The 55,285-nt window shown below is 59.9% G+C and carries 64 protein-coding genes and 1 pseudogene; 36 read left to right on the plus strand and 29 right to left on the minus strand.

Annotation, left to right across the window (positions count from 1 at the left end):
* Positions 1-244 precede the first annotated feature (244 nt).
* The 8 genes from BM075_RS21775 to BM075_RS21810 all read right to left on the minus strand — a co-directional run bounded on the left by BM075_RS21775 (position 245) and on the right by BM075_RS21810 (position 5,550).
* Positions 245-1,002 (minus strand): IS5 family transposase gene (locus BM075_RS21775; RefSeq protein ID WP_093362818.1). Its coding sequence is split into 2 segments (ribosomal slippage): positions 245-666 and positions 666-1,002, totalling 759 coding nucleotides; the frame shifts between segments, so codons are not numbered across the junction.
* Between the two features lie 28 nt (positions 1,003-1,030).
* Positions 1,031-1,372, minus strand: coding sequence for a DUF411 domain-containing protein (locus tag BM075_RS21780; RefSeq protein ID WP_342741267.1), 342 nt, complete (start codon positions 1,370-1,372; stop codon positions 1,031-1,033).
* Positions 1,287-2,279 (minus strand): sterol desaturase family protein, encoded by a 993-nt coding sequence (locus BM075_RS21785; protein WP_093362819.1) that lies wholly within the window; start codon positions 2,277-2,279, stop codon positions 1,287-1,289. Before BM075_RS21785 ends, BM075_RS21780 begins: the two co-directional genes overlap by 86 nt.
* Before the next feature lie 6 nt (positions 2,280-2,285).
* Positions 2,286-3,272 carry a cation diffusion facilitator family transporter gene (locus tag BM075_RS21790; protein WP_054540583.1) on the minus strand — a complete coding sequence of 329 codons (987 nt, stop codon included), beginning with the start codon at positions 3,270-3,272 and terminating at the stop codon, positions 2,286-2,288.
* 1 nt (position 3,273) lies between these two features.
* Complete coding sequence (locus BM075_RS21795) at positions 3,274-3,936, minus strand: TVP38/TMEM64 family protein (protein WP_093362820.1); 663 nt, start codon at positions 3,934-3,936, stop codon at positions 3,274-3,276.
* Positions 3,937-3,939: 3 nt separating this feature from the next.
* Positions 3,940-4,389, minus strand: coding sequence for a DUF6010 family protein (locus tag BM075_RS21800; protein ID WP_054540584.1), 450 nt, complete (start codon positions 4,387-4,389; stop codon positions 3,940-3,942).
* Between the two features lie 161 nt (positions 4,390-4,550).
* Entirely contained in the window at positions 4,551-4,988 is a 438-nt protein-coding gene (locus BM075_RS21805) for an ion channel (RefSeq protein ID WP_040104431.1), read from the minus strand.
* 88 nt (positions 4,989-5,076) lie between these two features.
* Complete coding sequence (locus tag BM075_RS21810; protein ID WP_054540586.1) at positions 5,077-5,550, minus strand: rhodanese-like domain-containing protein; 474 nt, start codon at positions 5,548-5,550, stop codon at positions 5,077-5,079.
* 188 nt (positions 5,551-5,738) lie between these two features.
* On the opposite strand from BM075_RS21810, the gene BM075_RS21815 reads away from it, so the two are divergent.
* From BM075_RS21815 to ccmI, 7 genes are all read left to right on the plus strand, one after another.
* Positions 5,739-6,461, plus strand: a complete 723-nt coding sequence (locus BM075_RS21815) for a response regulator (protein WP_054540587.1) — start codon at positions 5,739-5,741, stop codon at positions 6,459-6,461.
* On the plus strand, positions 6,461-7,927 hold the full coding sequence (locus tag BM075_RS21820) for an ATP-binding protein (RefSeq protein ID WP_054540588.1): 1,467 nt from the start codon (positions 6,461-6,463) through the stop codon (positions 7,925-7,927). The genes BM075_RS21815 and BM075_RS21820 overlap by 1 nt, the downstream gene beginning before the upstream one ends.
* Positions 7,863-8,168, plus strand: coding sequence for an SHOCT domain-containing protein (locus tag BM075_RS24910; RefSeq protein WP_235974530.1), 306 nt, complete (start codon positions 7,863-7,865; stop codon positions 8,166-8,168). Before BM075_RS21820 ends, BM075_RS24910 begins: the two co-directional genes overlap by 65 nt.
* 64 nt (positions 8,169-8,232) lie before the next feature.
* A complete protein-coding gene (locus BM075_RS21830) occupies positions 8,233-10,233 on the plus strand; it encodes a heme lyase CcmF/NrfE family subunit (protein WP_054540589.1) in 2,001 nt (666 codons plus the stop codon).
* Between the two features lie 8 nt (positions 10,234-10,241).
* Positions 10,242-10,808 carry a DsbE family thiol:disulfide interchange protein gene (locus BM075_RS21835; protein ID WP_054540590.1) on the plus strand — a complete coding sequence of 189 codons (567 nt, stop codon included), beginning with the start codon at positions 10,242-10,244 and terminating at the stop codon, positions 10,806-10,808.
* Positions 10,805-11,278 (plus strand): cytochrome c-type biogenesis protein, encoded by a 474-nt coding sequence (locus tag BM075_RS21840; protein ID WP_054540591.1) that lies wholly within the window; start codon positions 10,805-10,807, stop codon positions 11,276-11,278. Before BM075_RS21835 ends, BM075_RS21840 begins: the two co-directional genes overlap by 4 nt.
* Positions 11,275-12,426 (plus strand): c-type cytochrome biogenesis protein CcmI, encoded by a 1,152-nt coding sequence (ccmI, locus tag BM075_RS21845; protein ID WP_054540592.1) that lies wholly within the window; start codon positions 11,275-11,277, stop codon positions 12,424-12,426. Before BM075_RS21840 ends, ccmI begins: the two co-directional genes overlap by 4 nt.
* 28 nt (positions 12,427-12,454) lie before the next feature.
* Here ccmI and BM075_RS21850 read toward each other — a convergent pair whose 3' ends face one another.
* A complete protein-coding gene (locus BM075_RS21850; RefSeq protein WP_054540593.1) occupies positions 12,455-14,584 on the minus strand; it encodes a protein-disulfide reductase DsbD family protein in 2,130 nt (709 codons plus the stop codon).
* 283 nt (positions 14,585-14,867) lie between these two features.
* The gene (locus BM075_RS21855; protein ID WP_239521101.1) at positions 14,868-15,125 is read right to left on the minus strand and encodes a DUF2933 domain-containing protein; all 258 of its coding nucleotides are present in this window, start codon (positions 15,123-15,125) and stop codon (positions 14,868-14,870) included.
* Between the two features lie 201 nt (positions 15,126-15,326).
* Between BM075_RS21855 and BM075_RS21860 the strand changes: the two genes are divergently transcribed.
* The 7 genes from BM075_RS21860 to BM075_RS21890 all read left to right on the plus strand — a co-directional run bounded on the left by BM075_RS21860 (position 15,327) and on the right by BM075_RS21890 (position 20,889).
* The gene (locus BM075_RS21860; RefSeq protein WP_054540595.1) at positions 15,327-15,887 is read left to right on the plus strand and encodes a L,D-transpeptidase; all 561 of its coding nucleotides are present in this window, start codon (positions 15,327-15,329) and stop codon (positions 15,885-15,887) included.
* A gap of 28 nt (positions 15,888-15,915) precedes the next feature.
* Positions 15,916-16,374 carry a c-type cytochrome gene (locus BM075_RS21865; protein ID WP_054540596.1) on the plus strand — a complete coding sequence of 153 codons (459 nt, stop codon included), beginning with the start codon at positions 15,916-15,918 and terminating at the stop codon, positions 16,372-16,374.
* Between the two features lie 372 nt (positions 16,375-16,746).
* Positions 16,747-17,319, plus strand: a complete 573-nt coding sequence (locus BM075_RS21870) for a c-type cytochrome (RefSeq protein WP_054540597.1) — start codon at positions 16,747-16,749, stop codon at positions 17,317-17,319.
* Positions 17,320-17,321: 2 nt separating this feature from the next.
* Positions 17,322-18,239: a c-type cytochrome gene (locus BM075_RS21875; RefSeq protein ID WP_054540598.1), complete on the plus strand. Its 918-nt coding sequence runs from the start codon at positions 17,322-17,324 to the stop codon at positions 18,237-18,239.
* Between the two features lie 43 nt (positions 18,240-18,282).
* Positions 18,283-19,677, plus strand: coding sequence for a multicopper oxidase family protein (locus BM075_RS21880; RefSeq protein WP_038008397.1), 1,395 nt, complete (start codon positions 18,283-18,285; stop codon positions 19,675-19,677).
* Positions 19,674-20,156, plus strand: coding sequence for a c-type cytochrome (locus tag BM075_RS21885; protein WP_007803408.1), 483 nt, complete (start codon positions 19,674-19,676; stop codon positions 20,154-20,156). The genes BM075_RS21880 and BM075_RS21885 overlap by 4 nt, the downstream gene beginning before the upstream one ends.
* A 1-nt stretch (position 20,157) precedes the next feature.
* Complete coding sequence (locus tag BM075_RS21890; protein WP_009807488.1) at positions 20,158-20,889, plus strand: DsbA family protein; 732 nt, start codon at positions 20,158-20,160, stop codon at positions 20,887-20,889.
* 42 nt (positions 20,890-20,931) lie between these two features.
* On the opposite strand, the gene BM075_RS21895 is transcribed toward BM075_RS21890, so the two are convergent.
* Positions 20,932-21,132: a heavy-metal-associated domain-containing protein gene (locus BM075_RS21895; RefSeq protein ID WP_007803412.1), complete on the minus strand. Its 201-nt coding sequence runs from the start codon at positions 21,130-21,132 to the stop codon at positions 20,932-20,934.
* Between the two features lie 152 nt (positions 21,133-21,284).
* On the opposite strand from BM075_RS21895, the gene BM075_RS21900 reads away from it, so the two are divergent.
* On the plus strand, positions 21,285-23,795 hold the full coding sequence (locus BM075_RS21900) for a heavy metal translocating P-type ATPase (RefSeq protein WP_054540621.1): 2,511 nt from the start codon (positions 21,285-21,287) through the stop codon (positions 23,793-23,795).
* A gap of 12 nt (positions 23,796-23,807) precedes the next feature.
* Entirely contained in the window at positions 23,808-24,206 is a 399-nt protein-coding gene (cueR, locus tag BM075_RS21905) for a Cu(I)-responsive transcriptional regulator (RefSeq protein WP_038008399.1), read from the plus strand.
* 21 nt (positions 24,207-24,227) lie between these two features.
* Here cueR and BM075_RS21910 read toward each other — a convergent pair whose 3' ends face one another.
* Both BM075_RS21910 and BM075_RS21915 read right to left on the minus strand, forming a co-directional pair.
* Positions 24,228-24,992: a MauE/DoxX family redox-associated membrane protein gene (locus BM075_RS21910; RefSeq protein ID WP_177208449.1), complete on the minus strand. Its 765-nt coding sequence runs from the start codon at positions 24,990-24,992 to the stop codon at positions 24,228-24,230.
* 12 nt (positions 24,993-25,004) lie between these two features.
* On the minus strand, positions 25,005-25,724 hold the full coding sequence (locus BM075_RS21915) for a DUF305 domain-containing protein (protein WP_338142629.1): 720 nt from the start codon (positions 25,722-25,724) through the stop codon (positions 25,005-25,007).
* Positions 25,725-26,020: 296 nt separating this feature from the next.
* Between BM075_RS21915 and BM075_RS21920 the strand changes: the two genes are divergently transcribed.
* The 4 genes from BM075_RS21920 (at position 26,021) to BM075_RS21935 (ending at position 29,324) form a co-directional block, all read left to right on the plus strand.
* Positions 26,021-26,602, plus strand: a complete 582-nt coding sequence (locus BM075_RS21920; RefSeq protein ID WP_082386781.1) for a L,D-transpeptidase — start codon at positions 26,021-26,023, stop codon at positions 26,600-26,602.
* A gap of 125 nt (positions 26,603-26,727) precedes the next feature.
* The gene (locus tag BM075_RS21925) at positions 26,728-27,990 is read left to right on the plus strand and encodes a multicopper oxidase family protein (RefSeq protein ID WP_054540599.1); all 1,263 of its coding nucleotides are present in this window, start codon (positions 26,728-26,730) and stop codon (positions 27,988-27,990) included.
* A 113-nt stretch (positions 27,991-28,103) separates the two neighbouring features.
* Positions 28,104-28,616 (plus strand): disulfide bond formation protein B, encoded by a 513-nt coding sequence (locus tag BM075_RS21930; protein WP_425445208.1) that lies wholly within the window; start codon positions 28,104-28,106, stop codon positions 28,614-28,616.
* 42 nt (positions 28,617-28,658) lie between these two features.
* Positions 28,659-29,324 carry a L,D-transpeptidase gene (locus BM075_RS21935; RefSeq protein WP_054540601.1) on the plus strand — a complete coding sequence of 222 codons (666 nt, stop codon included), beginning with the start codon at positions 28,659-28,661 and terminating at the stop codon, positions 29,322-29,324.
* Between the two features lie 76 nt (positions 29,325-29,400).
* Here BM075_RS21935 and BM075_RS21940 read toward each other — a convergent pair whose 3' ends face one another.
* Positions 29,401-30,012 carry a hypothetical protein gene (locus BM075_RS21940; protein WP_054540624.1) on the minus strand — a complete coding sequence of 204 codons (612 nt, stop codon included), beginning with the start codon at positions 30,010-30,012 and terminating at the stop codon, positions 29,401-29,403.
* Positions 30,013-30,355: 343 nt separating this feature from the next.
* Between BM075_RS21940 and BM075_RS21945 the strand changes: the two genes are divergently transcribed.
* The 5 genes from BM075_RS21945 (at position 30,356) to BM075_RS21965 (ending at position 36,321) form a co-directional block, all read left to right on the plus strand.
* A complete protein-coding gene (locus tag BM075_RS21945; protein ID WP_235974531.1) occupies positions 30,356-30,964 on the plus strand; it encodes an EF-hand domain-containing protein in 609 nt (202 codons plus the stop codon).
* A gap of 140 nt (positions 30,965-31,104) precedes the next feature.
* Positions 31,105-31,491: a DUF302 domain-containing protein gene (locus BM075_RS21950; RefSeq protein WP_007803435.1), complete on the plus strand. Its 387-nt coding sequence runs from the start codon at positions 31,105-31,107 to the stop codon at positions 31,489-31,491.
* A 105-nt stretch (positions 31,492-31,596) separates the two neighbouring features.
* Positions 31,597-32,517 carry a prolipoprotein diacylglyceryl transferase gene (lgt, locus tag BM075_RS21955; protein WP_007803438.1) on the plus strand — a complete coding sequence of 307 codons (921 nt, stop codon included), beginning with the start codon at positions 31,597-31,599 and terminating at the stop codon, positions 32,515-32,517.
* A gap of 135 nt (positions 32,518-32,652) precedes the next feature.
* A complete protein-coding gene (locus BM075_RS21960) occupies positions 32,653-34,941 on the plus strand; it encodes a copper-transporting P-type ATPase (RefSeq protein ID WP_222864283.1) in 2,289 nt (762 codons plus the stop codon).
* 48 nt (positions 34,942-34,989) lie between these two features.
* On the plus strand, positions 34,990-36,321 hold the full coding sequence (locus tag BM075_RS21965) for an APC family permease (RefSeq protein WP_046212134.1): 1,332 nt from the start codon (positions 34,990-34,992) through the stop codon (positions 36,319-36,321).
* Between the two features lie 7 nt (positions 36,322-36,328).
* Here the strand turns inward: BM075_RS21965 and BM075_RS21970 are convergent, their stop codons facing one another.
* On the minus strand, positions 36,329-36,973 hold the full coding sequence (locus BM075_RS21970) for a hypothetical protein (RefSeq protein ID WP_054540602.1): 645 nt from the start codon (positions 36,971-36,973) through the stop codon (positions 36,329-36,331).
* 109 nt (positions 36,974-37,082) lie between these two features.
* On the opposite strand from BM075_RS21970, the pseudogene BM075_RS24250 reads away from it, so the two are divergent.
* The 3 genes and pseudogenes from BM075_RS24250 to BM075_RS21980 all read left to right on the plus strand — a co-directional run.
* A pseudogene (locus tag BM075_RS24250) lies at positions 37,083-37,202 on the plus strand (IS5/IS1182 family transposase); the annotation flags it as partial.
* Positions 37,190-37,912 (plus strand): cytochrome c biogenesis CcdA family protein, encoded by a 723-nt coding sequence (locus BM075_RS21975; RefSeq protein ID WP_007803446.1) that lies wholly within the window; start codon positions 37,190-37,192, stop codon positions 37,910-37,912. The pseudogene BM075_RS24250 and the gene BM075_RS21975, both read left to right, overlap by 13 nt.
* Positions 37,913-38,105: 193 nt before the next feature.
* The gene (locus tag BM075_RS21980; RefSeq protein WP_007803448.1) at positions 38,106-38,771 is read left to right on the plus strand and encodes a L,D-transpeptidase; all 666 of its coding nucleotides are present in this window, start codon (positions 38,106-38,108) and stop codon (positions 38,769-38,771) included.
* A gap of 47 nt (positions 38,772-38,818) precedes the next feature.
* On the opposite strand, the gene BM075_RS21985 is transcribed toward BM075_RS21980, so the two are convergent.
* Entirely contained in the window at positions 38,819-39,106 is a 288-nt protein-coding gene (locus BM075_RS21985) for a hypothetical protein (RefSeq protein ID WP_369817429.1), read from the minus strand.
* A gap of 177 nt (positions 39,107-39,283) precedes the next feature.
* Here BM075_RS21985 and BM075_RS21990 point away from each other — a divergent pair, with 177 nt between their 5' ends.
* Positions 39,284-41,638, plus strand: coding sequence for a heavy metal translocating P-type ATPase (locus BM075_RS21990; protein WP_207287124.1), 2,355 nt, complete (start codon positions 39,284-39,286; stop codon positions 41,636-41,638).
* Here BM075_RS21990 and BM075_RS21995 read toward each other — a convergent pair.
* Positions 41,632-41,907: a hypothetical protein gene (locus BM075_RS21995; RefSeq protein ID WP_012187175.1), complete on the minus strand. Its 276-nt coding sequence runs from the start codon at positions 41,905-41,907 to the stop codon at positions 41,632-41,634. The two genes, BM075_RS21990 and BM075_RS21995, sit on opposite strands and share 7 nt — an antisense overlap.
* Positions 41,908-42,004: 97 nt before the next feature.
* Here BM075_RS21995 and mntR point away from each other — a divergent pair, with 97 nt between their 5' ends.
* Positions 42,005-42,463 (plus strand): manganese-binding transcriptional regulator MntR, encoded by a 459-nt coding sequence (gene mntR, locus BM075_RS22000; protein ID WP_008327326.1) that lies wholly within the window; start codon positions 42,005-42,007, stop codon positions 42,461-42,463.
* A 261-nt stretch (positions 42,464-42,724) separates the two neighbouring features.
* Here the strand turns inward: mntR and lnt are convergent, their stop codons facing one another.
* Genes lnt through BM075_RS22055 form a run of 10 tightly spaced genes read right to left on the minus strand, consistent with a single transcriptional unit; the run spans position 42,725 to position 50,177 of the window.
* Entirely contained in the window at positions 42,725-44,296 is a 1,572-nt protein-coding gene (gene lnt, locus BM075_RS22010; protein WP_009807490.1) for an apolipoprotein N-acyltransferase, read from the minus strand.
* On the minus strand, positions 44,293-44,766 hold the full coding sequence (lspA, locus tag BM075_RS22015; protein ID WP_007803461.1) for a signal peptidase II: 474 nt from the start codon (positions 44,764-44,766) through the stop codon (positions 44,293-44,295). Before lspA ends, lnt begins: the two co-directional genes overlap by 4 nt.
* A 4-nt stretch (positions 44,767-44,770) precedes the next feature.
* Positions 44,771-45,553, minus strand: a complete 783-nt coding sequence (locus BM075_RS22020; protein WP_054540603.1) for a ZIP family metal transporter — start codon at positions 45,551-45,553, stop codon at positions 44,771-44,773.
* Positions 45,554-45,575: 22 nt separating this feature from the next.
* On the minus strand, positions 45,576-46,034 hold the full coding sequence (locus BM075_RS22025) for a DUF411 domain-containing protein (protein WP_007803465.1): 459 nt from the start codon (positions 46,032-46,034) through the stop codon (positions 45,576-45,578).
* Positions 46,035-46,037: 3 nt separating this feature from the next.
* On the minus strand, positions 46,038-47,411 hold the full coding sequence (locus tag BM075_RS22030; RefSeq protein ID WP_007803467.1) for a M23 family metallopeptidase: 1,374 nt from the start codon (positions 47,409-47,411) through the stop codon (positions 46,038-46,040).
* Positions 47,408-48,034, minus strand: a complete 627-nt coding sequence (locus BM075_RS22035) for an SCO family protein (RefSeq protein WP_007803468.1) — start codon at positions 48,032-48,034, stop codon at positions 47,408-47,410. The genes BM075_RS22030 and BM075_RS22035 overlap by 4 nt, the downstream gene beginning before the upstream one ends.
* Positions 48,034-48,504, minus strand: coding sequence for a copper chaperone PCu(A)C (locus tag BM075_RS22040; RefSeq protein ID WP_008327335.1), 471 nt, complete (start codon positions 48,502-48,504; stop codon positions 48,034-48,036). The genes BM075_RS22035 and BM075_RS22040 overlap by 1 nt, the downstream gene beginning before the upstream one ends.
* Before the next feature lie 22 nt (positions 48,505-48,526).
* Entirely contained in the window at positions 48,527-49,186 is a 660-nt protein-coding gene (locus BM075_RS22045; RefSeq protein ID WP_054540605.1) for a DsbA family protein, read from the minus strand.
* Positions 49,183-49,605: a disulfide bond formation protein B gene (locus BM075_RS22050; RefSeq protein WP_007803474.1), complete on the minus strand. Its 423-nt coding sequence runs from the start codon at positions 49,603-49,605 to the stop codon at positions 49,183-49,185. Before BM075_RS22050 ends, BM075_RS22045 begins: the two co-directional genes overlap by 4 nt.
* A 5-nt stretch (positions 49,606-49,610) precedes the next feature.
* Positions 49,611-50,177 (minus strand): SCO family protein, encoded by a 567-nt coding sequence (locus BM075_RS22055; protein WP_007803475.1) that lies wholly within the window; start codon positions 50,175-50,177, stop codon positions 49,611-49,613.
* Between the two features lie 213 nt (positions 50,178-50,390).
* Between BM075_RS22055 and BM075_RS22060 the strand changes: the two genes are divergently transcribed.
* The 6 genes from BM075_RS22060 (at position 50,391) to BM075_RS22085 (ending at position 54,442) form a co-directional block, all read left to right on the plus strand.
* The gene (locus BM075_RS22060; protein ID WP_007803476.1) at positions 50,391-50,819 is read left to right on the plus strand and encodes a MerR family transcriptional regulator; all 429 of its coding nucleotides are present in this window, start codon (positions 50,391-50,393) and stop codon (positions 50,817-50,819) included.
* Positions 50,820-50,901: 82 nt separating this feature from the next.
* The gene (locus BM075_RS22065) at positions 50,902-51,522 is read left to right on the plus strand and encodes a cation efflux transmembrane domain-containing protein (protein ID WP_008327361.1); all 621 of its coding nucleotides are present in this window, start codon (positions 50,902-50,904) and stop codon (positions 51,520-51,522) included.
* A gap of 69 nt (positions 51,523-51,591) precedes the next feature.
* Positions 51,592-52,155, plus strand: coding sequence for a transglutaminase-like domain-containing protein (locus BM075_RS22070; RefSeq protein ID WP_007803479.1), 564 nt, complete (start codon positions 51,592-51,594; stop codon positions 52,153-52,155).
* Positions 52,145-53,110 (plus strand): cation diffusion facilitator family transporter, encoded by a 966-nt coding sequence (locus BM075_RS22075; RefSeq protein WP_007803480.1) that lies wholly within the window; start codon positions 52,145-52,147, stop codon positions 53,108-53,110. The genes BM075_RS22070 and BM075_RS22075 overlap by 11 nt, the downstream gene beginning before the upstream one ends.
* A complete protein-coding gene (locus BM075_RS22080; protein WP_007803481.1) occupies positions 53,082-53,393 on the plus strand; it encodes a SpoIIAA family protein in 312 nt (103 codons plus the stop codon). Before BM075_RS22075 ends, BM075_RS22080 begins: the two co-directional genes overlap by 29 nt.
* A 353-nt stretch (positions 53,394-53,746) precedes the next feature.
* A complete protein-coding gene (locus BM075_RS22085) occupies positions 53,747-54,442 on the plus strand; it encodes a hypothetical protein (RefSeq protein ID WP_245758949.1) in 696 nt (231 codons plus the stop codon).
* A 103-nt stretch (positions 54,443-54,545) separates the two neighbouring features.
* Here the strand turns inward: BM075_RS22085 and BM075_RS22090 are convergent, their stop codons facing one another.
* Together BM075_RS22090 and BM075_RS22095 are read right to left on the minus strand one after the other, a co-directional pair.
* Positions 54,546-54,770: a hypothetical protein gene (locus BM075_RS22090; RefSeq protein WP_054540607.1), complete on the minus strand. Its 225-nt coding sequence runs from the start codon at positions 54,768-54,770 to the stop codon at positions 54,546-54,548.
* Positions 54,771-54,936: 166 nt separating this feature from the next.
* A complete protein-coding gene (locus BM075_RS22095; protein WP_054540608.1) occupies positions 54,937-55,194 on the minus strand; it encodes a helix-turn-helix domain-containing protein in 258 nt (85 codons plus the stop codon).
* Between the last annotated feature and the right edge of the window lie 91 nt (positions 55,195-55,285).

A 55,285-nucleotide genomic window follows, 5' to 3' on the forward strand; every position in this document is an offset into this window, starting at 1 on the left:
GCTCTGGATATCCTGGATGTAATTTTCGAAATCGCTGCGGATGATAGCCGCATAGTCCCGCGCGGCCTGCGAATCACTTGGCAGGAAGGGACGGGCCGGGGCGAAGCAGGATTCCGCCAAAACCGGCCCAGGAACGCAGATCAGAAGGGCCATAGCTTGCAATGGGAGCAGGCATGTCAACCTTGGGTTTCTCAAACCTGTTATCTCCTTGATCGCGGACACTGGCCGTGACTAGGGTCAGGACTCATAGCCAGTAAATGACGAGAGCGGCCAGGGCGATGGCTGACAGGAAGACCTTCGGGCATCTGTCGTATCGGGTTGCCACCCGCCGCCAGTCTTTCAACCTCCCAAACATGATCTCGATCCGGTTGCGACGTTTGTAGCGGCGCTTGTCGTACTTGACGGTTTTCTTGCGCTGCTTTCGGCCGGGAATGCATGCGCGTATCCCTTTGTCTTTCAACGCTTCTCTGAACCAATCGGCGTCATATCCACGGTCACCGAGCAGCCAATCTACCTTTGGCAGGCTGCTGACAAGCGCCCGTGCACCGATGTAGTCACTGACTTGTCCAGCGGTCACGAACAGGTTCAGCGGGCGTCCTTGGCTGTCGCAGATGGCGTGAAGCTTGGTATTCATACCGCCCTTGGTTCGTCCGATCAGGCGTCCACGCCCCCTTTTTTGACGCCCAAACTGGTCGCCGTTCGATGGGCCTTCAGATAGGTGGCGTCGATCATGACCGTCGTCTGCTCGCCGTGATCAGCGGCCAAGCCGACCATCATCTGGGCAAAGATGCCTTTATCGCTCCAACGCTTCCAACGGTTGTAGAGCGTTTTGTGCGGGCCATATTCCCTCGGCGCATCTCGCCATCGTAAGCCATTGCGATTGATGAAGATAATCCCGCTCAAAACACGCTTGTCATCGACGCGAGGCTTGCCATGGGACTTTGGGAAGAAAGGCTCAAGACGCGCCATCTGCGCATCCGTCAGCCAGAAAAGATCAGACATGTTCACCGCTCGGTTTTCGGACCGTGAATCACGCCCCTACCCGGAAATCAATGGGTCCTGACCCTAGCAGCCGCGTGATGTCCGCGGCAGGCACGTGGCCCTCGATAAAATAGTCGCCCACGACCGCCGTGTGACATCCAGCAAGTTCCGGTGCAATTTGCAGCCGATCTTTGAACGCATAAAGCGCATCCTGATCGACGTCCTGCGCCTCGACCGCGAAGCCCGCTTGCCGGACATGATCGACCCAAGCGGTGCAGCATCCGCAGGTGGGGGTTTTCAGGACTTTAATGACCGGTTCCGTGTTGGCCAGTGCTCGCAGGGGGAGTGTGGCAGCCGCTCCGGCCAGCAAGAACGTACGTCGTTTCATCATGTGTTCCTTTTTGAGTTGCCCGAGACCCTAGAACTGTGTTTTCGAGAGTCCAGAGGCTGTTCCTGCTTGTCGGCGTGAGGGCGGATGTATCCAGGGCGTGTCCGCTTGCTGGCCCGCGAAGGGGCTGGATCAACATCCTGTCGACCCAGAGGTCGCGCGTCGTGCGAAACTGCTCGATACCGATCGTCATTCCCTCGTGGCCCTTCGCGGGCTGGGCTACGTAAGTACCCATGAGGCGGTCCCACCACGGCAGGTTGAAGCCGTAGTTTGAGTTGGTTTCGCGCGGATCGACAGAATGATGCACGCGGTGCATGTCGGGTGTGACGACGATCCATCTGAGCCACCGGTCGACCGGTCTCGGCAGGTTGATGTTGGCATGGTTGAAGAGGGCAGTGGCGTTGAGGATGATCTCGAACAACAAAACCGCGACGGCGGGCGGACCAAGCGCTGCCACCAGGGCGAGCTTGATCGCCATCGAGATGAGGATCTCAATCGGATGGAAGCGTAATCCAGTGGTTGCGTCGAAGTCGAGATCCGCATGGTGCATCCGGTGCAGGCGCCACAGGGCCGGGACGGCGTGGAACATGACATGTTGCAGATAGATCGCCAGATCGAGCAGCAGCATGGACAGGATCACAGCCAACCCGAAAGGAGCCTCGATAATGTTGAACAGGCCCCAGCCCCGCTCCTCGGCCAGGACCGCCAGACCGACGGCCAGGATTGGGAAAGACAACCGGAGGATCGCCGTATCGATCACGACAAGTGCCAGGTTGTTCGACCAACGGATGACACGCGGAATGTCACGCCGCCGACGCGGGGCGGCGAGTTCCCAAAGCGCCATGGCGGCCAGCACACTCAAAAACGCCGTCAGACGAATCTCCGGCTCTGCGGCTAGTATTATGTCCATCACAGTCTACGGCCCTTCTGTGTTAGGGCTTGGGTGCGGATGCGCATCTCGCACATCAGTCTTTTCTTGCGCAGCCTTTGCAGCCGCTATCTGGACTATATCAAGATCCCGCGCGTGGCGCTCGTCGAGACACTCTGTTTCGAGCTGCAGCGTGACCATGTGAAACCCATGCTGTTCCGTCAGCCGCCGATAGGCCCGGTTCAGCAGGTCCGCGGCCTCTGCGGGCTCACCATGGCGGATATGGGCAGAAAATGCGTGTTTGCCGCTGGTCAGCGTCCAGGCATGCACATGGTGAACGTCCAGAACCCCGTCCTGGCCGCGCAGGTCCGTCGTCACAGCCTCGAGATCCGTTCCCTCTGGCGTGCCTTCCATGAGGATGTGGACCGCTTCCTTGATGACGCCGACGGAGGCCCAGAGGAGAACCACCCCGAACGCCATGCCGAGGATCGGGTCAATCGCCAGAAAGCCGGTGAACTCGATCACTAGAGCGGTGACGATGATCAGGAGGCTGCCGACAAAGGTCTGGATGATGTGCCAGAGCGCACCACGGGCATTCAGATCGTCCTTGCTCGATTGCCACATCAGCCCCAGCGAGATCACTTCGGTGACCAGGCCTCCGAAGGCGACCCAGAGCATGGGACCCGTGGCCAGGTGAATCGGATTCCCGAGCCGCATCGCGCCCATCCAGATCACCAGAAGCGCCATACCGAGAAGAAAGCCGCCATTCACCAGTGCCCCGATGATCTCGGCGCGGTACCAGCCGAAACTCCGCGCCGAATCCGCCGGGCGGCGCGCAATGCGCTGCGCGATGATGGCCACCAGAACGCCGCCAACCGCCGACAGGGTGTGAAACGCATCCGACAGGACGGCAATCGAGCCAGTCCAGAGCCCGACGGCCAGTTCAATCACGAAGTAGACGCCGGTGAGCCAGGCCGAAATCACAAGGGCCTTGCCGGAACTCGGCATATGCCCGGCGTGGGAATGACTGGCCATATCAGCTCTCCTTCCGTTTCGTACCGGTCTTTCGCGTCGCGGCGAAGAGAACCGACAGGCCGGTAAAGCCACCCAGCGCAAGTGCGGTCCATGTGGCAGTGCGGGCATCGCCGTTCATCGCCTGGCTGCCCATGTGAGCGAGCAAGAAACTCGCTGGAATAATCCCGGCCATCGTGGCCAGCGCGAACCTCCAAAGATGCAGCTTGCTCAGACCTGCGGCGTAACTGATCATATCGAAGGACAGAAACGGCAGCAGGCGACTGCCGAAGACCAGGAAGGTCAGAGTGTTCTGGGACCCGAACAGGCCTGCGTTAATCTTCTGACCGAGATGACGCTCAACGAAGGGACGACCCAAGCCGCGGGCCAGACCAAAGGCGGCAAGCGCACCGAGTTCCGCACCTAGAACGACGAAGAGCGTCCCGTACGTGTGTCCATAAGCCGCTCCGGCGGCGAGTGCGATTGGCGCCGAGGGCAGGGGGCTTGCGACAATAGCGATTGTCATGAGCGCCACGATGACAATTGGTCCGGCAAGACCTGCCGCCTCGATCCAGCGGTCAATTTCCGCGCGATCCGGCAGGCGAATGTCAACGCCAAGGACGTCCGGGAAGGCCAATGCGACGACTCCCATCAGGAACACCGCCATAAGAAGGATGCGCATCGTCATGGATCAAAACACGGCATAGAGCAGAACGAAGAACGTCGCTGCCAAAAGGTCAAAGGCCACGCAGAATGGAATATACCAGTTCGGAATCCGGGCGAGACGATAAGAATTGTGGTGTGACATGTCCCAAAGGGCGTGAAGGGCCAAGCCCAAGGGGAGGAAGGCCCAATGCCATATCAGCCCCAGGAACGCTGCTAAGCCGAACAAAAGGGCGACCGCGAGCTCTGCCCAGAACACGCGCGCTCTGCCGTCCGCAGCGCCAAAGCCGATATAGGCACCGCCAATCAAAGCAAGCGTGATCGAAGCAAGAGCTATCGAGCTTTGCTCATCCAAAAAAAGGTGAGCCGGCAATGTGAGAACGACAAGCAACACGCCAACCCATACGGGAGATTTCAAGATATCCCCGTGTCGATGGTGCGATACGTGATCGCCTGTCTTTTCGAAAATCTGTGCCATGGCTTTGTACCTAGGGATTCCAGCAACTGGAAGGTCAAGGGCTATTCATCCACGCGCGCAACGCAGCGCTCACTCAACCGTTCCACGGTGAGGTCAAAGGACCGATATCAGGACGTATTTGACGCTGACGCCAAGCTCATGTCCGACGCGCGTGGCGATTTTCAGTCATCTTTCGCCTTCTGCCAGACTTGCTGACAGGCTGAGTAAAGAAACGTCGCTGACCAGGTCAGCAACATGAAGCCCAAAAGCGATTGCAGCATCAGCAACAGTCGAAAGGGCCCGACCACCTCTATGGACGAATAGCCAAGGGTCGAGAACGAGATGCCCGTAACATAGAGAACATCCTGAAACATCGGCGGGCTGTTGCTGAACGATTGCGGCAGAACGCTTGCCACCACCATCGTGTTGAACACGGCGAGCGTCACAAGTTCCAATACGTGCAGCAACAGCAACGCGGAAAACGTCAGGATGATCCGAAAGCCGGAGCCATCCGACCGCTGCGGGGAAAACTTCAGAATGCCCGACAACGCATAATGATGGACAATTCCCATCAGGATCGCCGCGCATATTCCGACAAACATGGCCATCAACTCGGTCATACACCCAAACCCGTCTACCTGTTCAAACAGGTCAATTTGACCATACATCAGGCTTTTAGCACAACGGAACCGATTGATTCTTCACAGGTCAGGTCAACGCGGGGGGCAACCCGTTCAGGGCGACATCCACCGGAACGGTCGGCAAGTTCAATGCGATCCAGCCAGGCCCTTCGCCTGATCCCAACATCCCTTCCGAGATATCGGCGTAGCCCGAGTAACCAGCTTGTCTTAACGCTCGAAGCAGCGATGCGGAGCGTCCGCCAGTGGCGCAGATCAGTCCAACAGTGCGATCACCGCTCAGTTCCTTCGCCCTGAACAAGCGGTCCGGAAAACCGGACGCGTGCATGCTTATCGGCCATACACCAGCACCTACGCCGGTTTCTTGCCACTCTTCGTGCGTTCTGACATCGATGATCCGCGCCGTATCCGATAGAAGCGCGTCAAAGGCATTCTCTGCCGACCAGACAGATCGGCTCTGCGCCAAAAGCGGTGACGCCGTGACGGTCAGCACCGTCATATGAGCACCCAGAACGAAACGGCGCCGGTTCAAATCAAGAGCCATATTCGAAAACCTCATCCTTTGATCGGTTGCGATCCCAAAGGTCACATAACATACGCGCGACGCTACCCGGGAGCACGACACGGTGCAGGCACAGATTTGTATCCATCTGTAGCAAGGGACTGACCTGATACAAACGGCTACAATTCTGCCCATGAAACACGATGCAACGATGATCTAGGAAGGACGCCATGGGACCGCAACCTCATATCCTTATCGTGGACGACCACGCTCAGATACGCGAAAGCGTCGCGCGCTTTCTGGAGAAGAACGGAATGCGCACGACCGTCGCCAGGGATGCCGTGGAGATGGATGCCAAACTGGCCACCGGTCACTTCGACCTCCTCGTGCTCGATGTCATGATGCCGGGCGAGGACGGTTTGTCGGTTTGCCGCAGACTTGCGCCAGAGGGTGATCTTCCGATCATCATGCTGACGGCGCTTGGTGAGGAAACGGATCGGATCGTGGGGCTGGAAATCGGTGCGGACGATTATCTCGCCAAGCCGTTCAATCCACGAGAACTGCTCGCCCGCATCAAGTCGGTTCTTCGGCGAAGCAACCGTGACGAACCCGTGGCCGGAAGGCTCGCGGGGAGGAAAGTCTCTTTTGCGCATTGGATACTGGATACCGACCGGCAGGTGCTGATTGACCAGTCCACCACCGAGACGCCATTGACGACCTCCGAGTTCAAATTGCTGGCGGTCCTGCTGGAACGTGCGAGGATGGTGCTCAGCCGTGACCAGTTGCTTGACCTGACCGCTGGTCGGACGGCAGGCCCGATGGATCGCACCATCGACAATCAGATCAGCCGCCTCCGCCGCAAAATCGAGCCGGATGTACTTAGGCCCAGTGTCATCAAAACGGTGCGGAACGGCGGATACTGTCTGGCTGCCGATGTCGAGGATGCGCCGTGATGCGCCGTGCGATGAGGTCTCTGAGCGGCCAGTTGATCCTGCTTGTGGTCGCGGCACTTGTCGTGGCCCAGGCGATCAGCCTGTTCCTGTTCGCTGACGAGCGCAGCCTTGCGATTCGTGCCGCATTGGGGTTCGAGGCCGCGGGTCGCGCAGCAAATGTCGCGCGGTTGATCGAGGAGGCTCCGTTGGATCTGCAGGACTCGATCCTTCGCGCGGCAAATTCGCCTCTGATCCGGTTCGATCTGTCGGACGCTCCGATCGTGGATCACACCGGTCACTCGGACGGCGGCATCGTGGAAGCGCGAATACGCGCCCTGATGGACGACAGCTACAGCCGGGACATTCGCGTTGAATTGCACGAGATCGAGGGCGAGTTGCGGCCTCTTCCCAATCTCTCGGACGAGATGACGGAAATGCATCTAGCGATGATGCGCGGAGAGTTGACAGCGGTTGAAATGAACCTGTCGATCGCGATCAAGGGGGCGCGTTGGCTGAATGTCGGAACGCGGTTCGAGCGTCCGCCAATCCAATGGCCTTTCTATTCGATGCTGACCTTTGGAATTTCCGCCGGACTGCTTCTGGTGGCGATCTTCTGGTTTGTCATGACGCGCCTGACGCGTCCTTTGCGGCACCTCTCCAAGGCCGCGGACCATCTTGGCCGGGGCGAAGATGTGGGCGAATTGGCGGTCACAGGGCCGACCGAGGTCAGGGATCTGACCGTCGCCTTCAACCGCATGCAGCGACGGCTGACCCGGTTTGTCAGTGATAGGACACGGATGCTCGCAGCCCTTGGTCACGATCTGCGCTCGCCGTTGACCGCCATGCGTGTCCGCGCGGAGCTGGTTGACGAAGAAGAGACGCGGGACAGCCTCATCGCATCGGTCGAAGAGATGCAGAGTATGGTCGAAGCGACGCTCACCTTTGCACGCGGCCTTACCGGATCCGAGGGTGCCGAAGTGGTCGATCTGCGCAATTTTCTGGACAGCTTGTGCAGCGATATGGCGGCACACTGCACCTTTGCCCCGAGTGATGATGTTGCCGTGCGGCTTCGACCCAACGCGTTCCGAAGGGCACTGAGGAACTTGCTTGAGAACGCCGTTCGCTACGGTGGTGCCGCAAAAGTCAGCTGGGCGACCCACGGTTCGAACCTCGTACTCAACATCGATGACAATGGGCCCGGCATTCCCGTCGACCAGTTGGAAAAGGTCTTCGATCCCTTCTATCGCCTCGAGCAATCGAGGTCTCTGGAAACGGGCGGTTATGGGCTTGGGCTCTCGATCGCGAGGACAATCGTCCAATCCCATGGCGGCGATATCCAGCTGGTCAACCAGAACAGCGCGGGTTTGCGCGCTGTTGTCACCATCCCACTGGATGAAAGCGAACTAATCGAAGGAGAAACAGATGAAACTGAAAACGCTCATTCCAACGTTGCTGGCCAGCTTGCCCGCCAGCATGGCGCAGGCTGATGGACCAGGCTCCTGGACGGGGCACATGTGGGGCAGTGGCTATGGCTTTATGGGCGGCTTCATGATGCTCGCCTTCTGGGGCGCCGTGATCGCATTGATCGTGTTTCTGGTGCTCAGGCTGCGGGACAATGGCACTCCCCCGCCGGAATCGGACGCGCGGGAAACGCTGAGGCGTCGCTTTGCGAATGGGGAAATCGACGAAGAAGAGTTTCGTCGCCTGAAAGCAACACTGGACGAGTAGTCCACATCACGAATTTGAACACCGTCCCACGCGACGTCACTAACTTTAGATCGGAAAGAACGCCATGGTCCCGGAAATTGGTCACTTTGCACTGGCCCTCGCGCTTGCGCTTGCGCTTGTTCAAAGCGTTCTGCCGATTGCAGGTGCGTCGCGTGGAAACGCCGTCTGGATGAAATCCGCCCAGGCGACGGCAATAGGACAAGTGCTGTTTGTGGCCATAGCCTTCGCAGCGCTGATGCAGGCCTTCATCGTCAGCGACTTCACCGTCAGGAACGTCGTCGAGAATTCCCATTCGCTCAAGCCGATGCTCTACAAGGTGGCCGGGACCTGGGGCAGCCATGAGGGTTCGCTGCTGCTCTGGATCCTGATACTCGCGGTGTTCGGCGCGGGCGTCGCCTGGTTCGGATCGAACATCCCCGCCGAGACCAAGGCGCGCACCCTGTCGGTGCAGGCGTGGATCAGTGTCGGCTTCCTGTCCTTCCTGCTGCTGACGTCGAACCCCTTCGAGCGGGTGTTTCCGCCGCCGCTCGACGGCAATGACCTGAACCCGTTGCTTCAGGACATGGGTCTCGCCATGCACCCGCCGCTCTTGTATTTCGGGTATGTCGGCTTCTCCATCGTGTTTTCCTTCGCCGTTGCGGCTCTTATAGAGGGTCGCGTCGATCCGGCCTGGGCCAGATGGGTCCGGCCATGGACATTGGCCGCCTGGATCAGCCTGACGGCGGGTATCGCCCTCGGGTCTTGGTGGGCCTATTATGAACTGGGCTGGGGCGGCTGGTGGTTCTGGGATCCGGTCGAGAATGTAAGCTTCATGCCTTGGCTTCTGGGCACAGCGCTGTTGCATTCGGCCATCGTCACGGAAAAGCGCGATGCGTTCAAAAGCTGGACTATCCTGCTTGCCATCCTGACTTTCTCGCTTTCACTTCTCGGGACGTTCATTGTCCGGTCAGGCCTGCTTACATCGGTACACGCGTTCGCCGTCGATCCGGAGCGCGGGCTTTACATTCTGGGTCTGCTGGCCGTGTCCATCGGTGGGTCGCTGGCGCTCTACGCCTGGCGGGCACCCGAAATGGAGCCGGGCGGTCTGTTTCGCCCGATCAGCCGCGAAGCCGGGCTGCTCGTGAACAACCTCATTCTGGCCGCCGCTACGGGAACGGTCCTGTTCGGGACGCTTTATCCGCTGATCCTCGAGGCTGTCACGGGGGACAAGATCTCGGTGGGTCCACCTTTCTTCAACGCGGCCTTCATTCCGATGATGCTGGCGCTGGTCGTGTTCATGGGTCTTGGTCCATTCCTGTCGTGGAAGCGGGCTGATTTCGCCGGTTTGCTCGATCGCATTCGGTTCGTGGCCGTGCTGGCGGTCGTCGCCGCCTTGGCCGCGTGGTATCTTCTGTATGGCGGGCCGATCATGGCCTATCTTGCCATCCTCGGCGCAGCGTGGCTGCTTTTTGCGACCCTGCGGGAATGGGCGCTACGCATCCGTCTGTTCGAGGTTTCCCTTGCAGAGAGCGCGAGACGCGTGCGCAACCTGCCACGCGCCTCTCACGGTATGACGCTTGCCCATGCCGGCGTCGCTGTGTTGATGATGGGGATGATCGGCTCGACCGGATGGAAGAGTGAGGAGATCGTCTTTGCCGCCCCCGGGACCGAAGTCACGATCGCCGGGTTCGACATCACCTTCGAAGGGGCCGCAAAGGTTCAAGGGCCGAACTACATCGCGGATCGCGGCACCCTTGTGGTGCGTCGGGATGGCGAATTGGTCACGACACTTTTCCCGGAACGGCGGTATTACCCGGTCGCGGAAAGCCAGACGACGGAGTCGGCCATCCGCTCCACATTGGCGGGTGATCTCTATACGTCGATTGCAACGCCAGCCTCCGATCAAGTGAACAACGCCGGAGCATGGACCCTTCGGATCCTCTATGAACCGCTCGTCAACCTGATCTGGATCGGCTCGATCCTGCTGGTGATCGGTGGCTGTTTGTCCTTGTCGGATCGCCGTTTGAGGGTCGGGGCGCCGCGCCGTGCCAAACAGCCAGCCACCGATGCCGTTCCTGCCGAGTAGGAGAGAAGATGAAACGTCTCATTGCCGGGCTGCCGTTTATTGCGGCGGTCATATTCGGGGGGTTTTTTCTCTGGGGGCTCAATCCCGACCGGGATCCCAACGAGATCCCTTCCGTCCTGATCTCGCAACCGGCCCCGGCGTTCGACCTCGATCCCGTGCCGGGGTTGGAGACACCCGGCCTGGCCCGAAGCGATCTTGTCGGCAACGAACGACCGGTCGTGGTCAATGTCTTTGCGTCCTGGTGCGTGCCCTGCCGCGCGGAACATGCCGTGTTGACAAGATTTGTCGAACGAGACGGCATGCGGTTGTTCGGAATAAACTACAAAGACAAACCTGAGGATGCCGTGAAGTGGCTCAATGACCTCGGCAATCCCTACGAGCGGATCGGGTCCGACCTGTCGGGCCGGACCGGGATCGAATGGGGCCTGTCGGGCGTGCCGGAAACCTTCATCGTCGATAGCGATGGCACCGTTTTGTTTCGCTATGTCGGGCCGGTCGTGGGTCCGGACGCCGTCGAACGGTTCACGCAAGCCCTGAAGCAGGCAGGCGCACTGCCAAATGGAGCAGCATCATGAGACAGTTGATTTTCGCGTTTTGCATCGGGCTCCTTCCCATTGCCGCCAATGCGGTGGAACCGGACGAAATGCTGACCGCCCCGGTATTGGAACAGCGTGCGCGGGAGATTTCCAAGGATCTGCGATGTGTCGTCTGTCAAAATCAGGACATCGACAGCTCGAACGCGGGTGTGGCGCGGGACTTGCGTCTGCTCGTACGCGAGCGCTTGGTCGCCGGAGACAGTGACACCGAGGTGATCGAATACATACGGGCGCGGTACGGGGATTACGTGCTGCTGAAACCGCCTCTGGAGCCTGCGACCTACGCGCTTTGGTTCGCTCCGATCGCTTTCGTTCTGATCGGGGTTTTCGTTGGTGGCGGGCTACTGATGAGTCGGCGAAAGCAAGAGGCATTTGAAGACTTGGGCTCGGAGGATGAGAACACCGTGTCCGAAATTCTCAGACAAAACGAAGCGGGGGATGCGTCATGATCTGGGGTATTTTCGGTCTTCTGACGCTGGTCGCGATCGGAATAGTCCTCTACCCGCTGCTGCTGTCCAAATCGAACACTCTCACCAGAGGAGATGCGGTACCGGCCATCCTCGCCGATCAGATGCAGGAAATCGAACGAGACATGGACCGCGGTTTGATTTCTGAACAAGAAGCTCAAGCAGCCAGACTCGAGATCAAGAAACGGATCCTCGCGACGACCCGCAATTTGGAAGCAAAAGCCGGATCGTCCCGTAGTGGTGGCAGAGGCACTCTTGTTGTCGCGGCGGTCCTCGCGCCGGTTATTGCCGCGGGCTACTATCTGACAATGGGATCGCCGGAGGTGCCTTCAATGGCCTTCGCTGCCCGTGCAGAGGAGCGCGCACAGACTGATGAAGTGACGGCGCTGGCAATACAACTTCGCGAAAGGCTTGTATCCGATCCGACCGGCGGCCCCAGCGAAGGGTGGATGCTGTTGGGCCAGACCTATCAGCGCATGGGCAGAACAGTTGATGCTGTCGAAGCATTCGAAGTTGTCGCCAAACGGGAGGATGCCACCTCCGCGACATTCTCCATGCTGGCGGAGGCTGTCGCGGTTGCCAATGATGGCGTTGTTATTCCACGGGCGAAATTGGCCATTGATCGCGCTTTGGAACTTGACCCATCCAATCCTGCGGCAACCTATTTCGAGTCTCTCTACCATCTTCAAAAAGAAGAGACGCGTAAGGCCTACGATCTGCTCGTTTCCCGGCTGAACCAGGAAAAGACGTTCGTGCCCTGGATGGAAACATACGTTTTGCAGATCAACCGGATTGCAGCGGCAGCTGACCTCCCGGTCGTCGATCTACCCAGCGGGCCGACATCACAACCCGGCCCGAGTGCGGCAGATGTTGCGGCGGCGTCGGAGATGAATGACGCGGACCGCGCGGAGTTCATCCGGTCGATGGTCTCGCGGCTGGCCGAGCGTCTTGAGGATGATCCGGACGATCTGGATGGTTGGATGCGGCTGGCAAACGCCTATACCGTCCTTCAGGAGCCCGATCGCGCCATCGCCGCCTACCGTAAGGCTGAAGCGCTGTTGGAACAGCAGCCTGCCAGTGATCCTCGGCGTGCGGCGGTCCGTGCCGCGCTTGAGCGGCTCGGCGGCTGACTACTGGTCGGTGTCCCGCCCGGGCAGGTCACTCCTGTCCGGCAACCTTTGCGGAAATATCCCGACCCCTGGCTTGCGCCAAGGCGTTCATCACGTCCTCGGTCGTCAGCAATTCGGACAGCACAATGCCGTTTGGTGCCGACGGTCCATAGACGGCATTGAAGGGGATGCCATATCTGCCGAAACTCTCAAGGTAACGGGAAATGCGCGCGTCCGGGCGTGTCCAATCTGCCTGCATCGGCGTGACGCCCGGCGTGTCCAGCGCACTGCGGACCGGATCACGGTCGATGACAAGTGTCTTGTTCGCTTTGCACGTCAGGCACCAGTCAGCGGTCACATCGACAAAGACGACCTCTCCTGCGGACACGCGTTTCGCTATGTCCGAACGATCAAATGCGATCCAAGCCAATGCCGATTGCGACTCTGAACGGGCCGGCGCTGATTGCTGCAGGACAGGACCTGCGGCAAGAGCCAGGACAAGGCTGGCTGTGGCAATAGACCACCTGAATTGGGACTGCACATTCGGGAGGGACAAGATCAGAACGGCGAGACCGGACAACGCCGCGACCGCGATGACAGACGCAAGCCCGGCGACACCGTCGAGCACCCAGAACAGCCACACGGCGGTTGCAAGCAACAAAACCCCCATGACGCTTTTGATGATCAGCATCCATCGACCAGGCTTGGGCATGAATGCGACCAGACGCGGGAACGCGGCGATGACGAGATAGGGCAGGGCGAGGCCGAGCCCGAGGCTCGTAAAGACGATGAGGATGTCCACGCCACGCCCGGCCAAAGCAAAGGCCACCGCGGTGCCGAGGAACGGTGCCGAACAAGGCGTCGCCATGACGGCACCGAACATGCCAGTGAAAAAGTCGGCGGAATACCCGTTGCGTCCTCCGGCCCCTGCAAGCCGCGTCTGCATGCCGTGTGGAAGGGCGAACTCGAACGCTGCGAACAGATTTGCCGAAAAGACGAGCAGGACAGCGATCATCGCCGCAAGAAACAGCGGGCTTTGAAACTGCAAACCCCACCCGACGCTGAGGCCTGCCGTCTGGAGCGCCCAGAGGACGAGCGCCAGACCCCACATGAACGTCATGATGCCGGCGCTGGCAGCGACGAAACCGAACCGGACACGGGTTGTGTCGTGATCGGTGTGTTTGAGCACAGACGACACCTTGATGGACAGCACCGGCAGCACGCAGGGCATCACATTCAGGATCAATCCACCCAGCAGCGCGATCGCGGCAATCCAAAGCAGTTCCATCATGTCCGGTGTCGTGGCGGCCAGTTCGAAAGGCGGCGCGATGCCTTGCGCCACGCGATCCGCAATCACGGTAAACGCCCGGTTCTCGCCGTCGGTGACGGTAATCGACGGAGCCACTGTCACATCCGTATTCGACGAGAGGATCGGCAAGCGCGCCCAAAGCAAACGATCCTCTTCTCCCAAACGGATATCGGGTTTGCCAAGCGCAACACCCATACCCAGTTCGGGAAACACATCCGGCGACTGGAGTGGTTCATCGACGCGAAGGCTGACGATCAACTCCGTGAGGTCTTCGTCGATGAAGGCATTTGCCTCGCTGACGCCGCTCGTCTTGGCCCCTTCGGGGACGCGCTCGGAAAACGTACCGATCAGCCCAGCCGAAGTGCTGTCGATGACGTTGCCCCGTCCGAGGCGAAGTGACAGGTCAAACTCTTCCGGGACACAGACATTGGAGCACACCAGCAGTTTGACCTGCGCGGAAAGAGTCACAGGTGCGCCGGGATCTTTGAGCGTTATGCGCAGCGGAAAGACGACGTCACCCGCATAACCAAAATTTTCGATGCCGAAGGCGGTGAAGCGCGTTGGGGCGGGCCACATGAATTCGACATCTGCGACGTTTTCGGAACCGCTCCATTCGACCGAAGGCGGTATTCCCACCTCGCCCGCCGACCGCCAATAGGTCTTCCAGTTTTCGTTCAGTTGAAGATGAAGCCCGGCTGACAGAGTCCGTGTGTTCTCGGGAACGCCGTCCTGTACACTGAAGAGATACGCGGTAAGTGGCGCACTTTGGTATTCAGCAGAGGTTGCTGCCGAGACACTTCCAGAGACAAGGGCCAAGAGCACGAAGGGAATAAGCAAAACCCGTCGCAGGATCAAAAGGCAATCGATCAAGATACCTGCTTCCTTCCCATATTTTCCGCAGATTTCGCCAGGACGGCGGAAATTGCGTCAAAGTCCACCTGTGGCAAAACCCTGACGACCGTCCGCACAGACAATTCGCGCAACGCCAGTCGCAGAAGATGAAAGGGTTCGACACCCATCCGGCAGAAGGTCTGACGCTTGCTTCGTGGACACGATAGCGCCGCGATCCGAGCAGTCTTCAAGACTTCCGGCACATCCCCCAAGCATGAAACCCGACAACAGCAACGCGCCTACGCGTACCTTCCCGCGCACATCACGGCCTGTCGCGGACCACGACTGGAATCGCGGAGGTTATGGGCTCGGTCGTTTCCTCGATAGTATCCTTTGCCTTGTCGGAATGGCACGATTTTCCCATGAATTTGTGCATCACGAGATGCGCCCCCACGCACAGCAGGAGCGGGGCAAAAGCCGCTGCATTGCCCCACATGCCCGCCAATGTGCCGCCGGCAAGAAAAAATCCCGCAATGGGCAGCAGCATGACGACGCAACACGCCATCATTCCGTAATGCATGAGCCTGTCCGTGATCGGCTTTTTTCTGTGGTTCCGGTGGTCCATGACACCCCCATTGTCTCGTTCCCGGCGTCATTTGCGGCCCTCCAGCAGGGTAAGGTCAAGGATACAAATGGATACACTTCTCGCGGCCTTGTCAGGTTGCCTGATGCCGGGTCTCCCGTAAAAGAGATGCAACAAATCCGAGGCTAGGAGTGTGTCATGACAATTTTGCGAAACAACAAGGTTAATCGACGAAGCCTATTGGGATATGCGGCTGTCGCTTTGGTTGCACCAAGCGTGGTTCGAGCCGAAACCATTCGCCGCAACATCTCTTCTTTTCGAGTTCATGACTGGCAAGATCACTTCGACGCACTCGGAAAGGGGATCATCATCTCCGATACCGTGACGAAGGCGCTCCAGCATTGGACATCAGATGGCGAAATGCGGATCTACCCAACGTCCGTTCCGCTGACCGACGAACTCACCAAACGCGGTTACACCGAAGTGGTGGAAAAACGCAAAAACCCCAGCTGGGCGCCAACGCCCTCCATGCGGGAACGCAATCCGGAATGGCCGGCTCGTGTCGAGGGGGGTGATCCGGACAACCCATTGGGTACTCGTGCACTGTACCTGTCGTGGCAGTACTACCGTATTCACGGGACACAGGATACGCGCAAGATCGGCCGCCGGTCGTCAAACGGCTGCATCGGCCTGTTCAACGCACAGATCGAGGAAGTCTACGAGCGGGCACCTGTCGGCACTCAAGTCAAACTCATCTGACCCAACGGGCAAGGCGGAAGATACAGGCATGGACAAATTGACTGCGCTGATTGGTGCCGTTTTTGTTATCGGCGGGGGTTTTGCCGTTTGGCAGTTCGTTGGAGCGGAAGATACAGCGGTTGGCCACTCCATGACGCCACCCGACACAAGTGAGATCGCTGAAGGCGGCCCGATCGTCCAGGTCCAGCTGCCTGACGCACTCTCGCAGCAGGCGGCGCTTGGGAAGAACATATTTGAGGCAAAATGTTCCGAGTGTCACGGCGAAAATGCCGCCGGTCGCAACGGTGTTGCGCCGCCTCTCGTGCACAAGATCTACGAACCGAGCCACCATTCGGACATGGCTTTTGTTCTGGCAGCTCAAAACGGCGTCCGTGCACATCACTGGAATTTCGGTAATATGCCTAAGATCGAGGGATTGACCCAAGGAGACGTCAAGATGGTGGCCGCCTATGTCCGCGAATTGCAGCGGGCCAACGGGATCAACTGATGCGTTGGTCGAAGACGAACCGATGGATTCTGTCGGCCGTTTTCGGCCTTTTCCTAGTGGTTCTCGGAGTGCCTGAGGCGCCAGCTTTTCATGGTGAAGCGTCCTTGGCGCAAGAATTTCACGCTCACGAAGATGTAGGGTCATCGACGAACGAGGCCTCTGGCCACTGTCATCCGGGACTCGATTGTTCTGTCACGCCGGTGGTGTTTCTCCAGCCAAACGTGGTTTACGAGCCGCAGTTTCTGACGGCAGTCATGCAAGACGTCGCGACCCAACGAACCGAGTTGCGCTCCGCCAGCGATCCTCCACCGCCACGACGGTGGGTCTGATTTCACATCGCTCGAAAAGCAGACCCAAAGAAGGATCGAAGACATGAAAAAGACGACTATCGTAGCGGCAGTGTTGATTGCAGGTACTGCGGTCACGGCATTCGCGCATAGCGGTGCCACCGGCATCGTGAAAGAGCGCATGGACGCCATGCTTGCAATGGGGAAGGCGGTCAAGACCGTGGCCCCGATGATGAGGGGCGAAACGGCCTATGACGCAGAAACAGTGCGCGATGCCGCGCGCCTGTTCCAGCAGCACGCCGGTGAGAGCATGACGAACCTGTTCCCTGAGGGCACAGGGGGCATGCCCTCGGAAGCCAAAGACGAGGTGTGGACCGACTGGGACCGCTTCGCAGCATTGGCGAGTCAGCTGGAAGAATATTCCGAAGGCCTGGAACGCGCAGCCGACAATGGATTGGGCGGCATGGGCGGCAATACCTCCATGGGTGGCACCTCGATGATGGGCGGTGGGTCCATGATGGGCGGGAGCACGATGATGGGCGGAGGCGGCATGATGGATGCTGCCGCCATTGCCGAAATGCCCGCCGACGCGGCATTCGCGATGACGACCCAGGTCTGTTCCGCGTGCCATGAACGCTTCCGGGCGGAAGAAGACTGACCATGCGACGGTTTTTGACACTGGTCAGCGGGGTCGCCGTGCTGGGCGCGGCCGGCCTCGGCGCGGTGATTGCATGGCCTGTCGGCAGTGCGGTGGCGCCGATCGCATCAGCGGGCAATGTCGACCGGGGCGCGTATCTGGCGCGCGCCAGTGGGTGCATTGCCTGTCATACCAATTTCGAAGCGGGCGGCGCGCCACTTGCCGGAGGGGCGCCGCTCGAAACCCCGTTCGGAACGTTCTATCCGCCCAACCTGACGACAGACCCCGAACATGGCATGGGCGAATGGACGGCAGAACAGTTCGCAAAAGCCGTGCGGCAGGGTATCGGCCCCGATGGAACGCCCTACTATCCGTCTTTCCCATATACGTTCTATGCGGATTTTTCTGACCAGGATATCGCTGACCTCTGGGCGGCGTTTCAAACCGTGCAGCCCGTGGACAAGCCTGCACCAGAAAACGATGTCAGCTTCCCATTCGACCAACGATGGGGGCTGAAGCTCTGGCGAGCGGCGTTCTTCTACGATCCGGATACCGAACCGGTTGAAGGGCGAAGCGACTCATGGAATCGCGGACGGGAATTGGTGCGCGGTGCGGCACATTGCGGAGCCTGCCATACGCCGCGCAATCTTGCGGGAGGCCGCGATATCGGTGCTTCCTTTGCAGGCAACGCCCAGCTTCCCGGTGGCAGCAAGGCACCCGCGATACGGCCAAAAGACCTGGCCAAAAATGACTGGACGGTTTCAAACCTCGCTTATGCGCTCCAGACCGGCATCACCCCTTCGGGCGATGCGTTCGGCGGCAGCATGGCGGAAGTCGTTCGCGACGGAACTCGGTTTCTGACACCTGCCGATCGCGAAGCGATGGCGCTTTTCCTACTGAACAAGGACACGGTCGAGGCGGAGAACTCCGCTTCGAACTAACATCACGCGGGGGCGACACGCCCCCGCTTTCTCGAGGATCGAAATGAAACAAACACGTAGGGATTTCTTGCGCAATGCAACTCTGGCGGCCTGTGCGGCCGCCATCCCGCGGTCGGCTTATGCCGCAACCCCGTTCGAGGACGTGGTTACCAAGGTTGCGCGTCGACAACTTCTTCCGGACACCTACCCGGAAACAGAGATCTGGGGCTATGACGGTCTTGTTCCGGCCCCGGAAATCCGGGTTGCACAAGGCGATCGGGTGCGTCGCAGGTTCCGCAACGAGGTACCCGATCCCAGTTCGGTTCACTGGCACGGAATCCGGATCGATAACGCGATGGATGGCGTTTCAGGACTGACCCAGAAAGCCGTGGCACCAGGTGAAACCTTTGACTACGACTTCGTCGTACCGGACGCGGGCACCTATTGGTATCACGCGCATAATCGCTCATACGAGCAAGTCGCGCGTGGTTTGCGCGGTGCCTTGATCGTCGAAGAGGTCGATGGACCGGACATAGACCGCGAGGAAGTCATCGTTCTGGAGGACTGGTTGCTCGACCCTGAGAGCGGGCAGCTGTTCGACAATTTCGAACAGCCTATGATGATGAGCCACGGTGGACGCATCGGCAACTTTATCACGACCAATGGGCGCTATGACCTGACCTTGCCCGCGAAGCGCAACGAACGCATTCGCTTGCGGATCATCAACGCAGCAAGCGCTCGAATTTTCCCGCTGAGGCTCTCTGGATTCAGTGGCTGGACGGTGGCCGTGGATGGAATGCCAACCGGCCAACCCCAGTCGGTTGACGGCGAGTTGATCCTCGGCCCGGCACAGCGCGTCGACTTAATTGTGGATGTGACCGAAGGCGAAGGCGGCACCGCCCAATTGCTTCGCATCGGCGATGATGATCAACTGACCCCGTTGGTGAGTTTTCTGGTCAACGGCACAGCCAGTTCAGTACCAAGAGGCAAGCCACTGCCGTTGCCGCCGAACCCCGCGGCACACGCCCCGGACCTTGCCGATGCGCGTGATTTGCGACTGGTCATGTCCGGCGGGGCAATGGGGCGAATGCAGTCCGCATTGCTTGGCGGGGAACGTCTTGGATTCCGTCAGCTTGCCCAAGCGGGCAAATTCTGGGCCCTGAATGATGTCGCCGAAATGACCTACACGCCACTGGCCGATCTATCCCTGAACGAGCCGGTGCGCCTGAAGATCGAGAACCAGACCGTTTTCCCACATGCGATGCACCTGCACGGGATGCATTTCCGCGAGCTGCGCCCCGACGGCGCGTTCGGGCCGATGCGGGACACGATCCTGTTGGCCGGCAACGAGTCCCGGGAGATCGCCTTTACGGCAGACAATCCCGGCAAGTGGCTGTTCCATTGCCACATGCTCAGCCACGCCGCATCTGGCATGACAACCTGGATACGGGTCACATGAGATATCTCGTTTGGTCCCTTCCGATCACTGTCGCAGCAGCCGCCTTCACGTATTGGCTCTCGACCAGTGCATCCTCGGATGTCGGCAGCGCGTCCAGGGCGGAGAGCTACGACATCGAAGAAGGCGCGTTGCTCTACGCAGAAAACTGTGCGTCTTGTCATGGCGCGGGTCTGGAAGGCCAGCCGGAATGGCGAACGCCCGGCGCGGATGGGCGCCTGCCAGCACCACCACATGATGAGACGGGTCACACCTGGCATCATCCTGACAGCCTGCTCTTCGATTACACAAAACTGGGGGGTGCGGCGCTTCTGGCGCGTCAGGGCGTCGAATTCGACAGTGGCATGCCCGGTTTCGCAGACGTGCTGACCGACCAGCAAATTCACAACATCCTGGCCTTCATCCGGTCCACCTGGCCAGACCGCATCCGCGAAGTCCAGGCCGCGCGGACAGAAGCCGACGAACAACGGGGAGAGAACTAAAATGCGTTTCAGACAAGCCTTCACGACGGTCGCGATAGCTGCCTTGCTTCCGATACCGGCACTCGCGGACGAACTGTCAGAGTCCCGGGTCAAGGAACTTGTGCTCGAGGCAATCCGCGAGAACCCGGAGATTGTCATGGAGGCCGTGGCGATCCTCGAACAAAGGCAGGCGCAAGCGCAGGAGCTCAGTCAGGCCCAAGTTCTGAATGACCAGCGCGATCTGATCGAGAACGATCCGAATGCGCCGGTTCTCGGCAACCTGGAAGGGGACGTCACTGTTGTGGAATTTTTCGACTACAACTGTCCCTATTGTCGGCGGGTCAAACCCGAGGTGCGGGCTTTGATCGAAGACGATCCCAACATTCGCCTCGTCTATCGTGAATGGCCCATTCTCGGAGACGGATCGGTGTTTGCCGCGAAAGCGGCCTTGGCAGCGCGCAAGCAGGACAAATACGAAGAGTTTCACTGGGCAATGATGGGGCTGGAAGGCCGCGCGGAAGAGGCCTCCGTGCTGCGCGTGGCCGAGGAGATCGGCCTGGATATCGCGCAGTTGCGCAAGGACATGGAGGCCCCCGAGGTCGAAGAGCACATTGCGACCTCCATGCAACTGACCCAAGCTCTGGGCTTTAACGGCACGCCGTCTTTCGTGATCGGGGATGCGCTGGTCCCGGGCTTCGTCGAAAAGGCGCAGCTTGCCGACTTGGTCGAGGAAGCCCGCAAAGTCGAAGACTGAAATTCTGTGCCCGGACCACCCTTGGGTGGTCCAGGCACTGCATCAAGCGGCCGCAGGTTCCACGTTGTAGCCCGCATCCCGAATGATCGCTTGGACCTGATCGGCTGGTAACACGCTGTCGACATGCACCTGTCGGGCAGAAAGGTCACATTCCACGCCTGCATTCGGATCTGCGCTCTTCACCGCGCTTTCGATTGCTGCGGTGCAATGCCCACAGCTCATGTCCGGAACGCTGAACTTCATCGGAACCACTCCTTGATCTGATTTCTATCGGTGACATGGGGCTTCCCCCCGCTGGAAGGTCAAGTGAAGAAATTTATTTGGCGCCCTCCCATTGACCCTCCAGTAACTGGAAGCCTCATATTCCACTTCGAATGGAAAAACAGGTGACACATATGCCCGAACCCAAACAGATCAGCCTGCCGATCGAAGGCATGTCATGCGCGTCCTGCGTTGGCAGGGTCGATCGCGCATTGAATGCAATCGACGGCGTAGAGGATGTGTCGGTGAACCTTGCCTCGGAAACTGCTCGCATGAGCGTGGACGCGCTCAAGCGCATTCCCGACATCATCGAATCCCTTCGCGAGCTGGGCTACCCCGCGCGGAAGGCCAGGGCCGAACTCACGATTGCAGCGATGTCCTGTGCCTCTTGCGTCGGGCGGGTCGATAAGGCGCTTGCCGCGGTGCCCGGGGTGGTCGAGGTGAACGTCAACCTCGCCTCAGAGACGGCGACGGTCGTTTACGTCGAAGGTCTTGTCACGACATCCGATCTGATCGAATCAAGCGGCGCGGCAGGGTATCCAGCAACCGTGGCAACGGCCCAGGCCGGTGACGACAGAGTTGCGCGCAAGGAGGAAGAGGCTCAGGCGCTTGCCAAACGGGTCACCTTTGCGGCCATCCTCGCCTTGCCGGTCTTCCTGATCGAAATGGGTGGCCACGTCATTCCGGCCGTTCATATGCTGATCGAGACCACGATTGGCCAGCAGACGAGTTGGCTTCTTCAGTTCGTGCTGACGACAATCGTTCTCTTCGGCCCAGGCCGGACGTTTTACACCAAGGGTTTCCCGGCCTTGTTCCGGGGTGCCCCCGACATGAACAGCCTCGTCGCGGTCGGCACCGGGGCGGCTTACCTTTATTCCGTGGTTGCGACATTCGTACCGTCGGTCCTGCCTGACACGCTGCGCACCGTCTATTTCGAGGCGGCAGCGGTCATCGTCGTTCTGATCCTTCTGGGGCGGTTTCTTGAAGCGCGCGCCAAGGGGAGAACGGGCGCGGCCATCCAGAAGCTATTAGGGCTTCAGGCGCGGACTGCACGCGTGATGCGGGACGGAGAAAGCGTCGAGATCGAGATCGATGCGCTGGTTCAGGGTGACATCGTCATCGTGCGCCCTGGTGAACGCATCGCGGTCGATGGCGAGGTCATCGAGGGGACCAGCCGCGTCGACGAAAGCATGCTGACAGGCGAGCCGATCCCCGCTGAAAAAGGTGCCGGAGATACGGTGACCGGCGGGACGGTCAACGGCGCCGGAAGCCTGCAGTTCCTCGCCACGCGGGTCGGCGCCGACACGACCCTGGCGCAGATTATTCGCATGGTCGAAGAGGCCCAGGGCGCCAAACTGCCGATCCAGGGATTGGTCGACCGGATCACCTTGTGGTTCGTGCCTGCCGTGATGGCGATCGCGGCGGCGACCGTGCTGGTCTGGCTGTTTTTCGGGCCTGATCCGGCCCTGACGATGGCGCTGGTCGCCGGTGTGTCGGTGCTCATCATCGCGTGCCCCTGCGCGATGGGGCTTGCGACGCCGACCTCGATCATGGTCGGGACGGGACGTGCTGCGGAAATGGGTGTCCTGTTCCGTAAAGGTGACGCCTTGCAGCAGCTCGATTCCGTTGATGTGGTCGCCCTCGACAAAACAGGCACGGTGACCGAGGGGCGACCCGCACTGACTGACCTTGTGCTGGCGGAAGGGTTCGATCGTACAACAACGCTTTCGAAGATGGCCGCCGTAGAGTCGCTCTCCGAGCATCCTGTCGCGGACGCCATCGTGCGGGCCGCGCGGGCCGAGGGCGCACCTCTTGTGGCGGCCGAAGGCTTTCAATCGGTCACAGGTTACGGCGTGCGCGCCGTGGTCGAAGACGTGGAGGTGTTGGTTGGGGCCGACCGCTACATGGCGCGCGAAGGCATTGACGTCTCGGCATTGTCTCCAGAGGAAACGAAGATCGCAAGCAAGGGTCGCACGGCGCTTTACGCTGCCATAGATGGGCGTGTCGCCGCCGTGATCGGCGTGGCCGATCCGGTCAAACCGGCAAGCCGCGCAGCCATCGCAGCGCTGCACGAAAAGGGTCTTGCGGTTGCGATGATCACCGGCGACAAACGCGAAACCGCCGAAGCCATCGCCCGCGAAACCGGTATCGACCACGTCATCGCCGGCGTCCTGCCGGACGGCAAGGTTGCGGCGCTCGACAGTTTGCGCCAAGGGAACAAGCGCATCGCCTTTGTCGGCGACGGGATCAATGACGCCCCGGCGCTGGCGCATGCCGATGTGGGCATCGCCATTGGAACCGGCACCGATGTGGCCATCGAATCTGCGGATGTCGTCCTGATGTCGGGCGATTTGCGCGGCGTGGTGAACGCCTTCGAAGTATCGCGGCGGACCATGCGCAACATCCGGCAGAACCTGTTCTGGGCCTTTGCCTACAACGTGGCACTTATTCCGGTCGCTGCCGGGGTGCTCTATCCGGCCTTTGGGTTGCTCCTGTCACCAATCCTTGCGGCGGGTGCGATGGCGTTGTCCTCGGTGTTTGTCCTGACCAATGCCCTGCGGCTGCGGCGCATCGCGCCTGCGATGGACGAGCAGCGCGCAATCCCGGCAGAGATGGCAGCCGCCACTCCTGCTCCAGCAGAATAACGGAGGTCCGACATGAACATCGGAGACGTTGCCCGACAATCGGGTGTGCCCGCCAAGACGATCCGCTACTACGAGGACATCGGTCTGATCCGCCCGAACCGTAGCGAGAACGGCTATCGCGCGTTCACCGAGAACCACGTTCACAAGCTGGCGTTTCTCGGTCGCGCACGGGCCTTGGGGTTCACCATCGAAGATTGCAGGACGCTCCTGTCGCTCTACGAGGATGAAAACCGCGAAAGCATGCAAGTGAAGGCGGTTGCGGAAGACCATCTGCGCCAGATCGAGGAAAAGATCGCGAAACTGCAATCCATGCGCGCGACGCTCGCCGAACTGGTGGAAAAATGTGCCGGGGATCACCGGCCCGACTGCCCCATCATCGAGGATCTGTCGCCGGAGCGGTTGGCCAAGTGACAGGCAAGAAGGGGCTGTACCTCAGAACCAGATCGCGCGGACCGGCATCCAGATACCCATGAAGATCATCATCAGGTTTTCCGTCAGCGAAATGAACCCCAGCGGGACGGAACTGTCACCGCCGACGCAGGCGCATTTCAGCTCTCTCTTGTCGATATAAACAGCCTTGAACACGCTGACAGCGCCTACCGTGCCGATAAACAAGGCAACCGGAGCCGAGAGCCACAGCAGCGCGCCGGCAGTCATCAGGATACCTGCCAACGCTTCGCCGAACGGGTAGACCTTGCCGTATCGCACCCATTTGCGCGCCAGCAGATCGTAGTTGAGGAACATCGTCGAAAACCCTTCGACATCCTGCAATTTCTGGATCGCGAGAATGGTCATGGACAGCGAAATGAACCATTCGAACCCCCGCAAGGTAAGGACCGACCCGTACTGGTGCCAAGACAGGCCCAATGCCAACAGCGCGGCGACAGAAAAGATCTCGATGACCGGCTGGTAGGTCGTGTCGCTTTGCTCTTCCTCGGGTGGGTCAATGTCGAAAAACACCCTGAGATCATCGTAACCGCCGATCCGTTCGTCCCCGATGAAAGTCTGCGGCGTCGTCTCGACCCCGTGCTTCTCCATGAAAGCATCGGTGTCTTCACGGGTGTCAAGCGGATGGTCTTCCACCTCGAAGCCTTGCCGCTCCAGCAGGTCTTTCGATTTCAGACCGTAGGGGCAGACATGGCCCGGCATGACCATGCGATAAAGCTGCGCGGATTTGCTGTCTGTGTCGCGGGGCATGTCCTTTCCTCCTTATCCGCTGCACGTAAGTTGACCACGGAACCCGGCTTCGTAGTCGGTTCCCGCGCTGACGATCAGATCGGTCAGGTCACCGTTCGTCTCTGCGATCTCGGCCGACAGCGGGCCTTCAGAAAATGCATTTTCGCCCTGCGCATTCAGGCGCACCAGATCACCGCTGATCTTCATTGCGGCTGCAGACCCTTCGCCGGTTTCACCAGTCACCAGTACAGCCGGACTGTCCGAGGTGTAAGCAAAGCGGCAATTTCCGCCATTCGGGAACACCGCAGCGATTTCGTCTTCCGTCAGAAACTCAGGATCGACCTTCGACACGACCTCCGTTTGAAGCGCCTGTTGCGCATCCACAACCTGCGCCGGCGTTTCGCTTCGCGTGGCCGATGCTTCGCCGTTTGCTCCAATGTCAGCAATAAGGTAGCGCATTTCGGCGATTTCCTTGTCCTGCGCATAGATAATGTCGTCTGCGAGCCCCCGGACGCGCGGGTCGGTGATCTCGGCACGAGTCGACGTCATGATGGCGATCGAGTGGTGCGGGATCATGGCGCGCATGTAGGACCTGTCCTGCACCGTGAATTGCCCGCGAACCAGCCAGAGGCTCGCCGCGAAAAGGACTATTGCGCCAACGAAAATCGCGATGTTGGCTTTGGTGTTCTGATACATGGACAACATGTACGCCAACATGATCACGGCCATGGTCGCCCCCATCAGGATGGCCATGTAAAGGCGTGTCTCCGAAAAGAAGATATGGCCCCAAAGATAGGTGTTCAGGTACATCAGAACGAACATGACCACGGTCGATGTTCCGATCATCATAAAGAATCGTGAGTAGTGCATTTCCAGTCACCTCCTTGCAGTTCTCTGTAAAACAACAACATTCCAGCGCTGGAGAGTTCCAAAAGCACGAATTTTCGTAGTTTCAAGGCAACAAAGGCGCGTCGTTTGCCCCGGTTCACGGCTTCTTTTCTTTGCCCCTGACGCGCACTGAATTTTCATGGGTCCGAGGAGATCGCGCCATGCAGAATTTCACGAGACGAGAATTGATTTGTGCCGGAGCGATGGGTTGCTTTCTGCCCACAACTGCCTGGGCCCACAAAGTCAAATTGCCCGAACGGTTTGAACCACAATTGGTAAACACCCGTCGTGGTGACTGGGTTAAAGGCGATGTCCACGTCGTTCCCGACGATTTTTTCCTTTATTTCATGCTCGAGGACGGGATGGCGATCCGCTACGGGGTCGGGGTAGGGCGCAAAGGTTTGTACGAACCCGGAGAGTTCACGGTAGCGCGCAAGGCCAAATGGCCATGGTGGCGGCCAACGAACGCCATGATCCGGCGCGAGCCACGCAAATACGCAAAGTACAAGGATGGACTGAAAGGCGGGCCAAACAACCCGCTCGGGGCCCGCGCGCTCTATCTCTACGATGCCGAGGGACGCGATACCTATCTTCGCATTCATGGAACGAACGCCCCGGAGACAATTGGGTCTGCCGTGTCGAATGGATACGCGCGGTTGACGAATGAACATGTGAAGGATCTGTACGAACGCGTTGAAATCGGCGCCCGCGTCTTCCTGTATCCCAAAGTGACAACGGCGTGAGGAGTGTTCTGTCGCCTTGAAGTTCCTCTTCCGGAAATGGCACAAGTGCGGCAGTTGGCGAAAGCCAGTCTATCATTCATGAGGTGACGGAATTGTCTTTGAGCCGGAGGTCTTTCCTTGGCGGGATGACCGTTGCGCTGGCTGGTACCCGCTTGCCAGCAGCGACACACGAGTTGATCCTCGCGCCCCAATCGATCAAGGCGCACCTTGCTGGGTACGACGTGTCGATGTTGGGCTTCAACGGTGGTCTGCCGGGCCCAGAAGTCAGAATGCGACAAGGACAAACCGCCCGCATCACCCTCGATAACCGATTGGAGGAGGGCGCTCTCGTTCACTGGCATGGGTTGCGGGTTCCAAATCGGATGGATGGTGTCAACGTCCTCACTCAGGATGTGGTCATTCCGGGCGACTCGTATCGTTATCAATTCGGCGTCCCGGATGCCGGCACGTATTGGTATCACTCGCATTACCTGTCTTACGATCAGGTCAGCCGCGGTCTTTTCGGCGCCTTCATCGTCGAGGAGCAAAATGCGCCGGCTGTCGACCATGACATCGTTGTTCAGTTCTTCGATGTCTTGTTGGATCAGTCCGGACAGTACGACGAAGGGTTCAACCCGGCTCATTTCGCGACCGAGGGCCGTATCGGCAATACGGTCACGGCGCTTGTTTCCAATGGAACCAGCAAGAATGTGAGACAAGGCGACCGCCTGCGCTTGCGCCTGATAAATCCCTCTATCGACAGGGTTTACCGTGTCGGGCTGGACGGTCTGGCAGGCAAGATCGTTGCACTGGATGGTATGCCCCTGGCGCAGCCACAGACACTCGAACCCATCCTCCTAGCTCCGGGGCAAAGATGCGATGTGATTGGTGATGCGACCGGGCCTATTAGATTTGACGACAGCTTTGGAGAGCGGACGTTGAGCCTTGGCGAAATCGCTGTTTCCGGCTCTCGTGAGCCTGCGAAAGCGCCCATCACCGCGTTGCCCGCCAACCGAATGCCCGCCCCGCAAGACCCCGGCCAAACCGCGGAGCTGGTGCTTCAGGGAGGTGCGGGAAGCGCGTCCCACAACGGCACAGGGACGTGGGCGCTCAATGACGTATCGGGCCTGCCTCGAACCCCTTTCCTATCTGTCGCGCAGGGGACGACCGCGCGCATTTCGATCCGCAACGAAACCGGATTTCCACACGTCATGCATCTGCATGGCCACCATTTCTGGGAACTCGATGCGGCGGGTGAAGCCGGTCCATACCGGGACTCGACCTATCTGGATACCGGCGAGACGCGGGATATTCTCGTCGTCCTGGACAATCCGGGATCCTGGATGCTTCATTGCCACATGTTGAGCCATCAAGCCGACGGTATGGCAACGTGGATCAGAGTCGGCTGAGGGTCGCGACGGATACATACCGTTACAAATCTCTGAATGATAACAGCCCTTCTGCCGTTTACGTAACCTGACAAGCGAGAAACAGGTCCATCGATTGCCAACGGGAGCGTTCATTGACCCTGACACCAAAATCTCTCGGCATGACTGCGGCGGCAGGATCAGCCGCCTTGCTGTTAGGGGCCTTCGTTTTCCAGGCTCTTGGCTACGCGCCGTGCGCAATGTGCATCTGGCAACGCTACCCACACGCAATCGCCATTGGAACGGGCGCTATGTTGCTCTTTGCTCTGCCGATTTTGCCAATCCTGATAATCGGTGCCCTGTCGGCACTCAGCACATCCGCGTTGGGAGTGTTTCATACCGGTGTCGAGCGCGGCTGGTGGGAGGGACCGACTTCTTGCACGGGATCCGGCCTCGATGTCTCCCAAATGTCGGTATCGGAATTGCTGCCCTCTGCCAGTTCAAATGCGTCCACTCTTGTTCTGTGCGATGAGGTTGTCTGGGAATTTCTGACGTTGTCCATGGCGAGTTGGAACGCGATCCTGAGCGGTGTCCTTGCTTGCCTCTGGTTGGTCGCGATCGCAAGACATCAAAAGGTTCGGTGGCATGGGGTCGCGGACGTTTCTTGAATCGTCCCGCATTCATCGTAAACAAACATAGGGCTTCGTTTCATGGTTACAAGACGACACTTTCTTGCACTCTCCGGTTCGCTGTTTTCAGCGTCTCTGAGTTCACCCGCGTTCGCAAAGACCTGGCCGACAACAGCCGAAAAAGCAGCTTGGGATGCGCAGGTCACGCCCGCCAACTATGACCCGGCAACAACCAACCCATGGGGGCTGCATCCCAGGCTGCTGCCGCAACGCGTGTTGGCGAATGAAGGTTTGCGCCCGGGTGACATTCACGTCGATGCGATCGCGCGCTATCTGTACCATATCGAGGAGGGTGGCACCGCGATGCGATACGGGGTGGCGATTGCCAAGGGCGATCTCTATGAACCCGGCACCTATACGATCCGCCGAAAGGTCGAATGGCCGCACTGGACGCCAACGCAGTCGATGATCGAACGCGATCCGGAGGCTTACGAGCGGTTTGCCGACGGTATGGAGCCCGGCCCCAACAATGCCTTGGGCAGCAGGGCTTTGTATCTATTCGTCGGAGATCGGGATACGTACCTTCGAATTCACGGAACGCCGAGCCCTCGCAGCATTGGCGGCCGGGCCAGTTCGGGATGCGTGCGCATGGTGATGGCCCACATCAATGATCTCTATCCGAATGTCGCTGTCGGATCGACGGCGTTTCTTTACTCGGCCGAAGACAGCGTTACCGCTCGAAGCTAACCTATTGCATCTTTGGCTCACACGCCGAGGACTGCGTCGTGCAGGGACATCTTCCAATGAATTGTTGGACGAACACTCACGGCTGTGTCGCAAGTGAACTTTCGAACTGTGCGATCGCTACGGATTTGTCGTCCTCATCGTTCTCGAACAGCTTTGTGGTTCGCACGCCCGGCAACTTGCCAAAATCCGCCATCAGGCGCTTTGGAAAAAATGTGCGTCCGATGGATTCAAATCCTGGTAATTGTCTGAGTACCGCGGAGGTACTGGCACTACAAAAACCGGAAGCGGCTGGGCCGCTGGCAATTGCAAGCCGCAAGGCCTGCTCCGCGACTTCGGGGGACACATCGATCTCTTGTATGACGACGTGGTAGGTCTCCCGTGCATGAGCCCGTGCGTAAAAATCGGCCACTTGTGGAGTAATGCCATAAAGCACATCTCCCCGTTCCGGTACCGCGCTCAGCCGGACCGTTCCTGCCGGATCGAAGATAACGCGCTGCGACCCATTGATCATGACGCTGCTATGCGCACCCGCCCCGGATCTGTTGCTGATCATGGTGTACAGCGTCAGCGCGGCCGGTCCGTCGTGACGGTAGGATGCACTACTGATGACTTCGGCTGAAGCATCAGGGCGCATGTCGTTTCCTGCACCGCACCCCGCCAAAATCACCACGGTTAGAACTGAGAAAATGCGATTGGAAAAGCGCACCTTGCAGCCTCCTGCCATGAGTTGAATGATTGAATTTTCGGGATATTCAGGGCCTCTAGCAATCTCGACATCAACTCTTCCGGATTTCACCTCTACCGAAACATGGGTTCGGTTTCGGTTGGTATACGGATCCTCGACACCTTTTTTTCTGGATATCGCATGTTTCAGATGAAGAGGAGCGTTCGCCCCGAATTGATTTGTCGCAATTTGTAACAGACCCCGCCTTTGTGACCTCGCGATACAAAACACCGGCTCGCGTGGCATTCCGCATCTGCAGGTGCCCCCCATATGCTGGGTATCGCAACACTGACACGAGGTGATCGAAATGAAACGCAACACTTTACTCGCTGCAATGACCCTGGCTGCAACCGCCCTTGGCGGTGCCGCATTCGCGGACGCCAACCACGGGCGTGGGGGACAATTTGGCGCCCAGAGCGGACCAGGCATGATGCAGAACGGTGGTCCCGGTATGATGGGGAACATGGGCGGAATGATGGACATGATGAAGCGCATGCACGGAAACATGATGGGCGCAGGCATGATGGGCGCAGGCATGGGCAGTGGTATGATGAGCCCAGGCATGGCTGGCGGCATGATGCAAATGTTCGACACTGATGGAGACGGCACAACGACGCCGGAAGAAATGCGCACGCAGCTGGAGGCCAAGCTTTCCGAGTTTGACAGCGACGGGGATGGAAACCTCTCGATTACTGAATTTGAAGCTCTCCACAGCGCGATGATCCGCGAAATGATGGTGGATCGCTTCCAACACCTCGATGCCGATGGCGACGGCGCGGTGACGCCGGAAGAGATGGCCGCTCCTGCCGATAGGATGGAGCGGATGCAGATGATGCGGTCGAATATGGCAGATGCGCCTGCGCGGCCTGGCAACGGTCAGGGCATGGGCAACGGCTCCATGATGCAGGACAACTGAGCCAATGGGTGCCGGTTTTTTTCCGGCACCCGTCCTCACAACCCCAAAACCATTCGCGGTCGGGACATTGAACCGAACCGCGACCTGAACCGTTTAGCCTCGGTATGCCAACAAATAGAGACACGGAAAGGAAAATTCCCATGGCCTATACCTATGATCGCGTCCTGAAAGACACCAAAATCGATGACGCAGAGATGCGTGTTCGGGATGCTTTGGCAGACAAGGGCTTCGGCGTTCTGACTGAGATTGACGTCAAAGCGACGATGAAAAAGAAACTTGATGCGGACATGCCGCCTTACCGCATCTTGGGGGCCTGTAATCCGGGCATGGCGCACAAAGCCATCGAGATCGAGCCTCGCATCGGTGCGATGCTTCCCTGCAATGTTATCCTGCGGCAACTGGACGGCGACACCGAGGTCAGCGCGGTCGATCCTGTCGCTTCGATGCAGGCGGTGCAGAACCAAGACCTGGACGCGGTCGCCGGCGAAGTCCGCGATCTCCTTCGGGACGCCCTCGACACCGCGTGATGGCGGGATGGGCGTTGGATGCCCTGTCGCAGATCGAGCGCCTTTAGCGGTGCTCGATCAATGCCATCTAATCCCCACGTAAATTCCTGATGAGGAACTCACCCAGTGCTGCCAGCGGGATTGCCATTTCCGGATATTGGAACCGACCTCTTCTCCTTCGACATCGGGGGGGTCACATTCGCACTCCGCTGGTACGCGCTAGCCTATATCTTCGGTATCCTGATTGGCTGGCGCATTTGTTCGAGTGCCATAAGCCGTCCCGCGCTCTGGACGTCAGCTGGACCGCCGCTTGACCGAACGCAGATCGAAGATCTTCTGACGTGGATCATCATCGGCGTGATTGCTGGTGGTCGCCTGGGCTTTGTACTGTTCTACCAGCCCGCATATTATCTCGCCAATCCCTTGGAAATTCTGATGGTCTGGCAAGGCGGCATGTCTTTCCACGGGGGGTTCGCGGGAGTTGTCATCGCGGCCTTGCTGTTCTGCCTTAGACAGAACGCGTCATTGCTCAGCACTGGCGACTTGCTGGCTTTGGCAACACCACCAGGCTTGTTTCTTGGAAGGCTGGCGAACTTCACCAACAATGAGTTGTGGGGGCGTCCAACGGACGTTCCCTGGGCGGTGATCTTTCCCGGCGAAGTCGCGCAGGCCTGCCCAGGGGTTAGCGGCCTCTGCGCCCGACACCCGTCCCAGCTGTACGAGGCGGTATTGGAGGGGCTCATTCTTGGAATACTGCTCATTTATCTCGCTTGGGGCCGGGGCTGGCTGAAAATGCCCGGTGCCTTGGCTGGCGTGTTTCTGACCGGCTATGGTCTTGCCCGAAGTTTCGTCGAGATGTTCCGGCAACCGGACCAACAATTTGTGACGGCGGACAACCCGATCGGCCATGCGCTTCATTTTGGTGAGTGGGGTTTGACCATGGGCCAGTTGCTCTCCATGCCAATGGCGCTGGTCGGGCTGGCGTTGATCGTGTTCGCCCGGCGGGAACGGGGCCGGACAGCGCCACCCCGCAGAGCCGCAATGTAATCGCCGTACTGATCTCTCTTGACCCTCCCGCGGATGGAAGCCCTAGGCAAGAGAAGCATTCTCGGAAAGGACCGCAAAATGAGCACTCCCGACAGTTCTGAAACCACAGCAGCTTCTTCGGTATTCGTTTGCCCCATGCACCCTGAGGTGCGGCAGGACGAGCCCGGCAATTGTCCGAAATGCGGGATGCACCTCGTGCCGGAATCGGAGCTCGAGGTCCATTCAGCACATGATCATCACGAACACCACGCGGGTGCCACGCCGGCCGATGGCCGATATGATCTGGTTCCTACAGGACATGATGGTCCCATTTTCACCTGCCCGATGCACCCTCAGGTGCGGCAGCCTGATCCGGGCGCGTGTCCGATCTGTGGTATGGGATTGGAACTGGAATCCGGTGTGCCGGGCGATGAAGGTCCAAATCCCGAACTGGTGGATTTCACACGGCGGTTCTGGGTCGGCACAGTCCTGACGATCCCGCTCCTTGTCCTCACGATGGGGCCATTCGTCGGTTTCCCCGCAGTCCGGACTTTTTTTGGCGAAAGCACCACACAATGGATCGAATTGATCCTGGCAACGCCAGTGGTCTTGTGGTGCGGCTGGCCGTTTCTGGAACGCGGATGGATTTCGTTCCGCACATTGAACCTCAACATGTTCTCCCTGATCGGCATGGGCGTTCTTGCCGCCTGGCTCTTCAGCGTCGTTGCCGTTCTCGCACCGGACATATTCCCTGATGGGTTCCGAGACTCCGAAGGCCATGTCGGCGTCTATTTCGAGGCGGCGGCGGTGATCGTGACGCTGGTGCTGCTCGGCCAGGTGATGGAACTACGCGCCCGCGAGGGGACCGGCAAGGCGATCCGCGCGCTTCTCGACATGGCGGCAAAGACCGCGCGGGTCATCCGGGACGACGGATCCGAGGAGGAAATCCCGCTGGAGGACGTGCAAGTCGGGGACCGGCTGCGCGTGCGGCCCGGTGACAAGGTGCCGGTCGATGGCGTGGTTCTGGACGGCCGGTCCTCGGTCGACGAAAGCATGATCTCCGGTGAACCCGTGCCGGTCGAGAAGACCGAGGGCGACCCGCTGACCGGCGCGACGATCAATGGCACCGGCAGTCTGGTGATGGAGGCGACGCGTGTCGGGTCCGACACGATGCTGGCTCAAATTGTCGAGATGGTGTCGAACGCGCAGCGCTCGCGCGCCCCGATCCAGAAATACGCCGACAAGGTGGCGGGATATTTCGTTCCGGCCGTCATCGGTATCGCGGTCCTGTCCTTCATCGCCTGGGCGATCTGGGGGCCCGCGCCTGCGCTTTCCTACGCATTGATTTCGGCGGTGGCGGTTCTGATCATCGCCTGTCCTTGTGCGCTTGGCCTGGCGACACCGATGTCGATCATGACAGCGACAGGACGGGGCGCTCAGGCAGGGGTGCTGATCAAGAACGCCGAGGCGCTGGAGCGGTTCGAGAAAGTCGATACCCTGATCGTCGACAAGACCGGCACGTTGACCGAAGGCAAGCCGCGGCTTGTCGACGTACTCCCGCAACCCGGCCACGACGAAGCCGAGGTCTTGCGTCTCGCCGCATCGCTTGAGCGCGGATCGGAGCACCCCTTGGCCGAAGCGATCGTCAGGGGTGCGGAGGAGCGAGATGTCAAAATGGACGAGGCACGGGACTTCGAGGCGGTCACTGGCAAGGGCGTCAAGGGGGTCGTTGACGGCAAAGCGGTCGCGCTCGGCAATTTGGCGATGATCCGCGAATTGGGGCTCGAGGCGGGCGCGTTGACCGCCAAGGCCAATGCCCGCCGCGACGAAGGCGAGACGGTCATGTTCGTTGTGCTGGATGGCGAGATCGCCGGTCTAGTTGCTGTCGCCGACCCAGTGAAGGAGACCACGCCAGAAGCCATCGAGGATCTGCATGAACTGGGGTTCCGCGTCATCATGGCGACCGGCGACAACGAACGCACGGCCAAGGCCATCGGCACGCGGCTCGGAATCGATGAGATCCGGGCCGACGTGCTGCCGGAGGACAAGGCGCGGATCATCCTTGAGTTGCAAGAGGCGGGCCACAAGGTCGCCATGGCCGGGGATGGCGTCAACGACGCCCCCGCGCTCGCGCAGGCCGATGTCGGCATCGCCATGGGCACCGGCGCCGATGTGGCCATCGAAAGCGCGGGCGTCACGCTGGTCAAGGGCAACCTTGATGGTATCGTGCGTGCGCGGCGGCTCGCCCGGGCCACGATGCGCAACATCCGCCAGAACCTGTTCTTCGCGCTGATCTACAACGCCTCCGGCGTGCCGGTCGCGGCGGGAGTTCTGTTTCCCTTCTTTGGCATCCTCATCAGTCCGATGTTTGCTGCCTTCGCCATGAGCGCGTCGTCAATCTCGGTGGTGCTCAATTCGCTGCGCCTTCGCGGCGTTCGTATCTAGAAGCGCGCAACAGCGTTCGGATGAACCAAAATTAAAAGGGGGCCATTTATGCAGAGCGAAAAAGAAACGTACCGCGAAAATTCCATCAGTCTGGGCGGAGCCGTTGCGATGGGGACAGGCGTGATGATCGGCGCTGGAATCTTTGCGTTGACGGGGCAAATCGCGCAGCTCGCCGGCCCGCTTTTCCCGCTTGCATTCATCGCCGGCGCGGTCGTCACAAGCTTCAGCGCCTACAGCTACATCAGGATGTCGAACAAATGGCCGTCCTCGGGTGGCATCGCCATGATCCTGCAGAAATGCTATGGCCCCGGAGCCATCGCGGGCGGGGCCGCACTGCTGATGGCGCTCAGCATGGTGATCGCGGAAAGCCTCGTCGCGCGAACCTTCGCCACCTATGTCCTGCGCCCTTTCGATATCGAAGGTGGCCCATTGGTCCCCGCTCTGGCTGTGGCCGTGATCGTTTTCGCCTTTTTGGTGAACATGGCCGGAAACCGCTCGGTCGGGCTGTTCTCGTTGATCATGGCCGCGATCAAGATCGGAGGCATAGCTCTGTTTGGCATCGCGGCCCTGTGGTCCAGTGGTTTTGCGTTCGCCGCGGCGTCCGAGACCTCACAATCCTACGGGCTCACGGGGTTCATCGCCTCTACGGCGCTGGCCATCCTTGCGTTCAAGGGATTCACCACGATCACCAACAGCGGAGCCGAGATCACTGAACCAAATCGCAATGTTGGCCGAGCGATCATGTTCTCTATCGGAATCTGCGTCGTCGTCTACCTGTTGGTCGCCTACGGGGTCGGTTCGAGTCTCACGATCGAGGAGATCATCTCAGCGCGTGACTATTCGCTGGCACAAGCGGCGCAGCCCGCCCTTGGACAAACCGGCTTCATACTCACGGTGATCCTGGCCGCTGTCGCAACGGCGTCCGGCGTTCTGGCCAGCGTCTTCGCGGTGTCGCGTATGCTGGCGATGCTGACCGACATGGAAATGATCCCGCACAGCCACTTCGGTATGCCAGGTCCCATCCAACGCCACACCCTGGTCTATACTGTCGTCATCGCCGCGACGTTGGCCGTGCTCTTTGATTTAGGCCGGATCGCATCCCTCGGTGCTTTCTTTTACCTCGTCATGGACATGATCATACATTGGGGCGTGTTCCGCTATCGTCGAGCAGACGTCGGCGCCTTCGGTATCGTGCTTTTGACTGCCCTGGCGCTCGATGCGATAGTACTGGCAGCTTTCACCGTGATGAAGCTTCAAAGCGACCCGATGATCGTTCTCTACGCCGCTGTCGGGATGATCGCTGTGTTCGCCTTCGAGCGCGTTTACTTGTCGCAATGGGTGGCACCGCAAGTCGCCCCCGCCCACGCCCACGGTGATTAGCCTGCCATCACCTGGCCTGAAGAGATGCGATGCCTTGTGCGCCGATCGTGATCAGCCCGACCGACAAGGCAAACGCAGCCAGGGCAAGCAGCATCACGCCCGTGTTCATGGGCAAGCGACGTACAACCGGTCCAAGAAATTCCGACCGCCCGAAAGCCGAGACGTAGAGCGGCAACGCGCTTATCATAGTCGCATAGAGGTAAACGCCGGAGATGTTCTCGAAAAACGCCGAACGCGCAAGAGTCGGGGATACAACCGCCAAAGCGGTTGAACGATTGCCGCCGAATGACCCGAACCAGTCGGCAGATAGAACGTATATCAGCACGTGGAGACCTGGAAAGAGAAGGGCTCTGAGCAAGACATCGACCAGCACGAAAAACGCCGTGTCTCTTGAGCCCGCCTTTGGTTGCTTTGTCATAGCGAAAAGGAAAAAACTGACATAGTTGACGGCAAAAACCACGGGCAAACCGTTGGTCGCAACCTGCCTTAGAAAGCGCATGAGTGCCGGTCCGCCGGCAGCAAGAGCCGGAGCAAAGCCCGGAGCCAGTAAGACGTAGAACAACAGGACCGGCAGTAATGCAGCGAAGCTGAACAGCAGGACATTTCTAACAAACTGAGCCGCGGGCATACTGATAGAGAAAAATCTATCCATTGAAATAGCCTGCCATGTGGGCACCACTAGGTCGATGATACGGGGCGTTGTTGCACAAGTCTGACGCCTCAGGATTCCCTTCGCGAACCCATGCTGTTAGCCGCATTCCATGAGCAACCCATCTCCCGCCCGCTATCGTACGACCAACTGGTCCAGCTACAACGCATCGCTGCGCAAGCGGGGGTCCCTGCTGATCTGGGTCGACGAAGACATCACTTGGCGCGCGCCCTCACCGCCGCCCTCCTAGCCGGCACGATATCATTTCTGTCCCCCTGCGTGCTACCTCTTGTGCCAGGTTATGTCTCCTACGTAACCGGGCGCACAGCCGCTGAGGGCGGGGTGGTCGGCGCTTCGCCGTCGCGCGCGGTCTGGCTAAGCCTGTGTTTTGTCCTCGGCTTCTCCACCATCTTCATGGGACTTGGCGCATCCGCGACTGCAATGGGTCAGGCCCTGCTTCGGTGGCGGTATGAACTCAACCTCGTTGGGGGCGGCATCATCATTTTCTTCGGGCTCTTCATGATAGGAGCCGCGCGTGTTTCGGTCATGGAACGCGACTTCCGATTCAATCTCAACATCCCCGGGGGCCAACCCGCTGCGTCCTATGTCCTCGGTCTTGCCTTCGGTTTCGGCTGGACTCCGTGCATCGGCCCGATCCTCGGCGCGATCCTGACAGCCAGTGCGGCGAGTGCCACGATGGGCGAAGGTATCATGCTGCTTGCCGTCTATTCCGCCGGCCTTGGAATACCGTTTCTGATCGTGGCCGGATTCACCGACCAGATCGCGGGACGGTTGCGGGCCATCGGCCGGGTTGGCCGCCGCCTCCACCAGCTTGCGGGCATAGTGATGATCTTGATGGGGCTGGCGATGATGACAGGGCAGTTGAGCGCGCTGTCATACTGGATGCTCGACGTATTTCCGGTTCTGGGACGGATCGGATAGCTCCATTAGTAGCAGCGTCTATTGATAACAGAAAATTTTCTTGAACCTCTAGTAGCTTTAGGAGTTAAGCCACCGACAAAGAACGGCACCATGGAGCAAGTTGCCAATAACGCCTCACTCCTTCCCGGGCGAACAACACTGCGTTCGGGGTAAGGTTCGGTTTGCCGTCCAATGCGTGAACGGAGCAATCTATATGCTGACAAGACGACATTTCATCCAGACGACCACCGCGCTGTTTTCGGCATCGATATCCAGCCCGCTCCTTGCAGACACGTGGCCTACCGATGCGCAGAAGGCAGCTTGGGACGCACAGGTTACACCTCCCGGCTACGACCCGGCCACGTCCAACCCTTGGGGCCTTCACCCTCGCTTCCTGCCACAGCGGGTCCTCGCGAAGGACGGACTTGTACCCGGTGATATCCATGTCGATGCTGTTGCGCGCTATCTCTACCACATCGAAGAAGGCGGCACGGCGATGCGCTATGGCGTGGCGATCGCGCGCGGTAAACTTTACGAACCGGGCACCTATACGATCAAGCGCAAGGTCAGGTGGCCGCATTGGCAGCCGACACAAAACATGATCGACCGCGACCCAGAGCTCTACGCCGATATCGCTGACGGTATGGAACCCGGACCTGAAAACGCGCTCGGATCGCGAGCCCTCTATCTCTTCGTCGGCGACCGAGACACCTATCTAAGGATTCACGGGACACCGTATCCAAGAAGCATTGGCGGCCGTGCGAGTTCCGGCTGCGTCCGAATGGTCATGGCACACATCAATGATCTCTATCCCAACGTCGAGATTGGCTCGACGGCATTCCTGTACTCGGCGGAAGACAGCGTCACCCCGAGAAGTTGACTGGCGCATCATGTGTTACGCGTGGGCTTGACGCATCTATGGGCTGATCAGGACTGGCGCGAAGTGCAGATGGGGTTGCCACCTGCCGAGCGTAGCGGAACCAAGGTGTTTTCCACCGGACCGCTGTGTTCATACCAATAACAGCCATCCTCGGGACGAAGCCGCGCCGTGGTGAGATCCTGACCAGGCGCAGCAAGGGCAATGACGGCCTCGGGAACACTTCCCACTTCGTTGCGAGCGCCGCCGTCGTCCAGCGTTGGCACCGCGCAGCCAGCAAGCACCAATGTCGCTGCGATAATCGGCGCGTTTCGTTTCTGCATGTCTACCTCACTCATTCTGATCGCTTCGTACCGGCAAGCGTTGCTCCAACCGCGTCGTTTCAAGGGGGCGGCTAGCTTCAAGCCTCCGCAGGGCGCCTTTCTTGCTGGACGAATATCCACTTGTTGCCCTTGAAGCTCTAGTTACTGTAGGGGCTATGTCAATGTGGAATCAATGAATCCTGAGGTCAATCCATGTCTTCCGACGGCAACCGCAACGATCACGGCCATCCGGGTGATCAAGAGCATTCTGACCCAAGAGGCAACTCCTGTTGCGACGCCAGCAAGGACGTCGCGTCCACGGCGCCAGCGCCGTCTGGCGGAAGGAGCTTTCAGGTCTCCGGGCTCGATTGCGCCGAAGAGGTGGCGATCCTGAACCGGGTTGTCGGGCCGAAAGTGGGCGGAACCGAACACCTGGCATTCGACGTGATCAACGGGCGAATGACCATCCTCGATAGCGCCGAGAGGATACCAGACGACGAAGTCACGCAGTTGGTCGCAACGACCGGCATGAGCGCCAAGCCATGGGATGCCGACAACGCAGCAGAGGACCAGGCGGCGCATCTGGCACGTCAGAAGCGCTTTACCTCGTTGAGCGGCGGCTTCTGGGCGGCGGGATTCCTTTTTCACATTGTCGAGACCGGCATGGGCGGCGCGCTCGGGCTCTTTGCGGGCCATGGCGAGGTGCCTATGCCTATGGTGGAAGCAGGGATCTTCGCCGTCGCGATTCTTTTTGGCGTCTGGCTTGTCGCGCCCAAGGCCTGGTCTTCGGCGCGGAGGCTTAGCCCCGACATGAACCTGCTCATGGTGGTGGCCGTCGCGGGCGCCATCGGCCTCGGCGAGTTTTTTGAGGCCGCGACGGTCGCCTTCTTCTTCTCGCTTTCGCTTTATCTTGAGAGCTGGAGCGTGGGGCGGGCGCGTAATGCGGTTTCCGCGCTCCTCGATCTGGCGCCGCCAACGGCGCGGGTTCTTTACGACGACGGATCTGAATCCGACGTTCCGGCCGCGGCCGTGGCAGTCAATGCAAGGTTTATCGTGCGCGGCGGCGACCGGATCCCCCTCGACGGTGAGGTCGTGGACGGGGCAGGGGCCGTCGATCAGGCCCCAATTACTGGGGAAAGCGCGCTAGTGCCCAAGGAACCAGGCGACGAGGTCTATGCCGGCACGATCAACGGCGAGGGCACACTGACGGTGCGGGCGACGAAGGCCGCCTCGGACACGGTGCTCGCGAAAATCATTCGCATGGTGGGCGATGCCCATGCCCGCCGCGCGCCGGTCGAACAGTGGGTGGCCAAGTTCGCGCGCATCTACACACCCATCGTGATGGCTTTGGCGATCGCCATCGCGCTGGTGCCGCCACTGCTGCTCGGCGGCGCCTGGGACTACTGGTTCTACAATGCTCTGGTCCTTCTGGTCATCGCATGTCCTTGCGCGCTGGTCATTTCTACGCCGGTCTCCATCGTGGCAGCGCTGACCGCGTCGGCACGGGCGGGGGTGCTCATCAAGGGCGGCGCCTATGTCGAGGCGCCGGGGCGGACCACGGCACTGGCGATGGACAAGACCGGGACGATCACCATGGGCGAGCCTGAGGTGGCGGCGGTTCACCCACTGGTCGGCGTTTCCGCACGCGATCTCATGGCGCTGGCAGCAAGCCTGGAGGCGCGGTCTTCACACCCGCTGGCACGCGCCATCCTCTCGCGCGCCGAAGCCGATGGTGTTTCCGTGTCTGCCGCAGAGGACACCCGTACCGTGCCCGGGCGCGGTCTGGAAGGACGCGCCGACGGGCGCGCTATCTGGCTCGGCTCGGATCGCTTCGCCGAAGAGAAGGGGTTCGGCAATGCCATTCCGGCGGATCTGCGGGATCGGATCGAAGGGGCAGGGAGCACCCTCGTTGCCGTGGGTGACGAGACCGGCGTGACCGGCGTACTGGAGCTTCGCGACCGCATCCGCCCAGATGCAAAGGGGATCGTTGCGCGTCTGCATGCGCAGGGTGTGAAGACCATCGTGATGTTGACGGGCGACAACGAACGCACCGCGCGCGCGGTGGCAGCCGAAGTCGGCATCGACGAGGTGCGCGCCGAACTTTTGCCAGAAGACAAGGTGACGGCCATTGAGGAACTCGTCGAAAGCCACGACATGGTGGCGATGATCGGCGACGGTGTGAATGACGCACCGGCCATGGCGCGGGCGCATTATGCCATCGCCATGGGCGCTGTCGGATCGGATGCCGCGATCGAGACGGCCGACATCGCGCTGATGACCGACGACATCGGCAAGGTACCCTGGCTTATCGGCCATTCGCGCCGTGCCATGACGATCATCCACCAGAATATCGGCATATCGCTGGCGACCAAGGCGCTGTTCGTCGGGCTGACCGCGTTCGGTATGGCCTCAATGTGGGGCGCCATTGCTGCGGATGTAGGCGTGTCTCTGCTGGTGGTCGCCAACGCACTTCGGCTCCTGAACGGCCATCAGGTTGAGGCCGGGCCTTCAGGCGGAGAACCGGTGGGCGAGCAGATGGCGAAAGGAGCACTGGCGCACGGTCATTGATCCGGCGGTTTCGGTAGCTCGATATCGCTTTTGCGGTCCAGCCACGCCAGCGCCCCGACAGAGAATTCCGAACCCCGGTAGGGTTCCGTCCAGGCGGTCTCGATGTCGTCCCAGGGCAGAGGCTCGAGATTTCCAAGAAAGAGCGTCAGACGGTAGGCCGCTGCCTCGGGAAGCCAAGGCGCCTCCTTGGCCGGCGTCGCGGCGACAGGTCCGGACAGGAGGAGCGCACTTGCGAGTGTGGCGAGCAGCACTCTCATAATATTTCGCATCACCACGGCCTCCAAAGTAAAAAGTTAGACATGGCTAACTTATCTACCCGAAGCAAACAAGTTGTCAATCCCGCTGTTTCGCTGCAAAGTCCCGAGTATGACAAAGCTACAATCACAAGGGCGTGAGCCATTCGAAGCGGTCGACCGGGCTCCCGAGGCGCAGGCCGATGGCTTTGCGACCGTGCGTCAGGCACATGAAAGCGAGATGGCGGAGGATTACGTCGAACTGATCGCGGAACTGATCGAGACGCGCGGGGAGGCCAGACCGGTCGAGATCGCCGAGCGGCTTGGCGTGAAGCCGCCGACCGTGACCAAGAACATCTCGCGGCTCAAGGCTGCTGGTCTGGTCCGGCGGGAGCCATACCGCGCGATATTCCTCACCGATGCCGGGCAGGACCTCGCGGAGATCTGTCGACGCCGCCACAGGGTCGTCGTCGCCTTTCTTCTGAGCCTGGGAATCGACGAAGAGACCGCGGAACGCGATGCGGAAGGGATCGAGCATCACGTCAGCGGGACGACATTGGAGGCGTTCGAGCGACGGCTCAATCAGAAATGAGCTCGCCTAGATGCACATTCGCGCGATTCTCTATCGGGACCTCGAGCTATCAGGTCTTCAAGCCGCTGACACGTTTGCGCAATTTCGAAGCTCGCTAGCCGAGAACCCGCGACAGCACGATGGTTGCAAACAGGGCGACAAGTCCGAAGGCGATCGCAGACGCTACCGCATATTGGAGGATATCCAGGTGATTCCCCCTCCTCCGTCGTGCCAGATAGCCACCCCAGATCGCGCCTCCGATAGCGCTCACGATCACAAGCATCAGGATACCTCCGTTCCAAAATGCCGCGCATCGGGATCTCGTCCGAGCAAACTGGCCAGCCAGCCGAAGACCCAGCACCCAAAAACAAGAACCAACAAGGTCCAGTCGCCGAACCGCGCATAGGGCGTTGGAGTACGCGCGCCCGGCAGGCCGGCATCAATGGTGCCTGTTTCCCCGGTATCAAGACGCGCGACGACATTTCCATTGGCGTCGATGATCGCGGATATCCCAGTGTTGGCCGCCCGGACCACGGGAAGTCCCTCCTCGACCGCGCGCATCCGCGCGGAGGCGAGGTGCTGCTCGGGTCCGATGCTGGTTCCGAACCAGGCATCATTTGTGGCGTTGAATATCCAGTCGGGGCGGAAAAGGTCATCGACCACGTGGCCCGGAAAGATGATCTCGTAACAGATCGCCACCGCGACCAGAGGCGCGCCAGGGATCGCCAGCGTGCGCGGCCCTGGTCCCGGCGTGAAATCGCCCAACCCTTCGGTCAGCCGCTCGATGGGCAGCCAGCCTTTCAGGGGCACATATTCCCCGAACGGAACAAGATGATGTTTTGCATACCCCGTCAGAACCTCGCCGCTGCCGTCATAGGCCTGAACCGTGTTGAAATATCTGGTTCCCCCATCGCCCTCCACTCGGTCAGGCGCACCTGTCAGTAGGATCCTGCCGTCTGGCAAAGCTGCAGATATCCGCGCGCGTGCCGCAGCATCTTCGTCCAGAAAGCCGGGGAAGGCCGTTTCCGGCCAAAGCAGCAAATCGAAACGTCCGGGTTGCGCGGACAAGCCCAGGTATTTTTCCAAGGTTCGCTGGCGGCTGCCCGGTACCCACTTCTCGACTTGTGGCACATTGCCTTGGACGATGCGCAAAGCAACGTCTGTCGGCGGCACGTCCTGCCCTGACCGAAGCGCACCGCCAACCCAGAAACCCGCCACAGCAACGGCGAAGAGCACGAGAACAGGCGCGCGTCTCTTTGGCGCCGCCACAGTCAACACACCTGGCAATATGCCGATGAAGACCGTGAGAAAGCCCAAACCGTAGCTTCCGACCCAGGCGGCGGGTTGGCGCAGGGCGGCATAGTCGACAAGGGCATAAGCGGCAAGGTTCCAGGGAAACCCTGTCAGGACATGACCCCGCAGCCATTCCGTGGCCACCCAGCAGGTTGCAAACAGCAGGCCCGCCGCAATGCCGCCGACAGCTCGGCGCTGCATGATGGCGGCAAAAAGCATCGCCGCCATGCCCGGGAAGATGGCAAGTCCGGCGGACAGACCCGCGACCGCCGGAATCGCCAGTGCGCCGAAACGTTCGGCATCGACGTAAAAGCTCTCGGCGATCCAGGAAATTCCAATCCCGAATTGGCCCAGTCCGAAAGCCCAACCGACAAGGAAAGCGCGCGAGGTTGAGATGTTCCGGAGAACGATAAAGAGCACGGAGAAGGCGACAGGGACCGCGATGAGCCAAGAAAACGGCGGAAGAGTCAAAACCGTCAATCCGCCGGCAGCAAGGGCAAGACCCATGCGCTGGAACAGGTTCAGGTCCTCACTAACGAACTGCGGCAATCCCGGCTTCATGAATCGGTCTGAAGTCGAGCGCCAACCCACGGCGCAATGAGCAGCAGCATCACGCCGCCAACCACAAAAACATCGGCCATGTTGAAGGCAGGCCAGTGCGCCGTCCCGATGTAGAAATCGAGGAAATCCGTCACCGCACGATAGCGCAGGCGGTCCAGAATATTGCCGAGTGCACCGCCGATGATCGCACCATAGGCAATGGCCTCGACCCGGCTGCTGGTACGGACCAGCATGAACGCCAGCCAGACGCAGATGCCAAGCGCCAGTAAGACAAGGCTCCACCACGGCGCGCCGCCGAGAAGCCCGAAGGTCACTCCGTCATTGCGCAGGTAGATGAGATTGAAGCCGGGAAAGACCGATACGCCGGAACTAAGAACAGTCGCATTGGACACAACGATTGCCTTCGTTGCCTGATCGACAAGAAAGGCGATCAGCGCAGCAAGCAGACCGACGAAGAGGCAAGTTCTCATCAGCTTATCCCAGCCAGACGTCGAGGAACAACATGATCACAAGACCAACGGCGAGGCCGAGCGTCGCCCTGTTCTGATGGCCGGATCGGTGGGTTTCCGGAATGATCTCGTGGCTGATGACGTAGAGCATCGCACCTGCTGCGAAGGCGAGACCCCAGGGCAGCAGCGGTTGCGAAAGACTGATAATCCCTGCGCCGAGAAGTCCACCGACGGGCTCGACGAGACCGGTCAGAGCGGCGATGCCCCAGGCGCGAAGCCTGGAATAGCCCTCGCCGAGCAACGAAACCGCCACCGCCAGACCTTCGGGGGCATTCTGTAATCCAATACCGATCGCAAGTGGCAACCCGCCCGACAAACCGTCAGCCCCGAACCCGACGCCGACGGCAAGCCCTTCGGGAAAATTGTGGATAGTGATCGCGATGATGAAAAGCCAGACGCGCCGCAGCGATGCGGCGTCGGGACCTTCCCGCCCCGTCTTGAAATGTTCATGCGGTAGCCGTTCGTTCATCAGAGCGACCGCGCCCATGCCAAGCAGGATCGCAACACATACGATGGCCGCCGGGAGAGCACCGTTGTCGAACTGTCCTTCAGCTGCGTCGAGAGCCGGGATGATCAGCGAGAAGAACGAAGCCGCGAGCATGACACCCGCCGCGAAGCCAAGCAGCAGATCGCGCGTGGCCCGGGACGGGATGCGCCCAAAAAGAACGGGGACCGCCCCGACCGCGGTCAGCGATCCGGCGGCCAGGCTTCCAAGAAAGCCAAGCGCTATGGGGGAGAGGGGTTCCAATTGTTAAGGTTCTGCCGCGAGTTCAGTCAGGAGCCGAGTAGCTGGTGTAGACCTCGGTCGATCCGTCTTCGTGGATCAGGAAGACATCGTAAGCCTCCCGGTCGTCCTCCGGTCCCATGCCGGGCGACCCGTAGGGCATTCCCGGCACCGCCAGGCCTACCGCGTCTGGCCGGTCCTCCAGCAGGCGTTGGATGTCAGCCGCCGGCACGTGGCCCTCGATCACATAGCCGTCGACCAAAGCCGTATGGCAGGAGACCATGCGCTGCGGCACGCCATTGTCGAGTTTGAAGCGCACAAGAGATCCTCCGAACATGTCCTCGCCCATCGGCGCGAAGCCATTCTCCTCGAGGTGCTTCATCCAGGACAGGCAACAGCCGCAGCCGTTTGTCTTCCGGACGTCGATCTGAATCGCCTCTGCGACGGCCTGCGCCGCAGGAAGCAAGGCAAATGCGATGGCAAGGGCGGGAGTAAATCGTTTCATGGATCAAAGCCTTTCGGTTGTCGTCTGTGCAAATTCGCTGGCGAGCCTCTCAGCAAGAAGTGAACGCGCCTCACGCAGTCGCTCAAGCGCGGCCGTGTCGTCCGCTTCACGCTCGGCCGCCTCTGCCAATCGGTCGTCAGAGAGAGGGTCGGTTGGGCGACCGTCCACCAGCACTTCGTAATGTAGGTTGGGGCCTGTCGCGGTACCCGTCGCACCGACCCGCCCGATCATATCTCCGGCCATCACGCGTTGCCCTTGTGTGAGCCCGTCCGGTACGGCGCTCAGATGCGCATAGCGCGTCAGGGTGTCGGAGCCATGAGCGATCTCGACGACCCGGCCATACCCACCGCGTCGGCCGATGAAGCTAACGCGGCCCGGCGCCGTCGCCTGTACCGGCGTGCCGCGCGCCGCCGCGAAGTCGACTCCTGTGTGCATCCGTACATTGCCGTAGACCGGATGGGTGCGGCGCCCGAACACAGAACTCAGCCGTGCACCTTCGACCGGTTGCGCAAACACGCGCAGGACTTCTCCGTCGACATAGATCGTCGCTTGGCCGCTGCCGTCGTTCGGCCAGACGATTTCATAGACCGAGCCATCGATATCCAGTGCGGCAAAGGCAAGCTCGGGCTGACCAATCCTCTTGTTCCCGTCTCGGGCCTCGCGCCAAAGGAGGCGCATCGTCTCGCCACCCGCAAGATCACGACGGAAATCCACGGTGCCGCCCAGCATCTGCGCCAGGTCCACCGCAAAACGGGCGGGGATGTCTGCCGTGTTCAGGGCGGCGAAAATCGAGCTCTCGATCACCGCCTCGCCGGCGAAAGTCACCAATTCGGGATCCGGGTCCAACACGCGGGCGGCAAGCTGTTCGCCGAAGACCGCCTCTATCCGGACACCGTCTTCGACGGCGAGCTCTACACGACGCGGGTTGTCGTCCGTTGTGGAAACCACCGTAATGATGTGACCCGGACGCAGACGGCGCAGATCGTATTCCGTGCCAATCGCCAAGGCGATTTCGGCGCGATCCGAAGCATCCAGCCCCGCATCGGAAAGGACCGCATCAAGCGTCTCGCCGGACGCAATCTCCCGCGACCAGGTGACCAGCGGGGGCTCGATAGATGGCAAGGAGGTATCAGCGGGGGAAACGGTCAGGAGCGGCCGGGGTCTGAACTCGAATGCGATATCCGCCTGGGCGAGTGTAGGGCGGACCGAATTGGTTTCGGTAATCCGAGGCGGCGCAAGCGGATTGGGAGTCCAGAGGGTCGCTTCAGCAATCGCAGGGGGCACCGGTTCTTTGGACAGAACGCCAGAGATGGCGATGGCGGTCACCGAAAATGCGCCTGCGACCGCAACGGCCGCCAAGACAGTTCTTATCTTCATGTTGCCCCCTCTACGTCTTCTGTCAGTGCGCGCTGGATCTTCGGCACCGCGAATTCTCTTTGCTCGTGATAGTCGATCATGGTGACGAGCTCACCCTCGGCATCGAACAGGAATACGCTTGCCGTATGGTTCATCGTATAGCCGCCGCCCTCAGTCGGGACGCGCTCAAATGAGGCACGAAACCCTTCTGCAGCGCGGGCAATTTGGTCTTCCGGCCCCGTCCAGCCACGAATGACCGGATGAAAATAGCCGACATATTCGGCCATGGCCTCGACCGTGTCCCGCTCCGGGTCGACCGTGATGAAGACCACGTTCATCTCTGATGCTTCGTCGCCCAGTTCCTCAAGCCAGCCGGAAATATCCGATAGGGTCGTCGGGCAGACGTCCGGGCAGTAGGTGAACCCGAAAAACACCATTGTGGGACGACCGATCAGGTTGCCAGGCCCTACCTCATTTTCCTCGTGGTCGGTCAGCCGGAACTCCATCGCCGATAGGGGCAGGGGCCGCTGCCCTTTTGGTTCAGGCGCACCGGGCCCGTCCACCCGCCACCAGCCCACGAAGAGCGTCAGGCCAAGAACGCCGGCACCGGCTGCGCCGTATAGAAGGAGCTGCCGACGTTGCATCAGCCCTCCGGTCCACGCGCGGCGATTCCGAGGATTGGGACCTCGACCGTCACCTTGCCGCCATCCGAGAAGGTCAGTGTCAGCGGGAAATTCTCGCCTTCGGTCATCGGCTCTTGCAGCTTCATGAGCATGGCGTGCAACCCGCCCGGCTCCAATGCCACGCTTTGGCCGGGCTCAATCGTGATCTCGCCTGCAGGCGCCATGGAACTGACGCCATCGGAGTTGGTTTTCGACTCATGGATCTCGGGCATCATTGCCAGCGGTGTCGCAAGTCCGGTCAGCGTAACGGCGTCTTCACCCGTGTTGCGCACGGTCATATAGGCGGCACCTGGCCTGTTGACGCCGATCGAGGCGCGGGACCACGCATTCTCGACCACGACATCCTCCGAACCGGCCAGTGCGGGGGCCGACAGCCCTGCAACCGTCAAAAGCACGGCCAATGCATTGGTATATCTCAACTTCTTCACCACTCGTTTCTCCTGCCTCCGCAAATCAGCTTTGGCTTGCCGCAACTTCCACTGCCACCAGCCTCCGCAATTCGGCCTCACCGAACGGATCGAGAGGCTTGCCGTTCACGAAGAACGTGGGCGTTTGGCGGACCCCGACTGTCTCGACATCGGCGCGGTCCTGGTTGAGCACCGCCACAACACCGGGGGCCAGCATCTGTGTCCGGGCAGCTTCGACATCCAGACCTCCGCTTGCTGCAATCTCAAGGATCAATCCGGGTGCCGGGGTCCCGTGAGACGCCCATCTGGGCTGCTCTCGCAAGACTGCCTCGAGCACAGGTTCAAACACGTCCTGCATGCGCGCCGCCTCGAGCACACGGATCGCTTCTACCGACGCCTCGCCGTGAAAAGGCGTATAGCGGATTACAACGCGCACCGCGTCTCCGTGCTCCGCCATGATATCCTCGACGACCGGATAGAAAGCGCGGCATGCCTCGCAGGCCGGGTCGAAGAATTCAACGATGGTTACGGGCGCATCCTCGGGCCCGAGGATCGGGGAATAGGGTCGGATCAGCGCGTCGGCCATTTCAGGGTCGATGGGATCGGACGCGGCAATCGGGTCGGGGCGGGTGGCATACCAGGCGGCACCGCCGAAACCGGCGACCCCGAGCGCGAGAACGGACAGGATGAGGCCGCGTCGTTTCATTTTTGTGTTTCCTTCAGTGAGAGAGCCGACAGCAGACCGATCATCGCGAAGGCGACGAGCGCCATCAAAGGAATCGGAATGCCGAAGACCAGTTGATTGTCGTCGGTACAGGATGGGCCGGTCGCCGTGCAGGGCTGGATACGCTCGGGGATAACGCCGACATAGAGGCCCAAGTGCCAAAGCGCGACGGCGGCACCGCCCAAAGCCAGCGCGATCCCGTAGCGACCCACGCGCCGATCCTGCCACCACAGCCCAAGCCCGAGGATGATGGCCAAGGGGAACATGAAGGCACGCTGGAACCAGCAGAGCACGCAAGGTGTCTGCCCCAGAACCTCGCCGATGAAGAGCACGGCAAGCGACGCGGTGAGCGCGATGATCCAGGCCAGGCCAAGGGCCGTCTCTCCGGAAAGTCGGGTCATGACGATCAGATCCTCTGTCTCAGATCGGCGAGGATCTCTTCGGCGGGCGTGCCGTAGGGCCAGGAGTCCGCGAAGCCTGCTTGCGTGTCGAAAAGGAAAAGATGCGACGTGTGACCCATCGTGTATCCGCCCGGCGCAGTCGCCTGCTCGATCCGCTCAAAGAATATCGGAAAGGTTTCGGATGTCGCGGCGATCTGCTCCGGTGTACCGGTCAGCCCGATGATCCCTGCGTCGAACAGGGGCACATACTCGGCAAGTGCAGTCGGCGTATCCCGCTCCGGATCAATCGTTATGAAAATCGGCTGAACCATTGCTGCCTCATCGCCCAGGCCCTCCATCACGGCCGCGACTTCGGACAGTGTTGTCGGACAGACGTCGGGGCAATTGGTGAAGCCAAAGAAGACCAGCATCCAGCGCCCTGCGAAATCTTCGTCCGTTTGGACCATGCCGCGATGATCGGTCAGTTCGAAATCAGCAAGAAACGGTGGTTCACTCTCGGTGCGGGCAAGATCGGCACGGTAGTCGGACCATAGCAACAGCCAGATGAAAACGAACGCCGCCGCGCCCGCCAACACCCACAATACCTTCTGAAGACCTGAAAGCCTCACGCCGCTCCGCCCGAACCTGATTCTATATTTTGTGTGCGTTTACATCCTCTAGCTACTGTAGGTTCAAGCGTGATTGTCATCGATCGGCCAACAATCACCGATCTGTGAAACTCGGGTGAAGCTTGTGATGCGCACCGCATAAAGCTACACCCACTGTAGGTAATGTGGGGAGCGGAAATGCTGACGATTGGGACGCTGGCGAAGAAGACCGGAACAAAGGTGCAGACCATCCGGTATTACGAGCAGATCGGACTTATGCCTGAGCCCGGCAGGACCGAGGGGGGCCAACGACGCTATGGCGACGCCGAACTCGACCGCTTGTCATTCGTCCGGCACGCACGGCAACTGGGGTTCTCGTTGGACGCGATCCGTGAGCTCCTCGATCTCAGCGATCATCCGGGAAAGTCCTGCGCTGAGGCGGATGCAATAGCCCGTCGGCAACTCAAACAGGTCGAGCAACGATTGGCGCGGCTCGAGGCGCTGCGGACGGAATTGAAGCGGATGGTGCATGAGTGCAGCGGCGGACAGACTTCTGATTGCCGTGTGCTCGAGGTACTGCGCGACCATTCCGAATGCCTGACCGACCATGAAGAGATCGGCGCCTGAGCAATTTCGACGACCTTTGATCGGAACGCAAAAAGCCCGGTGTTAGTTACTCATTGGCAATTCACTAATTTGGATACCCGGCATGGCGGAGCAGAGAAACGCAACGGAAAGACGCACACTCTGGATCGTGCTGGGTCTCAACATCGGGCTGGCAGTCGCTTTCTTCGCCTCGGGCGCATTCGGCGAGTCAAGCGCGCTTATCGCCAATGGCCTCGACAATCTGTCGGACAGTTTCGTCTACGCGATCAGCCTCTTCGCGCTGTCCCGCTCCGCCAAGTGGAAGCGCGGAGCGGCGAACGTTTCGGGCGGCCTGCTGATCCTCTTCGCCCTTGGAATCCTGTATGACGCGTGGCGCCGCTACGTCGGCGGATCGGATCCTCTTGGCACGATCATGATTGTCATGGCGCTGGTAGCGGCGGCCATCAACGCACTTTGCGTCTGGCTGCTGGCACGGCTTCGCGATCCAGACGTAAACATCCGAGCGGCGAATACGTTCAGCTGGAACGACTTCGCGGCCAATCTCGGAATCGTCGTCGCAGGCGGGCTCGTAGCCTGGCTCGGAACGAATTGGCCGGACCTTGTCGTGGGCGTGATTGTCGCCGGCATCGCGGCCTGGGGTGGCGTCGGAATCCTGAGAGACGCGCATGGTGAACACCACAAGGCGGTGCACAATGACGATCAGGTAACCAAGGACTCGGCCTGAAATCGGGGCTTGAAGCTACAGTGACTGTAGCAACTACATATTCTCGTGAACGATTCGAGGAGGTATCCCGTGAACCCCGCCGACCCTCATTTGGCCAAAACCCGGCTGCTGGATTTTGACGCGACCTCAATTGCAAAACTGATCGAGGAGCGCGGCTGGGCAGACCTTCCCAGCGACGACCGAATTGGGGCCATCTACGATTTCGTCAGGAACGAGATTACCTTCGGCTACAACCGCGCCGACGACATTCCGGCGTCCGAGGTCCTCGCAGATGGCCACGGGCAGTGCAACACCAAGGGCACGCTCCTCATGGCCCTGCTGCGTGGCGTGGGAGTTCGCTGCCGACTGCACGGGTTCACAATCCACAAGGCGCTTCAGAGAGGCGTCGTTCCGGAACTCGTCTATCCCCTCGCGCCGTCCGAAATCCTCCACTCCTGGGTAGAGGTGGACTTGGGCGACGGATGGGTCAATCACCGCCAGAACTTCGGATTTGTGCGCGACTTGCTCTATCGCCACGTCATCCGTCACTGGATGAATGCCAGGGTTCGCCGCATCCGCCGCGGAATCTTGCCGCCGGTCCCCGGATTCGATCGGCCGAACCACCGCCATGAGGAGACGAACCGTGCCGCATGATCACGGCCACGCCCACATCGATCCTCAATCCGGTGATCGTCGCGTCTCCATCGCCATCTGGGCCAACGGCCTCCTGACGGTCGCGCAGATCGTCGGCGGGATCCTTTCCGGCAGCCTCGCGCTGATCGCGGATGCCCTCCACAATTTCTCGGACATGGCGTCGCTGGTGATCGCCTTCTTCGCGCGTAAGATCGCTCGCCGCCCGGCGGACAAGCGCATGACCTTCGGCTATGGGCGGGTAGAAATCGTCGCAGCGCTCATCAACTACACGACACTTATCCTGATCGGCTTCTACCTGATCTACGAGGGTGGCATGCGCATGATCGACCCACCAGAGGTACAGGGCTGGACGGTGGTGATCCTGGGCGGTGTGGCACTGGTCGTCGACACGTTGACGGCGCTGCTCACCTATTCGATGCAGAAAGGCAGCGTGAACATCCGTGCGCTCTTCCTGCACAACCTATCGGACGCTTTGGCCTCCGTGGCGGTCATCATCGGCGGCTCGCTCATCCTCCTCTACAACATGCGGTGGGTCGACCCGGCGATCACCATCGGCATCGCTCTCTACATCCTCTACCTCGCATTTACCGAGATCGGCGGTCCGATTCGGACGCTGATGCTCGGCAGTCCACCGGACATCGATAATGAAACCGTCGTTCAGGCGATGCGGGGTGTGGATGGTGTCGCGGACGTTCATCACGTGCATCTGTGGCAGATGCAGGAGCACGAGGCGGCTCTGGACTGCCACGTCGTGCTGACAGCGGACGGCTGGGGTCAAATCGAAAAGATCAAGGCCGCGATCAAGGACCGGCTGAAGGACGATTTCAGCATCGGTCATTCGAGTCTGGAATTTGAGCACGAAGACCGCGCACACGAAAACGCTGACCTTTACGGTCACGGCAAACCGGAAAAAGAGGAGGAAAACCATGTTCACCGAGACACTGACAGCTCATGACGACACGATTGGCCTCGCCTGCGAGGGCAAGCTCAGCGAAAGCGACCTGAAACGGATGCACGCCCTGCTTCATGAGCGCCTGCAAGAGACAAGTAAGCCCGGCCTGGTTCTCGATCTCACGAGGTTCGAAGGCTACGATGGGCCGTCCGCTCTGCTCGAAGATCTGAAAATCGACACAGCCCATAGGAATGACTTCCGCCGCGTCGCTGTGGTGGGCGAAGGGGCTTTGTTGGAGTGGGGAACCAGGTTCGCCGACGTGCTGACCACGGCAGAACTCCGTTAGTTCGACCCGGCGGAAATGAAGGCGGCAATCGCCTGGGCAAGTGAAAGGTAGAGTAGCTTTCAATCAGATGCCTTCGCAGAAGACAGCATCTGTTCGAAACCATAAACAAAAGAACTACAGCAGTTGCGAGACCCAAGAGCAATCCGAAAGTTCTGAACATGGTCGCTCCTTTCGCAAAGGAGTAACTTTGGTACGGTGGCACTGCCCTTGCCGGGGCATTATCAAATCGTAATGTTTTAGCGGCTCAGGGCGCCAGTTGGTTAACATAAACTTCATTATGCGAATTTATACTTAGCGTTGCGATAGTATATTATTGTATGTATGCTGAACTCCTATCACGGAGGCTCCACAGCATGCGCCATTTACTCAAGAAGCTCCTCCCCTCGGTCGCAGTCGCTTTGACCGTGACAGGTTCTTCGCTGCCAATACCCGCCCGCGCGCAGACATACCCGATCGATTGCGCGATCCTCTTGTGCCTGTCTGGCGGCTGGCCTGCTTCCGTCCCTTGCGCCCGAGCCCGCGCCGAATTTATCCGGCGGATTACACCTTGGCCGGTCGAACCACCGCTGCAAATCTGGCGCTGTCCCATGGGCGCCTCCTACGAGAACGATCGGTTACAAAACAACGCTGGCGGCATCTTTGAAGCCTTGTACCGAACCGACAGCCGTCGACCGCTTCAATCCTTGCCAGTAGATAATCTCGTTCCCACCGACCTCGCCCTGCGGCTCGTTCAGGACCGCGCGGACATCGATATCAGCGGGCCAGAGTTCAATTTCGTGCGGTCCATCCGCGTCTTCGATGTACGGTATGCACGACAGCACGAATCCGGGCGAGATGGCGACTGCAACCGCAGCGCAGTCGTTGTCCTCGGCACCTATGGGATCCAGGGCGATTTTTCGTGGAGGTCGTCGTCACCCGCAGCGCTTCCCGCGGCGCATGCCGGTCTTGAGCGGTGGGGCGAGCACTGCCCGAACATTTATCACAGATCCGTCTTCATAGAGTGGCGTGACTATAGCGGGAATTACGGCTTCGAGCAGGTCAATTACTGACTGATGAGCTACTACGACGTCGCGCAAAGCCTTGTACGAGATCAAACCTGGAATGCACGAAAAACCACACAATTGAGGGCCATAAAGGCCATATTCTTCCATGTCAGTCGTAGCGACAATTCAGCTGCGTGAGAGACGCGAAGTCGATTTCAGCTTTATCGGCATCGCAAAGATCCGGGTAAATCCTTGAGACGCGCTGTGGGCCATGCATGTCCCACCGGATTGCCAGAGCACCTGTGTTCCAGCGATATACCCAGCCGACAATGGTTTCTTCATCGGCTGCAATCAAATTGGCGATCGCGACGCCTTCGACCTCATTTTCGTTCACTGTTTACTGACTTCCTGCAATTTGGCGTTGCGGATAGCAGCTCAGATCCAAAGCGTTTGCTGCAACCGTGTGCCGGGCCTCGTTAAAATCGGTTACTGTTCGTCCTCGCGGTAACGAATTCACACCGGGAGAAGTCAGCTCCCGTGTTCTCGATTGATGAAATCGCTTAAATCCTGTGGTCGGGCTCCGTGGCGGCTTCAACGATCGCCAGAACCTCGGAGGGGTCAAAGCCGATGGCGCGGGCGAGGACGACCAGTTCGACGACGTCGACCCGGCGTTGGCCGCTTTCAATGCGCGCCACGAGGGATTGATGGCACTTGAGCTTGACCGCCAAGTCCTCCTGACCGAGGCCCGCCTTGATGCGGGCGTCGACCAATGCCTGGCAAAGTGCCACCTGTCCTGTGCTTCTGATTGTCTTTGCCACGCGTCACATACCTTTTGTGACGTCGCTAGCGGATGAAATCTGTTATCTAAAAAGTAGATATATGAGGGTGTTATCGGCGTCTGGTTTCCAT

The organism is Tropicimonas isoalkanivorans, from assembly GCF_900112335.1.
GTDB lineage: Bacteria > Pseudomonadota > Alphaproteobacteria > Rhodobacterales > Rhodobacteraceae > Tropicimonas > Tropicimonas isoalkanivorans.

Bases quoted from the DNA above. Each gene is read 5' to 3' on its own strand.
- BM075_RS21865 (WP_054540596.1), top strand. From the start codon at position 15,916: ATGGACAAATTGACTGCGCTGATTGGTGCCGTTTTTGTTATCGGCGGG.
- BM075_RS21805 (WP_040104431.1), bottom strand. From the start codon at position 4,988: ATGACCGAGTTGATGGCCATGTTTGTCGGAATATGCGCGGCGATCCTG.
- BM075_RS21880 (WP_038008397.1), top strand. From the start codon at position 18,283: ATGAAACAAACACGTAGGGATTTCTTGCGCAATGCAACTCTGGCGGCC.
- BM075_RS21965 (WP_046212134.1), top strand. From the start codon at position 34,990: ATGCAGAGCGAAAAAGAAACGTACCGCGAAAATTCCATCAGTCTGGGC.
- BM075_RS21800 (WP_054540584.1), bottom strand. From the start codon at position 4,389: ATGGCACAGATTTTCGAAAAGACAGGCGATCACGTATCGCACCATCGA.
- BM075_RS21970 (WP_054540602.1), bottom strand. From the start codon at position 36,973: ATGGATAGATTTTTCTCTATCAGTATGCCCGCGGCTCAGTTTGTTAGA.
- BM075_RS21795 (WP_093362820.1), bottom strand. From the start codon at position 3,936: ATGACGATGCGCATCCTTCTTATGGCGGTGTTCCTGATGGGAGTCGTC.
- BM075_RS21785 (WP_093362819.1), bottom strand. From the start codon at position 2,279: ATGGACATAATACTAGCCGCAGAGCCGGAGATTCGTCTGACGGCGTTT.
- BM075_RS21920 (WP_082386781.1), top strand. From the start codon at position 26,021: ATGCAGAATTTCACGAGACGAGAATTGATTTGTGCCGGAGCGATGGGT.
- cueR (WP_038008399.1), top strand. From the start codon at position 23,808: ATGAACATCGGAGACGTTGCCCGACAATCGGGTGTGCCCGCCAAGACG.
- BM075_RS21925 (WP_054540599.1), top strand. From the start codon at position 26,728: ATGACCGTTGCGCTGGCTGGTACCCGCTTGCCAGCAGCGACACACGAG.
- BM075_RS21820 (WP_054540588.1), top strand. From the start codon at position 6,461: ATGCGCCGTGCGATGAGGTCTCTGAGCGGCCAGTTGATCCTGCTTGTG.
- BM075_RS22025 (WP_007803465.1), bottom strand. From the start codon at position 46,034: ATGAAACGATTTACTCCCGCCCTTGCCATCGCATTTGCCTTGCTTCCT.
- BM075_RS21835 (WP_054540590.1), top strand. From the start codon at position 10,242: ATGAAACGTCTCATTGCCGGGCTGCCGTTTATTGCGGCGGTCATATTC.
- BM075_RS21900 (WP_054540621.1), top strand. From the start codon at position 21,285: ATGCCCGAACCCAAACAGATCAGCCTGCCGATCGAAGGCATGTCATGC.
- BM075_RS21780 (WP_342741267.1), bottom strand. From the start codon at position 1,372: ATGATGAAACGACGTACGTTCTTGCTGGCCGGAGCGGCTGCCACACTC.
- BM075_RS22060 (WP_007803476.1), top strand. From the start codon at position 50,391: ATGCTGACGATTGGGACGCTGGCGAAGAAGACCGGAACAAAGGTGCAG.
- BM075_RS22035 (WP_007803468.1), bottom strand. From the start codon at position 48,034: ATGCAACGTCGGCAGCTCCTTCTATACGGCGCAGCCGGTGCCGGCGTT.
- BM075_RS21890 (WP_009807488.1), top strand. From the start codon at position 20,158: ATGCGTTTCAGACAAGCCTTCACGACGGTCGCGATAGCTGCCTTGCTT.
- BM075_RS22045 (WP_054540605.1), bottom strand. From the start codon at position 49,186: ATGAAACGACGCGGCCTCATCCTGTCCGTTCTCGCGCTCGGGGTCGCC.
- BM075_RS21830 (WP_054540589.1), top strand. From the start codon at position 8,233: ATGGTCCCGGAAATTGGTCACTTTGCACTGGCCCTCGCGCTTGCGCTT.
- BM075_RS21985 (WP_369817429.1), bottom strand. From the start codon at position 39,106: ATGAGTGAGGTAGACATGCAGAAACGAAACGCGCCGATTATCGCAGCG.
- BM075_RS21860 (WP_054540595.1), top strand. From the start codon at position 15,327: ATGACAATTTTGCGAAACAACAAGGTTAATCGACGAAGCCTATTGGGA.
- BM075_RS22085 (WP_245758949.1), top strand. From the start codon at position 53,747: ATGCGCCATTTACTCAAGAAGCTCCTCCCCTCGGTCGCAGTCGCTTTG.
- BM075_RS24910 (WP_235974530.1), top strand. From the start codon at position 7,863: ATGAAACTGAAAACGCTCATTCCAACGTTGCTGGCCAGCTTGCCCGCC.
- BM075_RS21885 (WP_007803408.1), top strand. From the start codon at position 19,674: ATGAGATATCTCGTTTGGTCCCTTCCGATCACTGTCGCAGCAGCCGCC.
- BM075_RS21875 (WP_054540598.1), top strand. From the start codon at position 17,322: ATGCGACGGTTTTTGACACTGGTCAGCGGGGTCGCCGTGCTGGGCGCG.
- BM075_RS21790 (WP_054540583.1), bottom strand. From the start codon at position 3,272: ATGGCCAGTCATTCCCACGCCGGGCATATGCCGAGTTCCGGCAAGGCC.
- BM075_RS21895 (WP_007803412.1), bottom strand. From the start codon at position 21,132: ATGAAGTTCAGCGTTCCGGACATGAGCTGTGGGCATTGCACCGCAGCA.
- BM075_RS21945 (WP_235974531.1), top strand. From the start codon at position 30,356: ATGAAACGCAACACTTTACTCGCTGCAATGACCCTGGCTGCAACCGCC.
- BM075_RS21840 (WP_054540591.1), top strand. From the start codon at position 10,805: ATGAGACAGTTGATTTTCGCGTTTTGCATCGGGCTCCTTCCCATTGCC.
- BM075_RS22080 (WP_007803481.1), top strand. From the start codon at position 53,082: ATGTTCACCGAGACACTGACAGCTCATGACGACACGATTGGCCTCGCC.
- BM075_RS22030 (WP_007803467.1), bottom strand. From the start codon at position 47,411: ATGAAGATAAGAACTGTCTTGGCGGCCGTTGCGGTCGCAGGCGCATTT.
- BM075_RS21810 (WP_054540586.1), bottom strand. From the start codon at position 5,550: ATGGCTCTTGATTTGAACCGGCGCCGTTTCGTTCTGGGTGCTCATATG.
- BM075_RS21990 (WP_207287124.1), top strand. From the start codon at position 39,284: ATGTCTTCCGACGGCAACCGCAACGATCACGGCCATCCGGGTGATCAA.
- BM075_RS21995 (WP_012187175.1), bottom strand. From the start codon at position 41,907: ATGCGAAATATTATGAGAGTGCTGCTCGCCACACTCGCAAGTGCGCTC.
- ccmI (WP_054540592.1), top strand. From the start codon at position 11,275: ATGATCTGGGGTATTTTCGGTCTTCTGACGCTGGTCGCGATCGGAATA.
- BM075_RS21915 (WP_338142629.1), bottom strand. From the start codon at position 25,724: ATGGCCATCCTGATGGGGGCGACCATGGCCGTGATCATGTTGGCGTAC.
- BM075_RS21870 (WP_054540597.1), top strand. From the start codon at position 16,747: ATGAAAAAGACGACTATCGTAGCGGCAGTGTTGATTGCAGGTACTGCG.
- lnt (WP_009807490.1), bottom strand. From the start codon at position 44,296: ATGAAGCCGGGATTGCCGCAGTTCGTTAGTGAGGACCTGAACCTGTTC.
- BM075_RS21815 (WP_054540587.1), top strand. From the start codon at position 5,739: ATGGGACCGCAACCTCATATCCTTATCGTGGACGACCACGCTCAGATA.
- BM075_RS21980 (WP_007803448.1), top strand. From the start codon at position 38,106: ATGCTGACAAGACGACATTTCATCCAGACGACCACCGCGCTGTTTTCG.
- mntR (WP_008327326.1), top strand. From the start codon at position 42,005: ATGACAAAGCTACAATCACAAGGGCGTGAGCCATTCGAAGCGGTCGAC.
- BM075_RS21855 (WP_239521101.1), bottom strand. From the start codon at position 15,125: ATGCATTACGGAATGATGGCGTGTTGCGTCGTCATGCTGCTGCCCATT.
- BM075_RS21950 (WP_007803435.1), top strand. From the start codon at position 31,105: ATGGCCTATACCTATGATCGCGTCCTGAAAGACACCAAAATCGATGAC.
- BM075_RS21935 (WP_054540601.1), top strand. From the start codon at position 28,659: ATGGTTACAAGACGACACTTTCTTGCACTCTCCGGTTCGCTGTTTTCA.
- BM075_RS22050 (WP_007803474.1), bottom strand. From the start codon at position 49,605: ATGACCCGACTTTCCGGAGAGACGGCCCTTGGCCTGGCCTGGATCATC.
- BM075_RS21960 (WP_222864283.1), top strand. From the start codon at position 32,653: ATGCACCCTGAGGTGCGGCAGGACGAGCCCGGCAATTGTCCGAAATGC.
- BM075_RS22065 (WP_008327361.1), top strand. From the start codon at position 50,902: ATGGCGGAGCAGAGAAACGCAACGGAAAGACGCACACTCTGGATCGTG.
- lspA (WP_007803461.1), bottom strand. From the start codon at position 44,766: ATGAGAACTTGCCTCTTCGTCGGTCTGCTTGCTGCGCTGATCGCCTTT.
- BM075_RS21910 (WP_177208449.1), bottom strand. From the start codon at position 24,992: ATGCCCCGCGACACAGACAGCAAATCCGCGCAGCTTTATCGCATGGTC.